This window comes from Papillibacter cinnamivorans DSM 12816, from assembly GCF_900176335.1.
Taxonomy (GTDB): Bacteria; Bacillota; Clostridia; order Oscillospirales; family Oscillospiraceae; genus Papillibacter; species Papillibacter cinnamivorans.
Map to the genome: position 1 here is coordinate 288358 of NZ_FWXW01000003.1, position 57671 is coordinate 346028.

The window sequence follows — 57671 nt, forward strand, 5'->3', positions numbered from 1 at the left end:
TACTTTCATTCTTTTCTCCTTTTCCTTCAGAGCTTGTCAAACCTTTTAGCATTTGAAACCGCATCTGAGGGGTTTCAGGTACGCTTTCAACTGCTAACCGGCCGACCTGCGCTCTTATGTTATGTCGTTTGGCTTACATTATGTAAATGGCGGTGTATCTTCACACCGCCACTGGCATCCGGAGAAGTTCTCCCCGTTTTCTTCCGGGGATGCCTCCTTCTTCGCGGGATCCGTCCGGGACGCCCCGCCGGGAAAGCGGATCCCCAGGCGTCTTTCCGCCGGGCGGAGAAAACCCGAAGGATTCTCCCGCCCGGCAGTTATCTGTTTCCTGAAAACTTCCGATCTCCGATTACTTTCTGATTCCAAGCTTGGCGATGCATTCTCTGTAGCGGTTGATGTCCTTTTTCGCCAGATAATCCAGAAGCGATCTGCGCTTGCCCACCATCTTGAGAAGCCCGCGGCGAGAATGATTGTCCTTTTTGTGCACCTTCAGATGCTCCGTGAGCTGGGTAATCCGTTCCGTCAGAATGGCAATCTGCACTTCGGGCGACCCGGTGTCGGAGGGATGGGTGCGGTTTGCGTCGATAATGGCTGTCTTTTGTTCCTTGAGAAGCATGGGGTATCCACCTTTCCTGTTTATTGCCCATACGCGGCTGAGTTCCGGGCCGGTGAAATCCCGACGAAGTCGGGTTAGTCCTCGGAGCCAAGCTGCGGGGCCTGCATTTTGGTTTTCATGCCGCTAAAGTTTACCACATTTCATTTATAATGTAAAGAAAAATTATTGTTATGCGGATCCTCCGCCAGGTTCAGGCAGGAAAACCGCATTTTGTACGCGTATGAAGGCCGTGTGTCTCCGTATTGCGCACATAGTTGCGTGCACTGTACACCATGCACAACTTTTTCATGCAATTCCGTCAATTTTTATATGAATCATTTCTTGCAAAAAATGTCGAATCCTGATACACTTTCATATGCAAAGAAGTTCTTTTCTTAGCGGTACGGGCCGTGCAATAGCGCGGCCTGTTGTACTGCGAGGAAGAGGGGCGGAACCCATTGCGGTTTCGCCCGAAGCAAAACGCCCGCCGAATGGCGGGCGTTTTGCTTATTCCGCGGGAAAACCTGTTTTTCCGCGGAAACGGGGGAAGAGCCGCGCCTTTTGAAAGGTGCGAAACGTTTGCCCCGCGGGAAGCGATTTCCCTTAAGGCATTTTATTCCGGCTGCTGCGGGTTTCGGCCGCGGAACCTGACGGTGATATCCGAGTCCGCTTTGCTTGCCGGCCTCAGATCCGCCGCTTGATGTTGGAGGAAATCTCCGAAAGGGCTTTCGCGGCTTCCATGTCGAATTTCTGGTTTTTGGCCATATCCCCCAGGGAAACCATTCCCACTACCCGGCCGCCGTGCACCACCGGCAGGCGGCGCACCTGCTCTTCGGCCATGAGGCGGGTCGCCGCGCGAACGTCGTCCTCCGGCTCCACGGAAATGACCGTCCGGCTCATGATCTCCCGCACCGGCGTCTGCTCCGGGTTGTTTTCCGCGGCCACGCAGCGGAGAACAATGTCCCGGTCGGTCACGATCCCCCTGAGTTTGCCGTCCGGCGAGCAGACGGGCAGCGCGCCGATGTTGTGCCGGCTCAAGAGGCGGGAGGCAAATGCGGCACTCTCCTCCGGCGAAACCGAGATTACGTTGCTGTTCATCAAATCTCCGACCTGCATACAAGCTTCCCGTCCGCGGCGGATCTGCCGCGGGGCGGGATATTCTCCCCTTTCCGGTCCGTTTTTTCCGGAGGGCTTTCCGCCGACTCCTGCTTGTATTATGCCTTATGTTCCCATTCCTTATGCAGTCCGAGATTGCGGATCAGAGGGGATTTTCCGTGCCAGGAAAACGCGCGGTTTCTGTACTTTTCCCGGAACGCCTTTTCCGGCAGGCCTTCCAAAGCTTCCCTCTGCAGATCCGCAAGATACGGGGCCGTCTCCGTTCTGCCGGCCAGAGCGTCAATCGCCGTTACGGCGGGGGAGGCGTTATAGGGGCAGGCGTTCTGACACAGATCGCAGCCCCAGACGGTGGGCAGTGTTTTCAGCCGCCGCTCTTCTTCCGGCGTCAGGGCTCCCTTCCGCTGGCTCACGCCGGAAAGACACAGCGCCGAATCAAATACCGCCGCGCCGTCTCTCCAGCGCAGGGCACCGGATGGACAAGCCTCCGCGCACCTGCCGCAGCGGATACAGGGCGGGCTCTTCCGGCCCGGGGTTTCCAGGGGCAGATCCGTCAGAATACATCCCAGAAAGACATAGGAACCATAGGGGGGGCAGATGATAAGCCCATGCTCCCCCACAAGGCCGATCCCCGCAAGTTCCGCCGCCCGGACTTCCGGCAGGGGGGACGCGTCCACCAAAGGCACGAACCGGCTGCGGGGATATTCCCTCCGGAGGGCGGCTCCCGCTTCCGCCAGCAGCCGTTTCACCGCGATATGATAATCCTCTCCCCGGGAATACAGAGAAAGATTCCCTTCTCTTTCTCCCGCGTAATAGGGGAAGGCTCCCACAAGAACCCCCGCCAGGCCGGGGCAGAGCTCTTCCGCTCTTTCCCTCGCCCGGGGGCTCATTTGTTCAAAAAGGCGGGACGCCGCAACGGCGCCGCTCTGCGCCGCGCCCCAGATCTTCAGATATCCCTCCAGATCGGGCATGCCTCTTCCCCCTTTTCCCGCCGTTATAAGCAGTATACCATACTCTTATCTTGCGAAAAAGCGGACATCCCTGCGGTTCAAATCAGATTTCAATAAAAATGTCGATACAACAAATGAAACAAGATCGTATTTGTTTTCCGTATATCAGCAAAAAGAATAAAAGAACAGGTCGCAACCTGTTCTTTTATTCTTTGGGTCGGAAGATAGGATGAAAAGAAGTTTTGTCTCTTGCAAGTATTATACTACCAAGGTTTTATTAACAAATATAGCGCCAAATGTTACAAATGTTTTAAATATTCAAGTATTTTAAACTTTTTTATAAATATACCCGGCCGTTTCCTCAGTTTTCGCTTTTCCGCAGTCCGCGGAAAAAGCCGGTAAGCAGATCTGCGCATTCCGCTTCCAAAATCCCTCCCACCAGTTCCGGCCGGTGATTGAACCCCTCCTCGAAGAGATTGAGGACGCTGCCGCAGGCACCCGCCTTGGGATCTCTGGCGCCGAAATAGACCTTTGGAATCCGGGCGTTGATGATCGCTCCGGCACACATGGGGCAGGGTTCCAGGGTGACATAGAGTCTGGCTCCGGAAAGGCGCCAGCCGCCCAGAGCGCGGCAGGCCTCGTCAATCGCCTCCACCTCGGCGTGGGCCAGGGCGTTTTTCGACTCCTCCCGGCGGTTGCGCCCTCTTCCCACAACGGCGTCCCCCACGACGACGACGCAGCCCACCGGCACTTCGCCCTCCATGGCCGCCTCTTTCGCCAGTTCCAGCGCTTCCATCATATACGCTTCATGCTGCATACCCATTCTCCCTTTGCTTACCCGCCGCGGAAACCGGGAGTTTTTCTTGCCCCGGACCCCGATTTATGGTATTATACCTGCAATGCAAATTTTATGCTTCCATCTTGGCGCATCCGGCCATTTATTTCAACTATCCGGCTGCGACGCCATATCCGCACACGGGGATAGGGCGAATTTCAAATGGGCTACAGGGCGGTGGAAAACTTGCTGGCTATTTTTCTCATCGCGGTGGCGCTTGCCATGGACGCCTTCGCGGTATCGGTCTCCACGGGAATGTGCGCAAGAAATTTCCTACCCAGGCACGCGCTTCTCATGGGCGTCTATTTCGGCATCTTTCAGTCCGGCATGACTTTGATCGGGTGGTTTCTGGGTCAGAGCGTAAGCCGGTATGTGGAGGCGTACGGATCATATGTCGCCTTTGCCCTTCTTGCCTACATCGGGATCCGGATGATCGGGGAGGCAGTCAAAAAAGACCCTTCCTGCAAAACCTCCGACGCCCAGCCCGCAGTAACCCATCTGCGGCTTACGGCTCTGGGCGTCGCCACCAGCATCGACGCGCTGGTGGTGGGAGTAAGCCTGGCGTTTATAAACGTAAATATAGCATATGCCTCTTCCGTCATAGGCATCGTGGCGTTTGCTCTTTCCACCGCGGGAGGGCTTCTGGGAAAGCGCCTGGGCACCCTGTTCCAAACCCGGGCGGAGATTATCGGGGGCGCTGTGCTGATCCTCATCGGGGTGAAAATCCTGCTGGAAAACCTTATAGGGTAATATCATGTCCGCCGTATTAAAAGAGGGCTTTTAGCCCTCTTTTTAATTATCTGTTTCGGCGGGTCTATTTTATGCCGCAGGAACCAGCTCCACCTGAAATCCCTGGCTGCGAAGGCCGTTCACAATCCCGGTTTCCCCGATCATATGGCCGGCTCCCGCCACGATGATAAAGGTATTCTCCCCTTCCGTTCGGAGATACCCGGCCGCTTTGTCCGTCATTTTCTGATTCCTGTCCCCATAGAGCAGCATATAGAGCTCGTCGTTCTCCGCTCCCCGGGTCGCCTCCGCGTAAGCCGCCGCAAAGTCTTCGGCGTCCCGCTGCTTCCAGTATCCGAGCCATTGATCGACGGTTTCCGCGCCCTGCGTCTCTTCCACGCCTTGGGACAGTATGTAGGAATAATAGTTTGCCGCCAGGTAAGCCTGCTGGTATTCTTCCGAAAGGGAGTCAAAGAGGTCGGCCTGATAGGCATAGCCCTCCAGCTCCCCGATCTCTTTTCCCTCCACCAAAGCCTTACTGTACACATAGGAGTCCATCACCATGGGAGAGTCCTCCTCCTGGAGAGATAGGGTGCTGAACAGATTCGCCAGGGCCCAGGCCTTGATGGACGCCGTCTGTTCTTCGGTATATCCCAGCACCGCCATGGAGGCGACGATTTTATTATAGAGATCTTCCGGAATGTGATCCTTCAGGGTCGTCCCGTCCGTATAGCGCTGTTTCTGGGCAAAATAGGCAAGCCCTTCCTGGTCCAGAAAATCCACTTCAAAAACGGCCGTCTGAGCCGAGAGAATGGCGTCCATGAGATCCTGGCTGAAGGGATAGATATTCCCCCTGTCCACATGGATCGTCCCCAGCAGATACAGGGTGTTTCCGCCGTTTTGCGCCTTCCACAGAAGGCCCAGAGAGCCTTTTCCCGATTCCTCGTATAAGTTGGTGATAAATCTCCGGGAAATCAAAAGAGCCTCCTGGAGGGTGCAAGGATTGTTTTCTCCCAGATCCCCGTTCCCATAACCCCTGATGATCCCGCTGTTCACCATATACTCCATGGGCGAAGCGGCATCGCCGTACAGCTGCTCCGGCACGTCCAGGGCAGCCAGCTCATTATACAGGAGGGCGGCAAAGCTGCCGCGGGTCTGATCCCGATTTACCGGAACCGCCCGCTCCCCGCCGCCCGCCGCATATCCCAGCAACGAAAGCGACTGGCGCGCCACATCTAAAATATACTCCTCCTGCTCCGGGTTAAGGGCGCTTTTTATTGTGGAAAGGTCCTCCGACGGCAGCAGATTCAGCGCCTCGGCATCCACCAGTTCCGATACGGCCCAGGAGTCCGGCGCCTGGGATTCCCCCTCCACAGCCAGGACGGCGGGCTGCAGCGCCGGCGCAAGCAGCATCGTCAGGGCTAAAACGCCCGTGATCAGACCTCTTTTCCATTTTATCCGCATTCGTCAGGTCCTCCTTTTCGATCTGTCTCCATGGTAAAGGTTCCGGCCGGGATTGTCAATCGATTCCGCCCGCTGTGTACCGGTGAGGATTTTATCCGTTTCCGGCTCAGCTCTCTGATTTCATAAGCAGCTGGACATTTCTGCCGCTTTGCCGTATTTGGCACATATCTTTCATTTTTCGAGATTATTCTTCCACATATTCCCTAATTCTTCCGGTTTCGCGGACAGTTTTTACCTGTTTTCAGTTTGTAACTTCTGGTCAGTGCCTCGTTTTTCCCGTTATGTCAACGGAATATGCACGATAGTTTTAAGATGCGTTTACATAATATATGTGGAAAACCCTGTGGACAATGTTAACAACTCTTGCAACCACGCGCTTTCCTCTCCGCCTATCCCGTTATGGTTATTCAGCGAAGCTGTATAATGGCGTATTTGACCGGATACGCCATTCATCCTGCAAATTTTCGCCGCCTTCCGCAGGGATATAAAAACCCGGCCGTATAGGCCGGGCTACAGCTTGTCGAAAGAGCCTTTCAGAGTTCGCGCCGCGTACGGTGCGGATAAGATCGTTTCGTTTTTTCCGGCGACCTGTGCGTCGGGAAAAACACTTCTCGGCTTGTAAGTGTACGAATTGTCCGCCCTTGCGGACGACTCGTGCGCGCGACAAGCCGCATCCCACTCGAAATAGTGCCTTTGGCACTTTTTCGGTAATTTTAAGCCCGGCCGTATAGGCCGGGCTTAAAAGTTAAAAGGCGCAGGGAGACTATTCCTTTTCCGGGGCGGTCTCAGGCATCCCTTTCCAGCCTTCCGGAAATGATTCTTGCCACGTGCACGCCGCTGGCACCCGCCTGGGCAAGGCCCCGGGTGATGCCCGCGCCGTCCCCGATGGCAAACATGTTGGGAAGCCGGGTTTCCAGTTCCTCCGTGAGCTCCAGGCGGGAGCTGTAGAACTTCACCTCGGCGCCGTACAGGAGAGTGTCGTAATTGGCGGTCCCCGGCGCTATCTTGTCCAGAGCGTAGATCATTTCCACGATATTGTCCAGGTGCCGCTTGGGAAGAGCCAGGCTGAGGTCGCCCGGGGTCGCGTTGAGGGTCGGCCGGGTAAAGCTCTTGGACAGCCGGTGCTCATTGGTGCGCACGCCCTTGAGCAGGTCCCCGAACCGCTGCACCAGGACCCCTCCCCCCAGCATATTGGACAGAGAGGCGATGTGTTTTCCGTACCGGTAGGGCTGGTCAAAGGGCTTGGTGAAGCGGTTGCTCACCAGGAGGGCAAAGTTCGTATTCTCGCTGCGGAGAGCCGCGTCGGAATAGCTGTGCCCGTTCACCGTATTGATCCCGTCCACGTTTTCCGTGACCACATGTCCGTACGGGTTCATGCAGAAGGTCCTCACCAGGTCGCCGTACTGCTTCGTCCGGTAGATGAGCTTGGACTCGTACACCACGTCGGTGATATGCTCAAAAATCTTTGCCGGCAGCTCCACCCGGACCCCGATATCCACCTGATTGTTGATAAGGTCCAGGCCCAGGGCCTCGCACCGCCCGGCAAACCATTCCGCGCCCGAGCGGCCGGGTGCCGCGATGAGATACCGACAGGAGACGGTTTTTCCGTTCTCCAGGGCCAGATCATAGCCTTCGCCGGTTTTCCGGATCTCCTCCACGGGGGTCTGGAACCGGAACTCCATCTTGTCCTTGATGTCTTCGTACAGGTTTTTCAGGATCATTAGATTTTTTTCCGTACCCAGGTGCTTCACCTTGGCCTGGAGCAGATGCAGGTCGTTTTCCAGGGCCCGCTTTTCCAGCGCCCGGGCCTCTGGGGTCTCCGTGGAGTACACCTGATCGGTCGCCCCGAAGCGCATGTTCACGCTGTCCACATAGTAAATCAGGTCCATAACGCGGTCCTGGGGCATAAAGTCGGTAAGCCAGCCCCCGAACTCCGTGGTGAAATTATATTTTCCGTCGGAAAAAGCGCCCGCTCCCCCGAAACCGGACATGGTGGCGCACACCTTGCACTGGATGCACTCTTTGACCTGGCCGGTTACGATGGGGCAGCTGCGGTGATAAATATCGCTGCCCTTTTCCAGTATCACAACCTTTATTCCGGGGTTTCTGCGAATCAGCTCATACCCGGCATAGATTCCCGCCGTTCCCGCGCCGATGATTGCCACGTCGTATGTGGGGCTCATTTTCTTCCCTCTTTTCTCCGCCTGCCGCGATGAATTTTCCGTTGGGTTTTTGCTTTGCGGGCTTCCGATGCCGTTTGTGCCCGCAACGGGATTATTGTATCATATCGTGTCAAACTTTCCTATTCTTTTCAGTCGCCCCGATGGATCCGAAGCCGAGGGACCCCGGAGCGGTTTTTCCGCTAAAATTCCAGTTGTTTCAATTACTATTTGTGATATATCCCGTATTTATTACATATGGTTTTATTCCGTCAGGCAAATCCCGCCCCAGGGAGACAGCAAAACGGAGACTTTACCGTCCCGGACAGGAAGGGCTTCACCGCTCAGGGCATCCTCCGCGGTCTCTTTCGCCCAGGGCAAAGCCAGAACGGCCGGTTCCGCTCCCACGTTGACCGCCGCTACCGTCTCTTCCCCGCCGAGCCGCCGGGAAATGGCCAGCAGCGGCCCCCGGGCAGCCCGGTATTCCAGGTCTCCCCTGCGCAAGGACGGACGAAGGGTACGCAGGCGTCCCAGCTTACCAAACCAGGACTGAAGCTCTTTCTCCTCCTTCCCCCAGGGAAAAGGCCGGCGGTTGAAGGGATCCTCAAACCCCTCCAGTCCCGCCTCGTCTCCATAGTATATCGTCGGGGAGCCGGGAAAGGCATACATGAGCAGGGCCGCGAGCTTCAGCATTCTGCCGCCCCGAAGGCGTTCCGCTTCGCTCAACCGGAATTCCGCCCGCTGAGAGCGGGGGGCGCCGGACAGATCCTCCCCGGCGCCCAAAAGGGTCAGAACCCGGGGTGTGTCGTGATTTCCCAGGAAATTCATGGCGGAATAAAAGGCTGAAGGAGGATAGTGTTCCCGCAGGGTCTCCATCCGCTCCCGGAACTCCTCCGCCCTCCCGCCGCCGAGGAATAATAAAAGCGCGTCCCGGAAGGGATAGTCGGTCACCCCGTCCAGCTCCTTTCCCAGGAGATACCGGCGGCGGAGCCCATAGCTCACCTTGTTCGAGGCGTCTTCCCAGACCTCTCCCAGGATCACGGCGTCCGGCTTTTCCTCTTTGGCCGCTTTGCGCAGAAGCTCCAGAAAGGCGTCCGGCAGCTCGTCGGCCACGTCCAGGCGCCAGCCCGCGGCGCCGGCCCGGAGCCAGCGGCGGAGAATACTGTTATTTCCGGTCAGAATATAGTCCAGATAGGACGGAGCCATTTCGTTTACCTGTGGCAGGGTTTTAATCCCCCACCAGGAGGAATACTTCTCCGGCCAGCTTTCAAACCGGTACCAGCCGTAATACGGGGAATCCATGGAATCGGACGCGCCGAGAGAGGGGTAGCCGCCCCCGGCATTGAAATACACGCTCCTGCTGCCGGTGTGGCTGAACACCCCGTCCAGTATCACGCGCATCCCTCTTTGCCCGGCCTCCCGGCAAAGGATGCGGAAGTCTTCCTCCGTGCCCAGCATCGGGTCTATTCTGGTGTAATCCGCCGTATCGTACCGGTGGTTGGAGGCGGCTTCAAAGACGGGATTCAGATAGATGGTCTCCACCGAGAGGGTTTTCAGATAATCCAGCTTCCGAAGGATTCCCCGAAGGTTGCCGCCGAAGAAATCGTCGTTGCGGATCTCCCCGTTTTCATCCGGCAGATAATCGGGCTCCTCCTCCCAGCCGCCGTGGAGCCGGCGCTTTCCCACAAAACCGGAGGTAACGACGGGCAGCGCGGCAAAAAAGCGGTCCGGAAAGATTTGATAGGTGACGCCCTGGCCGAACCAATCGGGGGAAGTCCCGGTTTCCTCATACACCGTAAGCTGAAACTCCTCGGGCGCTTTTTTCCGCCATCCGCCGGCTCCGAAATACCGGATGGAGCCGTCCGAGCGGAAAAAGCGGAAGCAATACCAGATGAGGTCCGGCGTTTTGCCCGCGGGCAGTTTACCCGAAAACACGTCGCAGGTTCCCTCCATACCGGTCCAGACAAGGGGATACTCCATCACACCGCCGGAAAACTCGCTCCTGGCGACGGCGGCACCTCCGGAAAATCCCATGGAACGGGGCGGCCGAAGGGTCAAATCGGCGCTCTTCCCCGTGGGCAGAGCGCCGAAAGGATCTTTATACCTCGGATCCCTGGAATCAAAGACTGACTGCATGTTGCTCCTTTCGGGCTCCCGGGTGCCGACCGGCGTCCGGATGCGCCCCATTACGGCAGAAGCACGCTTTCCTGCTCCGCCGCGGTCATGGTGTCCTCCGAATTGAAGTAGGCATTCATGATGGCGACGGCGGTTTCCGCCAGGGCCGAACCGGAGCCTCCCTGTTCCACCACGATGGCAATGGCGATCTGAGGATCGTCATAGGGCGCGAAGCAGACGAAAACACCGTTGCTGATGTTGTCCGCTCCGGTCTGGGCCGTACCGGTTTTCGCGCCTACCGCGATGGGATAATTCTTCAAATAGGTCGCCGCCGTTCCCTGGGTCGCCACGTTCCGCATCCCCTGCTTCACGGCCGCAAGGTTGGAATCCGAAATCTCCACCGTGCCGGCGGCCTGGGGGGTGTATTCGTAGAGCAGCTGGGAATAATCATAGGATTTTACCGATTTGAGAAGATGCGCATCGTAATGGGTGCCGCCGTTTGCCAAAGTGGCAACGTAGTTTGCCAGCTGAAGGGTGGTAAAGGCGTTGTCCTGGCCGATGGCCGCCCGAAGGGTATCGCCCGGCGAGAACACGTCTCCGTTTGCTTCCTTATACGCGGGGCTTGCCAGAATCCCGGTGGACTCCGGAATTTCGATCCCGGTGGGAAGGCCAAGTCCGAATTTCTGGGCGTACTCGTCCAGCTTGTCGATTCCCAGCCGGCGGCCGATGTCATAGAAAAAGTAGTTGCAGGACACCTCCAGGGCGGTGACCACGTTGATTTTTCCGTGGGTTCTTCCCGAAGCCCGGTACAGCCAGCATCTGGGCTGGTAGTCGGAGTAATAGGTATAAATCCCCTTGTCCTCGATGATAGTGGACGGAGTGATAATCCCCTCCTCCAGGGCGCCTACCGCGGTCACCATTTTAAAGGTGGAGCCCGGGGGATAGATCCCCTGGGCGGCCCGGTTGAGCAGAGGATTTGCCGGGTCTGCGAGCAGCTGATTGTAGTCTGCGTTATAGGTGGTCAAAGAATAGGTGGGATAGGAAGCCGAGGCCAGAACGTCCCCGCTGTTCACGTCCATCACCACGGCGGCGCCGCCCCGGATCTCCCCGTCTTCCTTCGTCATCTTTTCCGTGGTTTCCGCCAGGGCCTTTTCCGTGGCTTCCTGCAGCTTTATGTCTATGGTAAGAGCCACATTGCCTCCCGGCTGGGGCTCGGCGGTATACAGTTCGCTGGTAATCTTCCCGTCGGTATTGGTGTCTATGATCCGGGTTCCGTCGGTCCCGCGGAGAAAGTCCTCAAAGGCCTTTTCCACTCCGCTTTTTCCCACCATTTCGTCCATGGCATAGCCTTTCTGAATATACTCCTCAGCCTCTTCCTCGTAGATTTGGCCGACGGACCCTAAAAGATGAGCGGCGTAGGGGGTCATATATTCCCTGGCGGACACGGTTTTGATCTGCATGCCGGGGTAGCTTCCCTCTTTGAGAATGGAAATGAGATCGATATCCACGTCCTCGGCAAAGACATAGGCGGTGGTATTGATGAGCTTGCGCAAAGCCAGCTCGTACCTAACGCCGATGATTTCGCGGGCCTGCTCATCGGTATAGGATTCGTCCAGCTTGAAGTCCTTGCGCATGAGCGCAAGGAGATCCGAGGCGCTCACCGTGTCCGAGCTCCAGCCCCGGTTGGCCAGATACCGGGAAAAGCGGTTTTTCTGGGAATCGGTGGCCGTGTCAAGAGTATACCCGAAGGGAGCCGTCTGGCTCACGGGCAGAGTGTCGATATGGCTCACGCCCTTCTCATCGCAGGTGTCGATGAGCTTGAGGATGGCGGCGTTCTGATCCTGACCCTCGGTGAGATAAGACGCGTCAAAGGTGAGGTTGTAGCTTAAGCGGTTGGTGATCAGGACCCGGCCGTACCGGTCGGTAATCTCCCCCCGGGAGGCCTCCACCGTCTCCGTTTTGACGATCTTCCGGCGGGACTCCTCCAAATACTCCGCCCCGTGCACAATCTGGGCGGTGTAAAGGGTCATTACAAACCACACGATGCAGCCCATGAGAAGGCCTGTTATCACGCCCGTGCGGATACGAAATTTCCTTCCTTCCAAGGTAAGCCTCCTTATGAATCAGGCCAGGCGGGTTCCCCCGACCCGGCGATAAACGCTGCGAACCAGCAGATATACCGGCACAAGCCAGAACAGGGAATACAGAATTTCCGGTCCGGCAACGGCCAGGACCGCCCTCACCGGCGCGTCCTTTGCCATGATGTAATACAGGCCCCGGACCAAATCTATCCCCGCCAGAGCTCCCAGAGAACAAAGCGCGCAGCTTAAAAAGCCCGGATTGAGAACGTATTCGGCCACAACGCCGGAAAGCAGCCCTGTCAGCATGAAAACAGCGGTGTAAAACCCGTCGGTATTGTAAAAAGCTGCGTCGCATAAAAGACCCGCCGCGATGCCGAAACCCGCACCCGCCGCGCTCCCCTCAAAGCTCCCCACCGCCGCCACCGCTATGGGAAGCAGCAGGGGGTAGACGCCAAAAACGGTGAAACGGTTGAGAAGCATGGTCTGGGCTACAAATAACAGCAGCAGTGCCAGCATGTACACCGTCCATTTGCCGAACCAATCCCGCTTTGTCACGGTAACGCCACGCCTTCCTTTCTACTCGACGATATCGAAGGATTTGATGATAAAAACCTGCGTCAGGCTGTCGGCGCTGACCGAGGGGGTGATCACCGCGTAATCAGTCAGGCCGGAAATGTCGGTCTTCACTTCGTCCACCGTGCCGATAATGAGGCCCGAGGGAAGAACACCTCCCCTGCCTGAGGTGACGATAAGATCTCCGTTTAAAAGCCTCACATCCTCCGGAAGGTAGGTGAGCTTCAGCTTTCCGCTGCTCATGAGCTCAAAATCGCCCTCGGCGATGGCCGCCTCGCCGGTCCTGAAAATCAGCGCGCCCAGTTCGGTGTCCGGGTCGGTCACGGTGACGGCGGTGGACCAGTTGGTGCCCACCTCCACGATGACGCCCACCAGCACGCCGGTCTCCGTCACCACGCTGTCCCCGGCCTTCACATCTTGGGAAGATCCCTTGCTGAGGGTGATGGAGGCGGTCCAGTTTGAACTGCTCCGGGACACAATGGTGGCCGATTCGAAGTCAAAGTCCCGGTGCTGCTGACTGAGCTTCAGAAGCTCACGCAGCCGCTCGTTTTCCTCCTTGTCGTACTGGGCCTGGCGGACGGAGTCCTCCATTTCCGCAATCTGTTTTTTCAGGCTCTCGTTTTCCGCCTTCAGGGCGTCATATTCGTAGGTATAGCTGTATATGGAGCCCACCCAGCCGGCAAACCCGGTGAGAGCCTTCTGCGCGGGCAGGGTCACGACCCCCACCACGTTGGAAATCACATTGGCTCTCCCCCCCATGAGGGCAGAAGAAGCGGCCATGATTACAACGATAACCACGGCTAAAAACACCAGCGATATTCCCCTGTTCTTAAAAAAGTTCTTCACTGCATATCTCCCGCACCGTCAGCCGCAGTGCAGCACATCAATTCCCACCCGCCGGAGCATCTTGGACAGGCGGCATACCGGAAGGCCCATCACGTTAAAGAAATCGCCCTCGATACGTTCCACAAAAACCGCGCCGAGACCCTGGGCTGCATAGGCTCCCGCTTTGTCCATGGGTTCCCCCGTCCTGATATAGGCCTCTATCTCGCAGTCCTCGATCTTCCGGAAATACACGTCGGTCCTTTCCGTTTCGGTGAGCATTTCCCCGCCCGCGGCCACCGTGACGGCCGTATACACCTGATGCCGCCTCCCCGATAAAAGGCGCAGCATCCGGAAGGCTTCGGGCCCGTCCTTGGGTTTTCCCAGCCGGATGTCCTCGCAGCAGACCATGGTGTCCGCGGCGATGACCACGTCGTCCGACCCGGCTTCCGCCGCGGCGGCTTTTTCCCTGGAAAGACGCCTGACGGCCTCTTCGGGGGTTTCCCGCTCCTCCAGCTTCTCTTCGATATCCGGGGGGGCGATCCTGAAGCCGCTCAGTCCCATTTTCATAAGCAATTCGCTGCGGCGCGGCGAGGCGGAAGCCAATATAATCGTTCCGATGGATGTTCAGCTCTTTTCCTGTTTATCATATCCCGCAGAAGCGGCGGGGACAGAAGGGTTCCCGGGGAGAAAGGCACGCTCCCGGGATTTACCTCCCTGTGGAGCCGAAGCCGCCCGCGCCCCGCTCCGTATCGTCCAGATCGCTTACAAAGGAAAGCCCGGGGCGGCAGACGGGGACCACCATGAGCTGCGCCACGCGGTCTCCCGGCCTGAGGGTATACTCCCTGTCGGACAGATTCACGAGGCCCACCAGAATCTCCCCCCGGTAGTCGCTGTCGATCACGCCCACGCCGTTACTCAGACAGATTCCGTGTTTCACTGCAAGCCCGCTGCGGGCAAAAACCAGGGCCACATAATCGGGGGAAGGCAGCGCGATGGCGATCCCGGAGGGGATTGCGGCGGATTTTCCGGGCGGGATGGTCACGGCCGCCTCCATACAGGCGTGCAGGTCCATCGCGGCGGAACCGGCGGTGGCGAAAAAGGGGGCGGGGATTTCCGTTCCTATTTTATCGGATATTTTCTTGATTTTCAATGTCATTTCCGTTTCCGTCACTCCATATATTACCATATTTTGACGCTTCTTATCCCGCGGCGCCGTTTATCGCTATTCAACGCCCCGGTAATACAGGCCGCGGGTGTACTCGTTGGGCATAAAATCCCCCTCGCCCCGATACCGCCTGGCCGCGCGGAGGCACTCCTGGGAATTTTCCGTGGTGAAGTCCAAACGCTCGCCCCAAAGGCCCAGATTCTCATAGTCCCGGGCCCGGTCGGCCAGAAACAGCTTCCTGGAGTTGTACAGCACATTCCGGCAGCCGGCCTCCGGAAGGACGGGGAACCGCGCTCCGGTGGAATCGGTGAGCAGGTTGGGGTTGTCGCAGGCGCAGCGGCCGGAGCGGTTTTTAATGATGCAGTTTTCCATCACCATCAGGGGAAGGCGGCCGTATACGATGAGCTCGGTGTCGATGCATTTGGACAGATCCCGGATCTGGGCAAGACGCAGCTCAAAGGAAAGGACGGCCGACTTCAGGCCCAGGTGGCGCAGCTCTTTGAGGGTCTGGGCGTTGGTCACGTTGAGGCCCGCGCCGCCCCGGGGCTCCATACCGCAGGAGCGGATTATGGACAGCTGCCCCAGGTTTTCCGCCAGAGCCTCCTCCACGCCCATTTCACGAGCGATTTCCAGCTTTTTGCGGGTTTCCTCCTCTTCGCTGTCCCAGAGGATACGGGGCATCGCCGCCACCAGGCGGATGTTTTGGTCCTTCAACAGACCAGCAAGCTCTTCCCGGTGCAGAGCGATTTCCGAAACCGGCAGATAAATCCGCTCCGGCTTCAGGGCCAGAAGCTCCGGGGAGAGCTGCCGGGCCTTTCGCAGATAACAGGTCCAAAGCGGAGGCGCAGGCCGGTTCTGATACCGCACGCCGGGCATGAATTCTCCCGTTTCCCGCTGCGGCGGGCGGGCTCTCTCCCGTGTCAGCTCCTCCAGGCAGCCCCGCCGCATGGCATTGACGGCCGAAATGGAAAGCGCCAGATTTTCCCGCACCAAAGCTTTCACCTGGGTGCAGACATAGGGGGTACCGCCGGTTTTCATGAGCTGGCTTATGACCTCTTCCTCGGAAAGCGCCTTGGTCCGGGCGGCTTCGGGAGCGGGACCCTCGCAGGTACAGACCCGGCCGGTTTCGTCCTCCACGGCGGCTTTCGACGGTTCTCCCGGCTGTATCAGTGCAAAAAAGCGGACGGGAACCCGGCCGTTTTCCGTGTTCTCATAGGAAGCGCGCGCTTCCGCCAGAAAAGCGCCCTGGGTTTCCTCCCCTGAGGAGCGGACCCCGAACATTTCCGGGCCTTTTTTGCCGGCAAAGTATCCGTCTGTAAAACCGTCCCTGGAAAAAGCGGCCTGAAGCCGTTCCAGCTCCTGCCGGGTGGGGGGACGTTTTTCGCGGATGGCTTTGGAATAAATCCCCGTGACCACCGCCACGTACTCCGGCCGTTTCATGCGCCCTTCTATCTTGACACAGGCAACGCCCATCTCATCCAGTTCGCCCAGATGATGAATCAGAGACATGTCTTTCAGGCTCAGGGGATAGGAATCCGCCCGGCTCTGCCACCCGTAGGGCATGCGGCAGGGCTGGGCGCAAAGGCCGCGGTTCCCGCTGCGCCCCCCGATCAGGGCGCTCATGGCGCACTGGCCGGAGTAGCTCATACAGTGGGCGCCGTGGACAAAAACCTCTATTTCGATGGGAGAATTGCGGCAGATGTGGGCCAGCTGCTCTCCGGACAGCTCCCGGGACAAAACCGCGCGGGAAACACCCAGTTCGGCGGCCTGTCTCACCCCCTCCAGGCTATGGAGGGTCATCTGGGTGCTGGCATGGACCGGCAGCTGCGGCGCGACCTGCCGGACCAGACGGACAACACCCAGGTCCTGAACCAGAACTGCGTCTACCCCTATCCGGACGGCTTTCCGAATCAGCTCGGCAGCCTCCGGAAGCTCCCGGTCGGTGAGCAGCGTGTTGAGGGTCAGATAGGTTTTAACGCCGCGGACACGGCAGTACTCCACGGCATCGGAAAATTCCTTTTCCGTAAAATTTTTCGCCCGCCTTCTGGCATTCAAGTCCCCAAAACCCATATAGACAGCATCGGCACCGTTCTGAACGGCGGCTGTCACCGCTTCCGGGGAACCTGCGGGAGATAAGAGTTCCAGCATCGGATGCTCCTTACATTCATCGTACTAAACCGCCGACGGACAATCCGCCCTACTGCTTTTTATTCTGCAGCTTGGAAAGCTCCCGCTTGAGCTCGGAAAGCTCCATTTTCGTCCTGGCCGCTTCCTCCAGGTACTCTTTCAGCTGGCGGCGGAGATTTTCCGCGGTTTCCATGGATTTAAAATACTCGTCGGCGATGTTGGCGGCCGTCAGAACCGCCGCATCCGTCAGTGCCACATGGGACTCCGAGACGATCTCCTTCATCTTCCCGTCCACATAAGAGGCCACTTTCTGAACATAGCCGTCTTCTTCGGACGCAACAAAGGTATATTCCCGACCTCCGATTGTGACCAAAATGCGATTTTTCACAGAATCGACCCCCAAATTCTTAAACGTTCCTTTGCGGCTGGATCGGATCTATTTTTCCGGCAGCCACCGCCAGCGGTGAAAAATGGGTTTTTATAAATGTATGTCCGCCGCCTTGCGGCTATTATACCACAGGCGCGAAACGGCTCGTGGTATAGGCATCGCCGCCGGTTGCGCCCCGAGGCGCGAGGCGGACGCGTCGTCCGACCCGGTATCATGGACGTCTTGCGGCTATTATACCACATTCTTCGCGGGTTTTAATAGAATTTCCCTGGAATTTTACTAATTACGCCCGATACTGACGAAGTTTTCGCAGCGACGCACTTGCTATTTACTGCGGGATAAGTATCATGTAAAATAATAATGAAGCAAAAGGGGTAAGGGAGGGATACAAATGCCGGATATCAAGCTGAGCGCGCAGGCAATCAAAACCGTGTCCATACCCTCCGCCGCCATAACCCGGCTTCTATCGGAAGGGGACGGGAACGCCGCGCTTTTATATCTGGCGCTTTTGGAAAACACCGATCCCCAGTCTCCCGCGTCCATTCGGCAGCGGTTCGGGTGGAGCGAGGAACAGCTTTCTTCCGCCGCAAAAACACTCAAGCGCACGAATCTTCTGGAGGAGGATATTTCTTCTGCGAAAAGCTCACCTCCCCTTAAGACGTCTGATAAGGCCTTGCCGGAAGCACCTCCCGAACGGGAGCTTCCCGAGTACACCGCAAACGACATCGTCCGGGCAATGGAGGGAACGGAGGAATTCCGGCTTCTGGTAAACGAGGCACAGCGCCGCCTGGGAAAAGTGCTGTCGAACACGGATTTGACCGTACTGTTCGGCCTTTACGATTATGTGGGGCTCCCAGCCGAGGTCCTTTATCTTTTAATCAATTACTGCATCGACGAGTCCGTCCGGCGATACGGAAGCGGACGCAAACCCACCATGCGACAGATTGAAAAGGAAGGGTACGCCTGGGCTCGGCGGGGCATCGACACGGAAGAGCGGGCGGCTGCGCATATCAAGCGGCTGGAGCTTATGAAAAGCGACGTGCAGCAGGTTATGGGCGTGCTGCAGATCTCCGGTCGCTCCCCTTCCCGGACGGAGGATCGGTATATCAGTTCCTGGCTGGAAATGGGCTTCGGGCCTGAAGCCGTGGAGCTGGCTTACGACAAAACCGTGCTCAAATGCAAAGAGCTCAACTGGAATTACCTGAATTCCATATTAAAAAACTGGCATGAAAAAAATTTCCATCAGCCGCAGGAGATTGAAAAAGGAAACACTGCCCCTCCCGGCAGAAGTACTTCCTGCAGCCCGGGAAAAGAAACAAGCAAGCGCCGGGAAATCGAACAGATGAAACAGTATTTAAAACAAATCAAGGAGCAGGGCTGAATCCGGAAAAGCCCGGCAAGGTTTCTTTCATTTTTCGCAGTCTGCCGGCGTCCCGCCCTATTCTGCGAAACGGCGGGAACAGCATTCTTACAGCCGGCAGCAGCGGCGGAGGGAGTATGGCATGTCGTACGACGGTAAAATTCTTAGGAAGGCCCTAAACCGACTGGAAGCAAAGCGCGCAGAGCGTGCCTTGCTTCTGGCGGAACGGTATGAGGAGGTCTGCCGCCAGATTCCGCGCATCCGGGAGATCGACGCCGAACTGAAAACGGCGATCATCGACATCATCAGCGCTTCCCTGCGCTCCGGAAGCAATCCCGTGCCCGCCATCAACGTGCTGCGGGACAAAAATCTGGATCTGCAGGCGGAACGGGCGGAACTGCTCGTTTCCCGGGGATATCCCATGGACTACCTGGATGACAGTCCCATGTGCCCTCTGTGCGGCGACACGGGTTATGTGGGAGCGGAGGTCTGTCTTTGCCTTAAATCGTTATACACGGAGGAACAGATGAAGGAGCTGTCAAAGCTTTTAAACGTCGGTTCCCAATCCTTCGACAGCTTCCGGTCCGATTATTACAGCGACGAGGCCGCCCCTGGCGACGACGCCTCCCCCCGGGAAAATATCGATATCGTCTATGAAACCTGCGTCAATTACGCCCATCATTTCGGAAAAAAGTCCGGGAATCTTTTTCTGAGCGGACCTCCCGGTTTGGGAAAGACTTTTTTATCCGCCTGCATTGCAAGAGACGTTTCCCAGCGGGGATTCTCCGTGGTTTACGATACGGCGCCCGGCATCCTTGCTCAATTTGAAACACAAAAGTTCGCGCGGGATCCGGAGGAGGCCGGAGCGGCAAGAGACGAAGTTTACCGGTACCTCAACTGCGATCTTCTCATCGTCGACGATCTGGGCACCGAGCTTACCACTCCCCTGGCCCTTTCTTCCTTATATACCCTTGTCAACACCCGGCTTGTCACGGGAAAAAAGACGGTGATCAATTCCAATCTCACTTCGGAAGAGCTGGGAAAACGATATTCCACTCAGATTCTTTCCAGAATCGAAGGAGAGTATATTAAATTGCCGTTTTTTGGAAAAGATATCCGTCTTTTGAGGAAGACCGGCCTTCTTCCGTAAGAAAGTATACGTTCATTCAGGCTTATTATCTCAATATGCGAACATTATATCGAAACATCGGCGCTCCATCTCATAAAGGGATATATTTTATCAACTGCCAATGACATTGGATCGTTTCAGCATTCAATGTCATCGGCAGCTGTTTTTTTTGTAAGCAATCCAAAAAGCGACATGTTTCACGCAACGGTTTACCATATTATGGTACTGTCCACATATAAAGTTCCGCCGAAGGGAGGGGGAACGCCGTGCAACTGGGCAAGAAAAGAGATTTGTTCGATAATAACCGGATTTTGTATATCAAAACTTCCGAGATATTTCCCAATCCTTCGCAGCCCCGACGCGTGTTTGACGAAGCAGCGCTTCGCGAGCTGGCCGACAGCATCACGCAGCATGGGATTCTTCAGCCCCTGAGCATCCGGAGATGCAGCGGCGGATATGAGCTGATTGCGGGAGAACGACGTCTCCGGGCAGCCAAGCTGGCACGCCTGGATACGGTACCCTGTCTGCTGATGGGGGTCGATAACCAACAGTCCACCCTTTTGGCGCTGGTGGAAAATCTTCAGCGGAGAGATCTGGATTTTATGGAGGAAGCTAGCGCTCTTTTTCAGCTGATCCAGCAGTATGGCCTCTCCCAGGAAGAAGCAGCGCAAAAAATCGGAAAATCCCAATCCGCGGTGGCAAACAAGCTCCGTCTGCTTCGACTTTCTACGCAATGTCTGTCGCTGATTCAGGAAAACAATCTTTCCGAGCGGCACGCGAGAGCTCTTCTTCGTCTGGACAAGGAACAGGACAGGCTTTCCGTGCTGGAACATATCACGGCCAACGAACTCAATGTTTCCGAGAGCGAAGAATACATCGAACGCTATCTTCAAAAAAGAGCCGCGGCGCCTGTGCAGAAAAAACTTACTTACGTCATCCGGGACGTCCGCTTTTTTCTGAATACGGTGTCCCACGGCGTTACCATCATGAAAATGGCCGGGATCGACGCTACGTATGGCCGAACCGAAACCGCCGATGACATCACCATTACCATCAAAATCCCAAAGGAGAGCCGAGGTTAATTGTCAAAGTGGATTTCCCTCCAATCGGCTTTGTTTTTCCTCCCTCTCCGGGATTTTGTTATACTTCGGAGCGGCCTTAATCAGCCGCTCCGTCTTTTTATCCGGTGGGTCTGGAGATGTGGATAACTTTTTGTTTCACGTGAAACATCTGCTTTCCTCTGTTTCACGTGGAACAGGTTAATGTAAAAAGTTACTTTTTTATTGAAATGAGTCTGTATTGTGGTATAATAACCGCAAGCGGTTATTATACCATTCCCGACGGCGCGTTTTGCTCCCGCCCTTCGGGCGAAACCGCAAACGTTGCCATATACCACGAAACACTTCGTGTTTTTGGTTTAAGGCCGCAAGCGTCATTACACCATTCCCGACGGCGCGTTTTGCTCCCGCCCTTCGGGCGAAACCGCAAACGTTGCCATATACCACGAAACACTTCGTGTTTATTTATAGCAGTTGTGTCCATTATCTTCTATTCAACCCGTTTCATTCATTTTTCTTCATTTTTCCGGAAGGCTGGTGTCGTTCTTGTCGAAGACGATTGCAATCGTAAATCAAAAGGGGGGCGTCGGCAAGACCACTACCTGCGTCAACCTCAGCGCCGCTCTTACCGAACTGGGCCGCCGCGTGCTTGTCTGCGATTTCGATCCTCAGGCAAACACGACCTCTGGAATGGGTGTTGACAAATCCTCCGCTTCCCCCAATGTGTATGATGTGCTGATCAACGGCGCACCCTGCGAGAAGGCAATCGTTTCCACCCGTTTTGGGGACGTGCTCCCCTCCAATAAAGCTCTTGCCGGAGCCGGAATCGAAATGATAGGGCTGGAACGTCGTGAATTTTCTCTGAAGCGGGCTTTATCCTCTGTTTCGTATCGTTATGATTTTATTTTGATTGACTGTCCTCCTTCCCTGGAGCTTCTGACCGTCAACGCTCTCTGCGCCGCCGACACCATTTTGGTTCCCGTTCAGTGCGAATATTACGCTCTTGAGGGATTGTCCGACCTGATGTCCACTGTCCGGATCGTAAAACGGGCGCTGAATCCTTCTTTGGAACTGGAAGGCGTTTTGCTCACTATGTACGACGGCCGGACCAATCTTTCCCTTCAGGTGGCGGAGGAAGTGAAACGTCACTTTCCCGGAAAGGTATACTCCACGGTCGTTCCCAGAAATGTCCGCTTATCCGAGGCTCCCAGCCACGGAAAGCCGGTCCTCGCATACGACCGCTATTCCAGAGGTTCCGAAGCATATCTGGCCCTTGCCTCAGAACTTTTGGGAAAGAATCCGAAATCACTTTAATCTATTTTGAAAGGGATGATGCAGTGTGGCTGAAAGAGGCTTGGGCAAAGGTCTCGGCGCCCTTCTGGGCGACGCGGCGCTCCAATCTCAGGAGGGCGGCAGCGTCGTTTTGCCCATCTCTCAGATCGAAGCCGGTCTTCGTCAACCCAGAAAGTACTTCGACGAAGAAGCACTCGCGGAGCTTTCCGACTCCATCCGGCAGCACGGAATTCTTCAGCCTCTCACGGTTCGGCGTCTCAGCTCCGGATATTATCAGATTATAGCCGGCGAACGGCGCTGGAGAGCCGCCCGTATGGCGGGACTTTCCGAAGTCCCCGTCATGATTATCGAAGCGGACGACCGGAAGGCCATGGAGCTTGCCATGATCGAGAACCTTCAGCGGGAGGATCTCAATCCCATCGAAGAGGCGGAAGGATTCCGTTCGCTGATTGAAACCTACGGCATGACGCAGGAAGAAGCTTCGTCCCGCGTAGGCCGATCCCGTCCTGCCGTTGCCAATTCCCTCCGGCTTTTGTCCTTGCCGGAAGATATCCAGTCTTTGCTTTCTATGGGTTCTATTACCAGCGGTCATGCCCGCGCACTTCTCCAGCTCAAATTTCCGGACGAGCAGCGCAGGACCGTAAATGCAATCGTTCAAAATCAGCTTTCTGTCCGCCAGACGGAACTTTTAGTCAAGCGTTTATCCGAACAGGAGCGCCGCGCTGCTTCTCAGCGGAAACCCGGCGTTTCCGTGAATTATCTTCAGGAAGTGGAGCGGAATCTTACGGAGCTTCTGGGCCGCCGCGTCACCATCGTAAACGGCAAGAAAAAGGGGAAATTTGAGCTGGAATACTATGGAGAGCGGGATTTTGAAGAGCTTTTACTTCTGCTTCAGAAAATCCAGCCTTCGGAGAAAAGAGGGTCTGCCATTGAGTAATCCGACCAATGCTTCCTCCGACCAGAAGCCGGAGGGCAAGAACAATATCTATTATCTCCAGCAGGAAGCGGAACGCGTTCGTCCCGTCAAGCGGCATTCCGTTGGGGTATATGTCGCGGTTCTGTTTGCCGTTGCCTTTTTCTTTCTCTTTTTATCCTATTTCATGCAGCAGCGGAACAATGAAGCGGTGATCAGCGGGCTTAGGGATTCCGTCAGCGCCGTACAGAGCCTCCAGCAGCTGCAGGACAGCAATACCGCTCTGCAGCAGCAGGTATATGAGCTTAGCGCGCTGAACCAAAGTCTGCAGGACAATCTGACCGAAACCGACAGTTCTTTGGATTTAGCCAATAAAAAGCTTGACGCCATGGATCTTCTCTGGCAGATCTCCAAGCTATATTCCACCCGGAAATACACCTCCTGCCGCAACGCCATTGCCAAAATGGAGGAGCTTGATCTTAGCCAATATCTGCCCGCCACCGCAACCAATTCTTTTCAGTCCGAATCCCCCCTGAGTGAATACCAGCGAATCGTCAAGGCTTTGGATTGATTTCCTCTGCTTTGCGCATTTCCGACGTTTTCTCCCGGGAATCTATATTGAGGTGAATATTTCATGCTGGACATCAAGGCAATCAAAAGCGACCCCGACAAAATCAAAGCTCGTCTTTCCCTCAGAAGCGAAAAATACGCCGCCGACATCGACAGGGCTCTGGAGCTGGATCTTCTTCGCAGAGAACTGATTTTCAAAACGGAATCCATGAAGGCAGAGCAAAACGCCGTGAGTAAAAATATCCCCGCCATGAAGCGCGCGGGAGAGGATACCTCTTCCCTCTTCGCCGAGATGAAAAAGCTGGCCGACGAGGTTAAGCTCAACGACGTAAAAACCCGCCAGGCGGAGGAAGAGCTCAATTCCATTCTGCTTTCCGTTCCCAATCTTCCCGACGAGAGCGTCCCCATGGGACGTGACAGCGACGAAAACGTGGAAATGCGCCGCTGGGGCGAGCCCACTTCTTTTTCTTTTCTTCCCAAAGCACATTGGGATCTTGGAGATTCTCTGGGGATCCTCGACCCTGTGACCGCCGCGAAGGTATCCGGAGCTAGGTTCCATTTTTACCGGGGGATGGGCGCCGCGCTGGAGCGCTCTGTTATCAGCTACTATCTGGACGTTCACACCAGCGTCGGCGGATATGAGGAGATCCTTCCTCCCTATATGGTAAACCGTGCTTCCATGACGGGAACCGGCCAGCTTCCCAAATTTGAGGAAGACGCCTACAAGGTGATCGGTAAAACCGAGGCGGACGAATATTTTCTTATTCCCACCGCCGAAGTCCCCGTCACCAACATGTACCGTGACGACATTCTGGACGGAGCCAGGCTTCCCCTTAAATACTGCGCCTATTCCGCCTGCTTTCGCGCCGAGGCCGGAAGCGCCGGCCGGGATACCCGGGGCCTGATCCGCCAGCATCAGTTCAACAAAGTGGAGCTTGTGAAGTTTTCTCACCCCGAGCATTCCTTTGAGGAACTAGAGCGGCTTACGGCGGACGCGGAGCGCGTTCTTCAGGGACTGGGACTTCCCTACCGCGTGGTACTGCTTTGTTCCGGCGACTTGGGCTTTTCCAGCGCCAAAACTTACGACATTGAGGTCTGGATGCCCTCCTACGGCCGTTATGTGGAAATTTCGTCCTGTTCCAATTTCCTTGATTTCCAAGCGCGCCGGGCAAACATCCGTTTCCGTGACGACAAGACCGGCAAACCCTCCTTCGTTCATACGCTCAACGGTTCCGGCGTGGCCGTTGGCCGCACCGTTGCCGCCATTCTGGAAAATTATCAGAACGAGGACGGCACCGTCACCATACCCGAAGCGCTGCGTCCCTATCTTCACGGCAAAACGAAAATCGGTGGCTGATCCTCCGCTATTTTTTAAATCATATTATACTAGTGCCGCTTTGCGGCTGAGAGGAGACTTTTTATGGCCAATTCATCCAAGGGATTTCTCTCCGAGTTCAAGACCTTCGCCCTTCGCGGAAACGTCATCGACCTCGCCGTCGGCGTCATTATCGGCGGCGCATTCGGCACCATTACCTCTTCTCTCGTGGCCGATATCATCATGCCGTTTATCGGTCTTTTCATCGGGGGAATCGATTTCACTTCCCTTACCGTATCCGTTGGGCCCATCTTCCCAGGGAGAGATCCCTCTGTGTTGAATTTGGGGGTTTTTATACAGACCGTTATCAACTTTATCATTCTCGCTTTCGTCGTCTTCCTCATCGTCCGCGGTATCAACCGCCTCCGGGAGGGGGAAAAGCGGAAAGAAGCGTCTGCCGTTCCTCCCGCTCCGCCCGCACCCTCGAAAGAAGAGCTTCTTTTGACGGAAATCCGGGACATTCTGAAAGAGCAGAACAAATAATCCTGCCTTATTGCGGATTTTCGTTTCCCGCTTTTCATTTTCCGGAACATTGCGGCAATCAGGCGTACTGGTGTTTTCCTTTACATAGTCTGCACCGCTTGGTTTCCGCCATTTCTCCGGCTCTTTCGGCAAGCACGCGCTTATTTGTTTCAAACGCTTATCCTTCCGCGGGGCACAGAAAGGATCTTACATGGAACAAACTCTCAGGACCGGGCTTTCCACGCTGGGTCTTTCGGCCGGGCCTCCCGTTCTTCATCTATTTTCGGATTACAGCCGTCTTCTCCTGGAAACGAATCAGGTTATGAACTTAACCGCCATCACCGATCCGGACCAGGTAGCGAAGCTGCACTTTCTGGACTCTCTTTCTTTGTTTTCCGCCTGGCCGCTTCACGACAGCCGTATGCTCGACGTAGGCAGCGGCGCAGGTTTTCCCGGTCTGCCGCTCCGTCTTATGGAGCCTTCCATCTCCCTGACTCTTCTGGATTCCACCGGAAAACGAGTCTCTTTTCTGTCGGAACTTTGCTCTCAGCTGGGGGTTACGGACGTAACCTGCATTCACGGGCGCGCTGAGGAGCTGTCATCATCGCCTGAGTACCGGGAAACCTTCGATATCTGCGTCTCCCGTGCGGTAGCCGAACTGAACGTGCTCTGCGAGCTCTGTCTTCCCTTCGTACGGGTGGGCGGTGTATTTCTTGCCATGAAGGCTGCGGGGAGCGACGATGAAATTTCCGGCGCCGCCAACGCGGTGCGTATACTGGGAGGAGAACTTCTTCCGCATTTCGATTATACGGTTCCCGGCACCGAGATTCTTCACCGGGTCGTGCGCATCCGTAAGTCTTTTCCCGCTCCCAAAGGGTATCCGCGCAGATTTTCCGCGATTAAAAAAGCACCGCTCTGATTTTGCTAATTTTCATTTGATATTTTTCTATATTGCACAAATCCTTGTTGCTTAAGCATACCTGTTATGGTATAATCGATGTAAATCTCATCTGGAGGTTTCTTACAGTCGCTCGGGGGAGGCAGTCTATGGGTACGGTAATCGTTGTGGCATCGGGCAAGGGCGGTACCGGAAAGACTTCGCTTACCGGCGGAATCGCCTCGTGCCTGGCCGCTTCCGGATTTAAGACACTCTGTCTGGACACTGACGTGGGCCTTCGGAATCTGGATCTTTCTCTGGGGCTTTCCGATCGTGTGGTGATGGATTTTACGGACGTGATCTCTGCCAGGAGCACCCTTTCCGAGGCGGCGGTTTCCCATCCTCTCATTTCCGGCCTTTACCTTCTTACCGCACCCATCGTCTACCGTCCCGAGGACTTTACTCCGGATAGAATGTCCGCCTTGATTGCACAGATCAAAGATTCTTTCGACTACTGCCTCATCGACTCGCCCGCCGGAATCGGTTCCGGTTTTAAGGCAGCTTCCCGTTTTGCCGACAGGGCCATCGTCGTCACCACCACCGATTCCTCCAGTTTGCGGGACGCACAGCGAACCGTTATCGAACTGGGTGATTTCGGCCTTTCCTCTATCCACCTGGTGGTAAACCGGATCCGGCCCAAGCTTTTAAAACGAATGCACACCACCATCGACGACGCGATGGATGCTGCCGGCCTGCCGCTTCTGGGCGTTGTTCCCGAGGACGAGGGCGTCATTCTCTCCGCCTGCCGGGGGGAGCCGCTGATTCTGCACAGCAGAAAGGGCGCCGCAATCGCTTACCACAATATCTCCCGGCGTCTCCGAGGAGAACGGGTCCCCCTGATGAAACTCCGGTAACTATTTCATTTCGAATATATATGTAAGGTGGTTCTTTCCATGAACATCGCTTTGATGGCACACGACCGCAAAAAGGAGTTAATGGTGCAGTTTTGTATCGCTTACTGCGGCATTTTGTCCAAACATACCGTCTGCGCCACCAACATTACCGGGCGCCTGGTGGCCGAGGCTACGGGGCTTCCCGTCAAGCTGTTTTTGTCCCATGCCCATGGGGGAAGCCAGCAGATCGGGGCGCGCATCGCTTACAACGAGATCGACATGGTGCTTTTCTTCACCGATCCGCAAAGCGAAGACCTGGACGACGCCCTTCGTTATATCCTCAAGCTGTGCGACCAGAACAACGTGCCCTGCGCCACGAACGTGGCCACCGCAGAGCTGCTGATCCACGGCCTGGAGCGGGGAGATCTGGACTGGCGCGACATTGTAAACCCGAAAACCACACCTTTTACCGCTTAGGCGGCTGATTTCCGTTGACTTTTTTCCACAGATGTTATACTCTATTAGATACCTGTAACGGCGTCCGTCCCGAAGGCTTCCGTTCTTTCGGCCGGCGGCGCCCGTTTATTCACCGTGAAGACGGAGCAGGAGTACCCCCGATTCCACCGGACAGGGAATGCGCGGCCAGACTGAAACCGCGCTGCGGCACGGGCGGGGAGAAGACAGCTCCAGCAGCGGACGAAGAGGGCCTCGGCCCGAAGGCGTACGGCCCGCTCCCCGTACCAGGAGCAAAAAGGGACGATTATCGTCCGAAAATGGGTGGCACCACGAAGCAACTGCTTTCGTCCCATTGGGCGAGCGCGGTTGCCGTTTTTTTACGTCTGCCTCCTCTTCCGTTTTTTCGGCTTTATTACATCTTTTTATTTTCTGTGCATACGGGACATGCTCCCGAATCCCAGCCGGCGCACAGCGGCAGACAGGAGATGGTCATGTCTCTCATTACGGCACCCAGAGGAACCAAGGACGTACTGCCCTCCGAATCTTATAAGTGGCACTACGTAGAGGGAATCCTCCGGAAAACGGCTGCGGACTTCGGATATTCGGAAATCCGTTTTCCCACTTTTGAAAACACCGATCTCTTCATCCGGGGCGTCGGAGACACCACGGACGTCGTGCAGAAGGAAATGTACACCTTTTTAGACAAGGGCGGCCGTTCCATCTCTTTACGTCCTGAGGGGACTGCCTCGGTGGTCCGCAGTTTCCTGGAACACTCTCTGTATTCTGCCGGCCTTCCCGTCAAGGCCTACTACATCGCACCCAATTTTCGCTATGAAAAACCCCAGGCCGGGCGGCTCCGGGAACACCATCAGTTCGGCGTGGAGTGCTTCGGCGCAGCCTGCGCCTCGGCGGATGCCGAGGTGATCGGACTGGCGGACACGTATCTTTCCAGGCTGGGCATCCGGGGCATTTCCCTGGAAATCAACTCCATCGGCTGCCCGTATTGCCGCCCGAAATACCACGAGGCACTGAAGGAATATTTTAAAAGCCGTGAGGACTCCCTCTGCCCCACCTGCCTGGACAGGCTGGAGCGCAATCCTTTACGGATTCTGGACTGCAAAAACGAAAGCTGCAAGATTGTCTCCGCGGGGGCGCCCGTGATGCTGGACTACCTCTGCGACGACTGCCGGGAGCATTTTAATCAGCTTCAGGGATACCTGAAGGCCATGGGGATTTCCTATGCCGTCAACCCCAGGATCGTCCGCGGTCTGGATTACTATACCCGCACGGTTTTCGAATTTGTCTCCACCGAAATCGGCGCCCAGGGAACGGTCTGCGGCGGCGGCCGGTACGACGGATTCGTCTCGGCGCTGGGAGGCCCCCCCACTCCGGGGCTTGGCTTCGGCAGCGGAATCGAACGGCTTCTGCTGGTGATGGAGGCCCAGGGGATCGACATTCCCCGGCCGGCGGGAATCCGCGTCTTTATCGCGGCCATCGGAGACGCCGCGGATCTTCGGGCACAGCAGCTGGTGCACAGCCTGCGGCGTATCGGCATTCCGGCCGAGCGGGACACTGCGGGACGGGGACTCAAGGCGCAGATGAAATTTTCCGACCGGATCGGCGCTTTATACACCATCGTTCTCGGGGACGACGAGCTTTCCTCCGGTTCCGTCCGCGTGAAGAACATGGCCACCGGGGAGGAATCCCCCTGCCGCCTGGATACGGAGGCCATCGCCGATTTTTTCCGGTATTCCTCCGACTGTTCCTCCACAATTTTTTAATGTACAGGAGATGTCCCACATGGATACACTTGCAGGTTTTCACCGCACTCATTACTGTGGGGAGCTTCGTTCCTCCGACATCGGAAAACCGGCCTCCGTCTGCGGCTGGGTTCAGCGCGTCCGGAATCTGGGCGGACTGATTTTCATCGATCTCCGGGACCGTACCGGGATCGTACAGTGTACCTTTGATTCCGCCGAAAACCGGTCGCTGTCGGACAAGGCGTTCACCGTCCGGAGCGAATTCGTCCTTGCGGTCTCCGGCACCGTCCGCTCCCGGGGCGCAGGCGCCGTCAATTCAAAGCTCCCCACGGGAGAGATCGAACTCCTCTCCGGAGAGCTCCGGATCCTCAGCCGTTCGGAGACGCCTCCCTTTGAAATCACCGAGGACAGCGACGTGAACGATACCCTGCGGCTGCAGTACCGCTACCTGGATCTGCGCCGGGCAGATATGCAGCGCACCATCGCCGCGCGCCACCGGATCACCCGCTGCGCCCGCCGCTATTACGATGAAAACGGGTTTCTGGAAATCGAAACGCCTATGCTCACCAAATCCACGCCCGAGGGCGCCAGGGACTATCTGGTCCCTTCCCGGATCCACCCGGGAAAGTTCTACGCCCTTCCCCAGTCCCCCCAGCAGTATAAGCAGCTTCTCATGCTGGCCGGCTTCGACCGGTACATGCAGATCACGCGGTGCTTCCGGGACGAGGATCTCCGGGCCGACCGGCAGCCCGAATTCACCCAGATCGACCTGGAGATGTCCTTTGTGGACATCGACGACGTCCTCGCGGTAAACGAAGGCTTTCTGCAGACCCTTTTCAAAGAGGAGCTTGACATTGACATTCCCCTGCCGTTTCTCCGGATGCCCTGGAAGGAAGCCATGGAGCGGTTCGGCTCCGACAAGCCGGATCTGCGGTTTGGCTTTGAACTGAAAGACATGACGGACATCGCCGCAGCCTGTGATTTCAAGGTTTTCCGCTCCCCCGCGGAAGAGGGCGGAAGCGTCCGCCTCATCAATGTAAAGGGCGGCGGGGACCGCTTCAGCCGAAAGGAAATCGACGGCCTTGCGGAGTTTGTGAAAACCTACCGCGCAAAAGGTCTCGCCTGGATAAGGCTTACCGGGGGCGCCGCCACCTCGTCTTTTTCCAAATTCATGAAAGAAGCGGAAACGCAGGCCATTCTTGCCCGGGCGGAGGCCTCCGACGGGGATCTGGTGCTCATTGTGGCGGACGCGAAAAACGAGATCGTTTTCGCCGCGCTGGGAGCGCTCCGGTGCGAGTGCGCCAGGCGGATGGGGCTTCTCCGGCCGGAGGATTACCGCTTCCTTTGGGTCACGGAGTTCCCGCTGCTGGAGTTCTCGGAAGAGGAAGGGCGGTTTGTCGCGGTTCACCATCCCTTCACGGCTCCCATGGAGGAGGATCTTCCGCTGCTGGACACGGATCCCGGTCTCTGCCGGGCGAAGGCCTACGACATCGTGCTCAACGGCATCGAGCTGGGCGGAGGCTCCATCCGGATCCACTCCACCGAGCTGCAGGACAAGATGTTCCAGCTGCTCGGGTTCTCGGAAGAGGACGCCATGGTCCGTTTCGGCCATCTGCTCCGGGCTTTCCGTTACGGCGCGCCGCCTCACGGAGGTATGGCTTACGGCCTGGACCGGCTGGTCATGCTGATGACGGGCAAGGATTCCATCCGGGACGTCATCGCTTTCCCGAAAGTCCAGAACGCGTCCGAGCCCATGACCGGTTGCCCGGACGTCGTGGACGGAAAGCAGCTGGACGAGCTCCACATTCAGATTTCGTCTTCCGATTCCCGCGAAGAATAAGAATAAAGCGAAAAAACCGCGCCCGATGTGCACTGGGCGCGGTTTTTTGCATATTTCCCTTCGTTTTACACAATCTTTACAATAGGCGGCTTGTGACTTTACAAACGCATTTTACAATAAAATCACAATGGATGAACAGAAAGGATGAAAAGCACTTGAAAAAGTTTGCTACCATTGCCGTCGCGTTCGGACTGCTCTCCGCCATTCTGGCAGGGTGCTCCGGCGGATCCGGCAGCGCAACGGCTACGCCTACCGCCACCGAGTCTTCCCAGTCTCTGGGAGAGATTACCGTTATATCTCGTGAAGAGGGTTCCGGAACCCGCGGCGCATTTATCGAACTGTTCGGCGTGGAAGAAAAAGACGCCAACGGGAACAAGGTCGACCATACCACGGAAGAGGCCCTGATCGCCAACAAAACAGACGTGGTCATCACCCAGGTGGCCGCAAGTAAATCCGCCATCGGCTACATCTCTTTGGGTTCCCTGAACGACACCGTCAAGGCCCTCAAAGTCGACGGAGTGGACGCCACCGCTGAAAACGTCTCCAACGGGACTTATAGCATCGCAAGGCCCTTCAATATCGCCACCAAAGGCACTCCCAGTGAAGTCGCCCAGGATTTCATCGATTTCATCCTCAGCGCGGACGGCCAGCGGATTGTCTCCGACAACAACTATATCCCGGTTGACGCCAACGCCGCCACCTATGCCGGCACGAAACCCAACGGAAAGATCGTAGTCGCCGGCTCTTCCTCCGTAAGTCCCCTGATGGAAAAGCTCCAGGAAGCATATCTGGCGCTCAACCCCAACGCGACCATTGAAATCCAGACCAGCGACTCCACCACCGGCATGCAGTCCACCATGAGCGGCATCTGCGACATCGGCATGGCCTCCCGCGAACTGAAGGACAGCGAACTGGCCGAACTTACTCCCATCGTAATTGCGAAAGACGGCATTGCAATGATCGTCAACAAGGAAAATTCTCTTGACAACATCTCCAGCGAAACCGTAAAAGAAATTTATACGGGCGTTATTACCGACTGGGCGGACGTAGCCTGACAACCCAGCAAAGAAATGCAAGCCGCGGAACGGACCGGGGCTTGCATTTCTTGACGAAACCGGGGTGTATGTATGAAAACCAAAACTGTGGAACGGTTTATGGAGGCGGTCTTTTTCATCACCGCCTGCGCCTCCATTTTAGCGGTTTTGCTGATTTGCTTCTTTATCTTTGTCAACGGCCTGCCGGCCATTGCCAAGATCGGCGTATTCAATTTTCTCGGCGGAACCAAGTGGGCTCCCCTGAACACCGTTCCCTCCTTCGGTATCCTCCCCATGATCGTGGGAAGCCTTTTCGTTACCGCCGGAGCCATCGTCATCGGGGTCCCCATCGGCCTTCTGACCGCGATCTTCATGGCTCAGTTCTGCCCAAAAAAGATGTATCATCCCCTGAAAACCATCATCGATCTTCTCGCAGGGATTCCCTCCATCGTCTACGGATTTTTCGGCATCGCGGTTCTGGTCCCCTTTGTCCGGGACACCTTCGGGGGTAACGGAAACAGCATCCTAACCGCCTCTCTGCTTCTGGGAATCATGATTTTGCCCACCATCATCGGCATCAGCGAGGCCGCGCTCCGGGCGGTTCCCTCCTCTTATTACGAAGGGGCGCTGGCCCTGGGCGCCACTCACGAGCGCGCGGTCTTTTTTACGGTTTTCCCCGCGGCCGGCTCCGGCGTTCTTGCGTCGGTCGTTCTGGGAATCGGACGGGCCGTGGGCGAAACCATGGCCGTCATCATGGTGGCGGGAAACCAGGCCAGAATGCCCGTAGGAATTTTAAAGGGAGTCCGGACGCTGACGGCCAACATCATATTGGAGATGGGGTACGCGGCGGATCTTCACCGGGAGGCGCTGATCGCCTGCGGCGCCGTCCTGTTTGTCTTTGTTTTGTTACTTAATTTCTGCTTTTCCGCCATCACAGAATACAGGAGGAGAAGAGAATGAAACATGAAACCATCAACCGCATCTCCTTCCGGCAGCGGCTGTCCTCCTATCGGAACAATCCCCTCTCCTTTCTTCTTCTGCTGCTGGTATGGTGCGCCATGGCGGCCACCGTCTTTATTCTGCTGTTTATTGTTTTTTATATCCTGGTCAACGGGGTTCCCCATCTGACCCCCGGGCTTTTCTCTCCCGTATATACCACGGACAATGTCTCCGCCCTGCCCGCCATCATCACAACCTTGCTTATGGTGGGCCTGTCGCTGGCCATCGCCGTTCCCTTCGGCATCGGGTGCGCAATTTTCCTGGTGGAATACGCTAAAAAAACCAACCGCTTTATCCGCTATGTCCGTCTTACCACAGAAACTCTTGCCGGCATCCCCTCCATCATTTACGGGCTGTTCGGCATGCTCTTTTTCGTCATCGCCCTAAAATGGAATCTTTCCCTCCTGGCCGGCGGCTTCACCCTTGCCATCATGGTCCTTCCCACCATCATGCGCTCCACGGAGGAAGCTCTGAAGGCTACGCCCGACGCGTATCGGGAAGGCAGCTTCGGCCTGGGCGCCGGAAGGCTCCGCACCGTTTTCCGCATCGTCCTTCCCTCCGCCATGCCGGGAATTTCCGCCGGCATCATCCTCTCCGTGGGCCGGATCGTGGGCGAAACCGCCGCACTCATCTACACCGCGGGCACCGTCGCCAAGGTCCCGGAGAATATTTTCGCCTCCGGCCGGACCCTTTCCATCCACATGTATCTTCTTGCCGGCGAAGGTATTTATACCGACCAAGCGTATGCCACTGCCGTAATTCTGCTGGGCTTTGTCCTCGTTATCAACTTCATCTCCAGCTTTATCACCCGAAAAATCACAAAGGGACAGGATTAGCTTATGTATAAATTTCAAATTGAAAACCTGAACCTGTTTTACGGCAGCTTTCAGGCTCTGTTCGACGTCGATCTCAACATAGAAGACCGCTGCATCACCGCGTTCATCGGTCCGTCCGGATGCGGAAAATCCACGCTGCTGAAAACCCTCAACCGCATGAACGATCTGGTGGAAGGCTGCAGAATCACCGGCAAGGTCTTGCTGGACGGCGAGGACATATATTATAATACAGATGTAAACCTGCTGCGGAAAAAGGTGGGAATGGTGTTCCAGAAGCCCAATCCATTTCCCATGAGCGTTTACGACAATGTGGCATACGGGCCCAGAACCCACGGGATCCGTTCCAAGGCGCAGCTGGACGAGATCGTGGAGGACAGCCTCCGTCGCGCGGCCATCTGGGATGAGCTGAAGGACCGCCTCCGCCGCAACGCACTGGGGCTGTCCGGCGGGCAGCAGCAGCGGCTGTGCATCGCCCGGGCCCTGGCGGTAAATCCCGACGTACTTCTGATGGACGAACCTACCTCTGCCCTGGACCCCATATCCACCACGAAAATAGAGGATCTGGTGCAGGAGCTCAAGCAGGACTACACCATCATCATCGTAACCCACAACATGCAGCAGGCAACGCGCATTTCCGACAACACCGCCTTTTTTCTTCTTGGAAAAGTGATCGAATACGGGCCAACGGAAAATCTTTTTTCCATGCCCCGCGACAAGCGAACCGAGGACTACATCACCGGCCGTTTCGGCTGATCCGGTTCCAGATCCATATCCGGACGCGGTACGGCGCGGTACGGCGTACCATTCGGGATACTATGGCAGCCGGACTATACGTATACTTGAAACAATTCCAATTTGGAAAAGGGTGATTTTGTGAGAAACAAATTTGATGTGGAACTGGAAGCCCTCAACACGGATCTCATTGAAATGGGCAGCATGATCGAAACCGCCATCGCAAGCTCCATCACGGCTCTGATCCAGAGAGATCTGCACAGTGCGGAGCGTGCCATCGAATATGACAACGAAATCGACGAAATGGAGCGCAGGATCGAGCGAAGATGCCTCAAGCTCCTCTTGCAGCAGCAGCCCGTCGCTACCGACCTGCGCACCATATCCACCGCGCTGAAAATCATCACCGATATGGAGCGCATAGGGGACCAGGCCGCCGACATCTCCGAAATCGTCACCCGACTCGCAGGGGAGAAAGATCTTCTGGAAATCAAAAACCTCAAGAAAATGGCGGAAGCTACCATTAAAATGGTGAACCAGAGCATCGACGCGTTTGTGGCAAAAGACCCGGTTCTGTCAAACGAGGTCATCGCCTACGACGACGTGGTGGACGATCTGTTCAATCAGTCCAAGACGGAACTGATTCACGCCATTCAGACCGATTCCCGCTACGGGGAACAGTTCGTGGACCTTCTGATGATCGCAAAGTACTTTGAGCGTATCGGAGATCACGCCGTCAACATCGCAGAATGGGTGGTCTTTTCCATTACGGGGCAGCACAAAAATCAGAAAATTCTCTGATGCCGGTTTCCGCCGGAGGCATCACGGTCCGAAACCGGAATCCGCCAAACATTCCGCTGCCCCGCAGTCCAAGAGAGGGAGGGTCGTCCGTGGCTTTGATTTATTGTGTGGAAGACGACGACAGTATCCGACAGCTGATCCTATATTCACTGAAAAGCGGCGGCTTTCAGGCCAAAGGCTTCGACAGCGCAGACGCCTTGTTCGAGTCCCTGCGGGAACAGATCCCCGCGCTTATTTTGCTGGACATCATGCTTCCCGGGGAAAGCGGTCTTCAGATCCTAAAAAAGCTGAAGGTGTATCCCGCATACGAGTATATTCCTGTGATCATGCTCACGGCAAAGACCTCGGAATTCGACAAGGTGCAGGGCCTGGACCTGGGAAGCGACGACTACATTACGAAGCCCTTCGGCGTCATGGAGCTGCTCTCCCGGATCCACGCCGTGCTGCGGCGCACCGGCGGCGGCGGAGAGGAGAGCAGGATCCTCTCCTGCTGCGGAATCCTCATCGATCCCGAGCGGCGTCTTGTCACCGTGAACGGCTCGCCCTGCGAGCTGACCTATAAGGAATTCGAGCTGCTGAGCTATCTCGTCAAAAACAAAGGGCTTGTCCTCAGCCGGGATAAAATCATGAACGCGGTGTGGGGGTTTGACTTCGCGGGGGAAAGCCGTACGGTGGACATGCACATCAAGTCTCTGCGGCAGAAGATTTCCGAGGCGGGCGGACCGGACGTTATCAAAACGGTCCGCAGCGTGGGCTATAAAATTGAGGAACCGCCGGTATGAGAAAACGACTGTTTGCCATACTCATGCTCTGCTGCACCATCGTCGCTCTGGTGACCGCCTTTTCCGCTGCTCTTTTGTATTATTCTTTTTACAGCAGCGCGGCCAAGGCGGAAATCCGGACCAACACGGCGCTGATGGCCGCGGCCATAAACGGGCAGTCTGACATCCTGACGCAGACCGGCAACTATGCGCGGCTGCTTCCGGCCAATTTCCGGGTCAGTCTTGTGGAATCCGACGGAAAGGTGCTATACGACACGGACGCCAGTATTGAAACCCTGGAAAACCACGCGCACCGGGCGGAAATCGTCTCTGCAATGGATGTCGGATCCGGGGAGGCCGTCCGGTTCTCCGATTCCATCCGAAAGGAAGCGTATTATTACGCCGTCCGGCTTTCCGACGGATCCGTCCTTCGTCTGTCTGTCCCGCTCAACAGCCTGGCTTCCGTCTTTCTTCATACAATTCCCTATCTGCTGCTGCTTGTCCTGATTTTACTGTTCGTATCTTTGGGCGTCTCCAGATGGCTCACGCGCCGCGTCGTGGAACCCATCAACAGCACCGCGATGCGTCTGGAGGAACTTCTGAAGGGCGACGCCATCCCGGCGGAAGCGGAATACGAAGAGCTCAGCCCCTTTGTCCGTAAAATCAAGGCGCTTCACCAGGAGATCAAGGAATACGTCCAGACATTGCAGGCGAACCAGGAAACCATCAATACCCTGATCCAGAACATGCAGGAGGGCCTCATTCTCCTGGACGGCAGCAATCGAATTCTCAATATCAGCAAAAGCGCCGTCTCACTGCTGGCCGCCAATCCCCGGGTCCAATACACGGGGAAAAACCTTCTGGAACTGCTCCGAAGCCAGCCTCTTCTGGATTCCATCCGGGAAACGGACGAAACCCATCGGGGCACTTCCTTCATGGAAAAGAGGGACGGGCGCTATTACCGGTACTTTATCAGTCCCGCGAAGTCTTCCGGCGTTTTTATTTTCATCACAGACGCCACCAGCGAGGTCAAGGCGGAAACCATCCGGCGGGAATTTGCCTCCAACGTGTCCCACGAGCTGAAGACACCTCTCACCGCCATTACAGGCTTTACCGAGCTGATGGAAAACGGGATGGTTTCGGGGAACGATCTTAAAAGCGCGGCTACCATTATCCACCGGGAGGCTTCCCGGCTCATTACCCTCATCGACGACATCCTCCGCCTTTCCCAGATTGAAAACGCCACGGGAACCAAAGAGTTTACGCCCGTTCCCCTGAAGGCCGTCACGGAAGAGGCGGCGGAGTCCCTCCGTCCGGCCGCGGAGTCCCGGCAGATCACCTTGTCGACCTTTTTTGAAGAGGATTCCATCACCGTCCCGGGAAACCGGACCATGCTCTACGAGCTGATTTACAATCTCCTGGACAATGCCATCAAATACAACGTGGATAAGGGCAGCGTTTCCATATCCGTCCGGCGCGAGGAGGACTCTATCGCCATCCGGGTGGCCGACACCGGCATTGGTATCCCTCACGATCATCTGGACCGTATTTTCGAGCGGTTTTACCGGGTGGACAAGAGCCGTTCCAAGGCAACGGGGGGAACCGGTCTGGGGCTGTCCATCGTGAAGCACGCGGTGGAATACCACGGAGGGCGCCTGTCCGTCAACAGCACCGAGGGCATAGGGACCGAGATCACCGTTCTGCTTCCCTCGGATTTGCCGGGCGCTTCCGAACCCATATGATTTACGAAACCCGTTAAACACATAAAAGAGGAAGGATTCCTTCGAATCCTTCCTCTTAACTTGTCGAAAAAGGCGGAACGCCTTTTTTGACAAAACGGTTTGCAGTCTGCCGCGCGCCTCGTCGTTCGCCGCTTGCAGCCTGAGAAGTATTTTCGGGCACGTACACGCCGCGCCCGAAAATGATCCGATTTTATTTCGCCGCTCCGGCGGCGAAACTCTGCGAGGCTTTTTTGACAGAGTGAAAGGAAGGATCCCTTCGAATCCTTCCTTTTTTGCATTTCTCAGAGGCCTCCGTGTACGTTTTTTTCCTGTACCTTGTTCCTTGTGTAGGTCACAATGATCCGGCGGTTGGGTTCCGTCCCGCTGGAATGGGTTGAAACATCCCGCCAGTCCTGGAGCGCGGTGTGTATTACGTGGCGCTCGTAAGCGTTCATGGGCTCAAGCATGATGTTCTTGCGGTGCTTCACCACTTCTCCGGCAATTTTGGCGGCCAGTCTCTGAAGGGATTCTTCCCTCTTGCGCCTGTAATTTTCCGCATCGATATGAATCCGGACTCTTTTGTCCGAGCCGCGGTTCACCGCGTAGTTGGTCAGCTGCTGAATCGCATCCAGCGTTTCTCCCCTGCGGCCGATGAGCGAACCCATGTTTTTCCCCAGCAGTTCCACCTTGAAATCCCCCTCGGGGGTTTCCGTCACCTTTGCCAGGGCGACGGTTTCCATCCTCTCCAGCAGTCCATCCACAAAGGACTGGATCTTTTCCTTTTTTGACTCCTCAAAATAATAGGACACCCGAACTTTTGCCTGAACGCTACCGATTCCCAGGAAACCCGATTTTGCCCGTTCCAGAACCTCAACCGAGACGTCATCCCGTTCCAAACCGATCTGCTGCAATGCGGAGGCTATGGCCTCCTCTTCCGTTTTTGCGGACACTTCTATCGACTTCATCATAATAAGGTGCTCTCCTTATTTCATCGCCCGTATCCGGGCGTTCATTCTTTCTCATCCTCGGAGGCAGAGTCGTTTTCCGCGGTATCCGCTCCGCTCTCCAGCTCTTCCGGCTCCGTATCTTCCTCCTCCGGGACCTCTTCCGGCCTCACAGTCAGAGCCTGCTCTTCCGGTTCCGGGATCTGGCCTTCATATCGTTCCGACCGATAGGCGCGTCCTCTGGCAAAGGGTCTGTCGTCCACCTTCCCGCTTTCCGCGTCGTCGCTCCGGGCAGGCAGCTTGCCCTGCTTCTTCTTCCCCTTGCTGGGGCTGGGGCCGCCCTTGTTTTCCGTTTTCCGCTGTGCGCCCAGCAGAGCCTGGCGCTGAGCCTCCAGAGCTTTAACCCGTTCCTCTTCGGCCCTTCTCACCGCATCCGCTTCTTCGAATTTCTTTTTAAAGTGCTTATTGAGGAAATATTCCTGGATGATGGTGAAAATGCTGTTGGAAATCCAGTAGATACCCAAGGACGCCGGCAGCACAAAGCCGATCCAGACGGAGACCAGAGGCATGGTATACATCATGCTCTTGCTGGTGCTGTTCATTTCCGTGTTGGTGGAGCTGGCCGCCATGGACAGCTTTGTGGAGACAAACGCCAGAAGGCCGGACACGATGGGGATCAGGAACAGTCCTATGGAATTCCACGTGAGGTTTCCGCTCAACACGAGGTTCCAGTTGGGAACCTGGGCCAGGTTCAGGCCAAGGAAAGAAAAGTCCAGCTTAAATATCTGCGGAACCACGGCCTTCACCGCGTCGTAGTGTTCGAACATTTTCTGGGCGAGAAGGATCTCCTTATAGGAGCCGGTCACGCTGGTGAGATCCACGCCCAGATTCGTCAGCGTATTGGTTATCGTGGTGATCTGGTCCTGAGTCAGATTCATGAAATTGGACAGAGGCATGCGGATAACGGTATAAAGGGCCAGCATGATGGGAAGGGGAAGCAGACCCCAGAGGCACCCGCCAAAGGGATGCACGTTTTCTTCCTTGTAGAGCTTCTGCACTTCCTCGGCATACCGCTGCTGGTCGTTTTTATATTTCTTTTCCAGTTCCTTGATCCTTGGGGCCAGGCGGGAGGAACCCATGGTGCTGCGCTTCATCTTGACGCTGGTGGGCAGCAGAATCAGCTTCACCACCAGGGAAAACAGGATTATCGAAAGACCGTAAGACATGGAAATGCTGTATAATCCCCTCAGCAGCAAGGAAAATGGAGCTATAATCGCTCCGGAAATGGCACCAAAAAAATCCATCGATAGTCCTCCTTATAAGGCATTCACGGGACGGGATCGTACCCGCCCTCGTGAAAGGGATGACATTTTAAAATCCTCCGCAGGGCAAGCCAGGATCCCTTCAACGCCCCGTATTTCGTGACGGCTTCCAGGGCGTAGGCGGAGCAGGTGGGAATAAAGCGGCAGGAAGGCGGGGTCGCAGGAGAAATCCGCTTCCGGTAAAATACGATCAAGGCAATGAGTATCTTTTTCATAGGTTTCCTCATGAAGCGCAAAGCTGCCGGGTTACCGAAGAAGCTTCAGCTTCCCGCACAGAGAAAGAAAACTCTCTTCCAGCTCGCGGTAAGGGGCATATTCCGCTCTGACGCGGGCCACAACCACGATATCGAAGCCTGTCCGAAGCAAGTGCTCGTTCAAACGGTAAATTTCCTTCAGGCGGCGCCGGACCCTGTTGCGCTTGACCGCATTGCCTATTTTCCCGCCCACCGTGATTCCAATCCGGTCGACCTCGGTACGGTTCGGCCTGCAGTAAACCGCCATGCAGGGTGAGACCGCCTGCTTCCCTCTGGAATACAGCCGTTTAAACTCATAGTTTTTTTTCAGCGGCTTTGAATAACGCAAGGAAAGAACTCCTTTTCACATAAGATGGAACCGCTCCCGCCCTTTTCTCCCGGCAAACGGTCCCGCCGCGGCGGCCGGGCCGGAAAGCGCGGCTCCCGCCTATGCAAAACAACGCCTATCGCTTCGCAGGGGCGGTAGGATTAACCATCCATCCGCCCCTTCTCTCCATGCTTCTCCCGGCAGCAGGCCGCCATATCCCCGGGTCAATATGTCAGTTTGGCGCGGCCCTTCGCGCGGCGGCGGGCAAGCACCTTGCGGCCGTTGCGCGTTTTCATTCTCTTCCGGAATCCGTGTTCCTTGAGACGCTGGCGTTTTTTGGGCTGATATGTGCGAAGCATACGTAACACCTCCTGAAGCGTATTTCAAACAGGCAGGCGTGTTGGCCCGCTCTTTGTTTCTGCTCCGGTTTGTATGGCAATATGCCATAATGCAACAAATATTATACCTTACCGTTATAAATTGTGTCAACAGAAAATTCCGAACCGTTTTTCCCGCCCCTGCGGCCGCCCGCAGACCGTATTCTGATTCAAAAAAGAGAATATTTCAAACAACTTTTCTCTTCCCTTCCCCGGTATCCTGTGTGCGCGAAGTATCCCGAAAGCGGGGAAAACGGCAAAAATATTTGCTTTGAAAGGGCCGAACTGGTATAATGAATGGGGGAAAACCGGGCGTCGGCGCAGTCTTCCCTTCCCGGCACCGTGTCTTCGCTTTTTTCGGGGATACACTCCCCTTTTCCTTTTTCCGCCTTCATCCTTGAAACAAAGGAGCTTTTTTATATGATCAAGTCCCCTGCCGATATTTGGGCAAAGGTGCTGGACAATCTAAAAAAGGAAATGACACCCACAACCATCGCCACCTGGTTTGACGATTCCACCGCCGTCGAGATGACGGACTCCCTTTTTGTGATTCACACGCCCTCAAATTTTAAAAAGGACATCATCTCCCGCCGGTACATACCCGCCGTCCAGGCGGCGCTCCGCGATATCTTTTCGGGAGATTTCGACGTCGTCGTGCTGGGGGAGGGCGAGCTGGAGTCTTATATCAAGAAGGACGCGCGGTCCGTATCCACGCTGGAAAACGAGGAGTTCACCTTCGAGCGGTTCGTGGTGGGTAATTCCAACAAATTTGCCCACGCGGCGGCCAAAGCCGTGGCGGAGGCGCCGGCGCAGTCCTACAATCCCCTTTTCATTTACGGCGACTCCGGTCTTGGAAAAACCCATCTTATCTACGCCATATCCCACGAGATCCGGAAAAACTATCCGGAGATGCGCATCGTGTATATCAAGGGAGACGAATTCACCAACGAGCTGGTTGCGGCCATCCGGGAAGGCAAAAACCTGGAATTCCGGGACAAGTACCGGCTGGCGGACCTCTTTCTGGTGGACGACATCCAGTTTATCGCGGGGAAGGTGCAGACGCAGGAAGAATTTTTTCACACCTTCAATACCCTGTACGAGGCAAAAAAACAGATCGTACTGACTTCCGATCGGCCGCCCAAGGAGATGACCCGGCTGGAGGACCGGCTGAAGACCCGTTTCGAATGGGGCCTTTTGGCGGATATCCAGCCGCCGGACTACGAAACCCGCCTGGCCATCATCAAAAACAAGGCCAGCCAGCTTCACCTGGAGCTGTCCGAAGCCGTGGTGGAATACATCGCCGAGAATATTTCCTCAAACGTCCGGCAGATCGAGGGAACGGTCAAAAAAATCCTGGCTTTCCGGGACCTTCTGGACGACAACATCACGGTGAACACCGTTTCCAGGGCGGTAAGGGACATGCTCAAGGAGCAGGCGGATTTTGTCCCCTCCCCCTCCGTCATCATCGACGAGATCTGCAAGTATTACCTTATCGAAGAATACGAGCTCCGGGGCCAGCAGCGCACCAAAGACACCGCCAGCGCCCGCCAGATTGCTATGTACCTCATCCGCCGGATGACGAACCTGTCCCTTTCCGACATTGGAAAAGAGTTTGAAAACCGCGATCATACCACGGTGATGCATTCCATCTCAAGAATCGAGAACCTTCTCAAAACCAATCCGAAATTTGCCGAAACCGTAAAGGACATCACGGCGAACATCAACGCTAGAAGCCAAAAATAGACCCTTTTTCCACAAAGTCTGTGGAAATACCCGGAACAATCGGTGGATTTCTTTTTTATTCTTTCTTTTCTGTGGAAAAGCGCAGAAATTTCCACAAAGCATGTGAAAACGGGAGCCTTTGCGCGGCAATATAAAGCAGGCTTTTCCACAATTTTCTTTTCTAACGCTTCTTTAACTGAACTATTATTATATTCTCTTTCTTTTTATTTTATGATTCTTTTTTCAGAATTTTTATCCGGAGGGTTGAGCCATGAAATTTTCCTGTGAAAAAGTCCTCTTGCAGAACGCCGTTTCCGTTGCCTCCCGCACCGTTTCCCCAAAAAGCTCCATACCCGCGCTGGAGGGAATCCTCCTGGAAGCGGAGAGTTCTCTTCTTCTTACAGGATACAACATGCAGACGGGAATCCGCACCACCGTGGAGGCAAACATCGAAAAAGCGGGAAGAATCGTTCTGAACTCCAGGCTTTTCGGGGAAATCGTGAGAAAGCTGCCGGATGATATCGTATTCTTCTCCTCCAACGACAAATGCATGGTCACCATCCGCTGCGGCATCAGCGAGTTCAATATTTTGGGGACCGACGCGGAGGAGTATCCCGAACTTCCCTCGGTGGAACAGCAGAACGGGTTTTCCCTGACCCAGCAGGCGCTCCGGTCTATGATCGGGGAGACTCTCTTTGCCGTGAGCGACAACGAGAGCCGGCCGATCCATACGGGTTCTCTCTTTGAACTGGACGATACGGGTCTCACCGTGGTCTCCGTGGACGGGTTCCGCCTGGCACTCCGGCAAGAGCCCATCGAACACAGCGAGGGGTCTGGTTTTTCCTTTGTCGTTCCGGGGAACGCGCTGTCGGAAGTGGAGAAGATTGCTTCAGACGAGGAAAAAATGGCTACAATAACGGTGGGAGGCAGACACGTCCTGTTTCAGATGGGAGACACTCTTCTGATCTCCCGCAGGCTGGAAGGGGACTTCCTGGATTATAAAAAGGCGGTTCCCAGGACCAACAAAATTAAAATAACGGCAAACACACAGCAGCTGGCGGATTCAATCGAACGGGTTTCCCTGATTATCAGCGACAAGCAGAAGAGCCCCGTGCGCTGCGTTCTGGAAAAAAACGTCCTGAAGGTATCCTCCAGCACCGCCCTGGGCACGGCCTACGACGAGTGTCCCGTGGAGGGAGACGGGGGCGGACTTGAAATCGGCTTCAATAACAAATATCTGCTGGACGCTCTGAAAAAAGCACCCGCCGATTCGGTCCATATGGAATTCAACACCAGCGTGTCCCCCTGCATCCTGCTTCCCGCGGAAGGAGAGAAGAAATTTCTCTACATGGTGCTGCCAGTGAGGTTAAAAGCCAATGAAGGTCAGTGAAACGCAGGTTTCCATCACAACCGAATACATCAAGCTGGAGGCGCTTTTAAAACACGCCGGCATTTCGGAAACCGGCGGGCAGGCAAAAACCATGATCCAGGGCGGAGAAGTCCAGGTAAACGGAGAGGTGTGCCTGCAGCGGGGCAAAAAAATACGCCCAGGTGACAGCATCATGGTCGCCGGCAGAAAATATGTCGTCCGATGATGTATTTAAAAAGCCTGAAACTGGAGCATTTCCGAAATTACCGGGAATGCGGGGTTTCGTTCTGCCCCGGAATCAATGTCGTCTACGGAGACAACGCCCAGGGAAAGACGAATCTGCTGGAAGCCATTTTCTATCTATCCAACGCCAAATCCTTTCGGACCCACAGCGATCGGGAGCTGATCCAATTTGGTCAGGAGGATGCGGGAATCGCTACGGAGCTTTTTCTGGGCGACAGGGAATACAACATTTCCGTTCGTCTTTCCTCCGCGGCACGGCGCAGGCTCTGCGTCAACGGGATACCCCGGCGTACCGCGGCGGAGTTTGCCGGAACCTTCCGGACGGTACTGTTTTCCCCGGAGGACCTGTACCTGGTCAAGGAAGGGGCGGCGGTGCGCCGAAAATTCATGGACTTTTTTCTTTGCCAGATCCGGCCCCGGTATGCCAGGGCCCTTGCCGAGTATACGAGGCTGTACGAGCACAAGATCCGCATTCTGAAGGACTGCGGGGAAAAGCCCTCTCTCCTGAGCACGCTGGAGGATTTCAATCTGCGCCTGGCCCAGGCCGGGGCGGTGCTGATTCATTACAGAGCTTTGTTTTCCTCGCTGCTTTCCCAAACGGCGGCGGGGATCCACAGCGATTTTTCCGGCGGGACAGAGGTTCTCTCCATCCGGTATAAGACTGTTAAAACGGTACCGGATCCCGCGGCGCAGCCGAAAGAGATCCTTCCCTTTCTGCTGGAGCATCAGAAGGGACTGTACCGAGCGGAAATCGAAACACGCTCCTGTCTTTCCGGCCCCCACAAGGACGATCTGGAAATTGACATCAACGGAAAGCCCGCAAAGAGCTTCGCTTCCCAGGGGCAGACGCGGACAGCCGCCCTGTCCATGAAGCTGGCGGAGCGCGAGCTTCATTGCGGCGATGGGGGGGAATACCCCGTGCTGCTGCTGGACGACGTTCTGAGCGAATTAGATCCCCGGCGGCAGGAGTTCGTGCTCAACCGGATCACCGGAGGGCAGGTGTTCGTCACCTGCTGCGAGGACGAACGGCTGGGAAGACTTCTTGACGGAGCCGTTTATCACGTTGAAACGGGGACCGTGAAATAATTTACAGAAACGGAGAGAAAACCGTGTATCTGCATTTAGGACAAAACCGGGTTGTTCCCATGAAAAGCGTAATCGGGCTTTTCGATCTGGACAACACCTCCTGTTCACACATCACAAGAAAGTTTTTAGAACGGGCGGAAAAGGAAAAGAAGACGGTGAACGTCAGCGAGGAGCTGCCGAAATCCTTTGCGGTCTGCGAGGAAAAAGGGACGGTCCGGGTGTATATCTCGCAGCTTTCTACCGCCACCCTTCTGAAGCGGACAGAGGCAATCAACCGGGTCCGGGACGACTGAATATATAACCAAATGCGTTTACCGCGCCCGTATTCCGCCGGAGGGGGACAGATCACCCGGCCGCGGCGGAAAAGGCGGGTATCCAGCAAGGCACGCGCTTAATAAGGAGGCAGACTGAAGCATGTCAGAGAACATAGAACACAGGGGCGCGCAGGAGTACGACGCGTCACAGATACAGGTGCTGGAAGGCTTGGAGGCGGTGAGAAAGCGCCCGGGCATGTATATCGGCACCACCTCTTCCCGGGGGCTTCACCATCTGGTTTACGAGATCGTGGACAACGCCATCGACGAGGCCCTGGCCGGATACTGCAATGAGATCACCGTGACCATTCACGAGGGAGACAGCATCACCGTGACCGACAATGGCCGCGGCGTTCCGGTGGGAATGCACGTTACGGGAAAGCCGGCCGTGGAGGTGGTGTACACCATCCTGCACGCGGGCGGCAAATTCGGCGGCAGCGGGTATAAGGTGTCCGGCGGACTCCACGGAGTGGGGGCATCGGTGGTGAACGCGCTGTCGGAATGGCTGGAAGTGGAGGTCTGCAACGGGGAACACATCTATCACATCGGCTTTTCCCGGGGCGAGGTGGTGACGCCGCTGCACATCATCGGAGATACGGACAAAACGGGGACGAAGGTGACGTTCCAGCCGGATCCCAAGATCTTCGAGGAGCTGGTGTTCGACTACGACATCCTGAAAAACCGGATGCGGGAGCAGGCGTTTCTCAACGCGGGCCTGAAGATCCGGACCTGTGACGAGAGGGCCGGCCGGGAGCGGCAGGACGAGATGCACTACGAGGGGGGGATCCGTTCCTTTGTGGAGCATATCAACCGGAACAAGACCCCGGTCCACGAGAACGTCATCTACCTCTGCGGCGAGCGGGGGGACTCCATGGCGGAAATCGCCCTGCAGTACAACGACACCTACAACGAAATCATCCTTTCCTTCGCCAACAACATCAACACCACGGAAGGCGGCATGCACGAGACCGGCTTTAAGGCGGCTCTCACCCGGGTGATGAACGATTACGGGAAAAAGGCCAATCTCCTCAAGGGGGAGGAAAAGCTCTCCGGGGAGGATGTGCGGGAGGGCCTCACCGCGGTGATCAGCGTCCGGCTCACGGAGGCGCAGTTCGAGGGGCAGACCAAGACCAAGCTGGGAAATTCCGAGATGCGCACTCTGGTGGACAACATCGTTTCCACGAAGCTCGCCGACTATCTGGAGGAAAACCCCGCGGTGGGCCGCGCGATCCTGGAAAAGGCATTGACCGCTTCCCGTGCCAGGGAAGCGGCGCGGAACGCCCGGGAGAAGGTCCGCCGGAAAAACGTCCTGGAGGGCTCCACCCTGCCCGGAAAGCTGGCCGACTGCAACGAGCGGGACCCGTCCCTCACGGAGCTTTACATCGTGGAGGGAGACTCCGCCGGCGGCTCCGCCAAGGGCGGACGGGACAGCCGTTTCCAGGCGATCCTGCCCCTTTGGGGCAAGATGCTCAACGTGGAAAAGGCGCGGGCGGACAAGGTATACGGAAACGACAAGCTGACCCCCATCATCACCGCGCTGGGAGCGGGGTTGGGGGAGGAGTTCGATGTAAAGAAGCTGCGCTACCATAAAATCATCATCATGGCGGACGCCGACGTGGACGGCTCCCATATCCGGACGCTGCTGCTCACCTTTTTCTTCCGGTTCATGCGGCCCGTCATCGAAGAGGGCTATGTCTATATCGCCCAGCCGCCCCTTTACAAGCTGACCCGGGGAAAGGTGACCCGGTACGCATACAGCGACCCGGAAAGGGACAAAGTTTCCGCAGAAATGCGGGGCAGCGACCTCAACGCGAAGGTTGAAATCGGGCGGAACAAGGGCCTTGGCGAGATGGATCCCCACGAGCTCTGGGCGACCACCATGAATCCGGAAAACCGGATTCTTCTGCGGGTGGAGCTATCGGACGCCGTGGCCGCGGACGAGATATTCACTATACTGATGGGCGAAAAGGTGGAGCCGCGGAAGGAATTCATCGAGACCAACGCCAAGTATGTGGTAAACCTGGATATATAATTCGCCTTTGGCGGATATCGAGGGCGGGCCGGAAGGCATTCCGCTTCGCCCTAACGAATCAGAAGGTGGTTAACCCATGAGTCAGAATCCTAAGAATCCGGATATTTCTTATAAAGACCAGACCGTCGTCCAGGTGGATCTGGAGAAAGAAATGAAAAAATCCTATATCGACTACGCCATGTCGGTCATCGTGGGCCGGGCCCTGCCGGACGTGCGGGACGGGCTGAAGCCCGTACACCGCCGGATCCTCTACACCATGTACGAGGACGGGCTCACTTCCGACAAGGGCTTCCGCAAATCCGCCACCACGGTGGGCGCCGTGCTGGGCAGCTACCACCCCCACGGGGACGCGTCGGTCTACGACGCCCTGGTACGCCTTGCCCAGGACTTTTCCCTGCGGTATCCCCTGGTGGAGGGCCACGGCAACTTCGGTTCCATCGACGGGGATCCTCCCGCGGCCTACCGGTATACCGAGGCCCGGATGGCAAAGATCGCAAATGAGATGCTCCGGGACATCGAAAAGGAGACCATCGACTACATTCCCAACTTTGACGAGCGGAAGCGAGAGCCCGTGGTACTGCCTTCCCGGTTCCCCAATCTGCTGGTGAACGGCTCGGCGGGCATCGCCGTGGGCATGACCACCAACATCCCGCCCCACAACCTGGGAGAGGTGATCGACGCCACCGTCTGCGTCCTGGAAAACCCCGAGGCGGACCTGGAAGATTTGATGGAGCACATCAAGGGGCCGGATTTTCCCACGAAGGGCATCATCATGGGCCGCTCCGGCATTCGGGCGGCTTACGCCACGGGCAGGGGCAGGCTTTGTGTCCGGGCCCGGACGGAAATGGAAGAGTTCGGACAGAACCGGACCCGGATCATCGTAACCGAGCTTCCTTATCAGGTGAACAAGGCGCGGCTCATCGAGACCATCGCCGAGCACGTGAAGGAAAAGCGGCTGGACGGCATTTCGGGACTCCGGGATGAATCCGACCGGGACGGCATGCGGATCGTTATCGAGCTCAAGCGGGAGGCAAATCCCCAGGTGGTGCTCAACCGGCTGTTCGCATCCACCCAGATGCAGTCCACCTTCGCGGTGGTGCTGCTGGCTCTGGTAAACAACCAGACGCAGCCGAAGGTTCTGACCCTGCGGCAGATTCTGGACGAATATATCGCTTTCCAGGAGGAGGTCATCGTCCGGCGCACCCGGTTCGATCTCCGGAAAGCCCAGGAGCGGGCGCACCTGCTGGAAGGCCTCATGATCGCCGAGGAGAACATAGACGAGGTCATCCAGATTATCCGAACCAGCTACGACAACGCCAAGGAACGCCTCATGGAGCGGTTTTCCCTCTCGGAAATCCAGGCCCAGGCCATACTGGACCTGAAGCTGGGCCGCCTGCAGGGGCTGGAGCGGGAAAAGATCGAAGAGGAATACCGGGAATTGCAGAAGAAGATCGCCTATTACCAGGAGCTTCTCTCCTCGGAGCAGATGCTCAAGGGCGTCCTCAAAACCGAGCTTCTGGAGATCAAGGATAAATACGGCGACGAGCGCCGGACGGAAATCAGCGTGGTGGACGACGAGATCGACATCGAGGATCTTATCGAGGAAGAGGAGTGCGTGTACACCCTCACCAACGCCGGGTACATCAAGCGCATGCCCGCCAGCACCTACCGGGCGCAGCGCCGGGGCGGCCGGGGCATTACGGCCATGACCACCCGGGAGGAGGACTATGTGGAGACGCTGTTCATCGCCTCCACCCACGACCACATCCTGTTCTTCACCAACACGGGAAAGGTGCACCGGAAGAAGGGGTACCAGATTCCGGAAGCGGGCCGGACGGCCAAGGGGACCAACATCATCAATATCCTGCCCATAGAGCAGAACGAAAAGGTCACGGCCATGATCCACGTGCGGGAGTTCTCCGAGGACATCTTCCTCGTGATGGTCACCCGGTTCGGCACCGTCAAGCGGCTCGAGCTCAACCAGCTGAACACCGCACGGCGCGCCGGGATAAGGGCTATCACCCTGGAGGAGGGGGATGAGCTCATTTCGGTGCGGCAGACGGACGGATGCCAGAACATCATCATCGGGACCCACGAGGGCATGGCCATCTGTTTCAAGGAGACCGACGTGCGCACCATGGGGAGAGATGCCTACGGCGTGCGGGGCATCCGGCTGCGCGAGGAGGACTTTGTCGTGGGCGCGGCCCGCACCTGCGAAGGCGGAACCCTCCTCACCGTCACGGAAAACGGCTACGGCAAGCGCACACCTCTGGAGGAATACCTGCGCAGCGGCGGCGAGGAGGAAGAAAACAGCGAAACGGAGCCGGACCGCCAGCCCCAGAAGCGCGGCGGCATGGGCCTGAAAAATTACAACATCACGGATAAAACCGGCAAAGTGGCGGCCATCAAGGTCGTGCGGGACGAGGACGACGTCATGATCATCTCGGACGACGGCACCATCATCCGGATGGCGGCTTCCGACATCAACGTGTACGGCCGGGCTACCCAGGGGGTCATCCTCATGCGGCTGCAGGAAGGCGTGCGCGTCATCTCTCTGGCCAGGACGGAGCGGGAGGAAGAGTGCGACTCCTGCTGTCAGGAGGATACCGGAGAACCGGAAGATCCTTCCGCGGAGGGCGGAGAGGACAGACCGCAGGCGTAAGCCGGAGCGCCGCGAGGCGCGGGAAGAAAGGCAAGATGAGGAAAGAGGTAAAAATCTACACCGACGGAGCCTGCTCGGGGAACCCGGGACCGGGAGGCTGGGGGGCAATCCTCCGCTATAACAGCGTGGAAAAGGAGCTGTCCGGCGGCGAAGCCCGCACCACCAACAACCGCATGGAGCTTAGGGGGATCCTCGCCGCCCTGGAGGCTTTGAAAGAGCCCTGCGATGTGGAGCTGTTTTCCGATTCTCAATATGTGGTGAAGGCGATGTGCGAGGGCTGGGCCAGACGCTGGAAGGCAAATGGCTGGATGCGGAACAAAAAGGATCCCGCCCTCAACGCGGATCTCTGGGAAAGCCTGCTTGATTTATGCCAGATCCACCGCGTGACCTTCCGCTGGGTCAAGGGGCACGCGGAAAATCCCTACAACAACCGCTGTGATGCCCTGGCGGTGGCAGAAAGCAAAAAGTTTACGGGGACACTATAATTAAAAAAGGCAGCGCCGCTTCCCAAAAGGGAAGCGGCGCTGCAAACTTTTATATTGAGTAAAGAAATGTCCGAAAGCGCGGTTCGCTTTGGCACAAGGAGCGTCAGCGGACCATGCAGTACTGCCTGAGCCGCTTTTCCTGCTGAAGGACGTTCACGAGCCGGAAGCCGTAATGCTGGTACATGCCCACGTTTTTCGTATTGTGGGTTTCCAGGGAAAGAGACAGACCCTGAGAATCGGCATACTGAAGAACGCTTTTCATCAGCCGGCTGGACACACCCTGCCCGCGGGCGGAGGGACGGACGGCAAAATAGACGATGTGCATCCGTCGCTGGTTTCCCAGCTCGTCAGTCCAGGCGGAATCCCAGAAGGGTTTCCCCCGGAAAAAACGGAGGAGGGTTTTCAGGGAAAAATCCTCCCGGATCAGCACCAGGGCGATTTTCAGAATGTAAAACGCCTCGCAGACATAGTAGCGCACCGGGTCGTATTCCTCGGTTTCGTCGGAAACGATGATGATTCCATTCAGCGCGGGACCGTCCGCATATACCTCACAGGTTTCAAAAAGCTCATCCAGATCGCAGCTGAAAATTTCCGGCAGCAGTTTATTTCGTATCTTGCTCTGCGGGATCAGTTGACAATACAGAGGATCTTTGCTGAAGCACTCCGTCAGAAGAGTCACCAGCTTATCCTCATCCGCCTTTTGCACACGATATAAGTCCGGGTCTTTCAAAATTTCACTCACCTTTATATTTGTTGGGGCCGGTAAGGCGAGTATTGCTAGGTCATACTCCCACTCCTACTTTCGTCTCTGCCGGAGGGAAGCCGTTTTCTGGATGATTTCATTATACATGCTAAAATTTAACAAAGCAAAGCGGCCCAAACCTCCGGTTTGCACATAAACCGCGCCAAAACTGCACGCGGCGGATCCGGCCTGAAAAAGTATGAGGATATCTCTTTATTTCTCTTTCATTCTCTCGTATTCTCGCCGGTTTACATTTTCGGGCTCTCCGAAGCAGGCGGAGGGAGGGGGGGACAAGTTTACAAAATATTCATATTGACTTCATGATTTGGCCGTAAATGTTGGATATGATACAGACAGAGTTAAAGAAAGCGGTGATGCGTATCGAGGAAGTTCCGTTTTATTTTCTGAAAGCTCAGACAATACCCCTCCAAAAACTCAATACCTCATCAACACTTTACAGAACAACACAAACCTAGCAACGCGAAGATTCCGGCCAGCCGACAGGCGGGGATCTTCGCGTTTCATATAACGGATATCCCGGGAAAGAGCAGGCGGGATTCAAATTTTTTCGGGATATGCGGAACTTTCCGCGCGGCCGTTTCGTCTTTTCATTATTAGGGCAGGACAATACGGCGGGACGGTTTCTCTTCCGTGCGGTCCGAGCTGTATCAAATGTATTTAAAAACAGCGGATTCATCGGTTCCGCCGCGGCGCTGCGACCCTTGCATTTATTCATCAAGGGGGAAGGACATCTTGAGGAAAAACCTGATTTGGCCGGCGGCGGCAATTCTCGGCCTTCTGGTATCCTGCGCCGGTATTTCTCCAACACCGGGCGCGTCGGGGAGCGCGAACGTCCCGGACGAAACCGGCGTTCTGGTTATTATCGAGAGTCTGGATTCTTCAAAAAGCGAAATATCCTTCGACAGGCTGGAATGGATCTCCGCAACGGACACGGAACGGATCCGCGAGCTGGGCCTGGACCCGGAAGCCGATTTCCCCAACGACTATTACATATATAACGAGACGGAGGAAGTCGAAACACTCCCCCTTTCCAAGGACGCGAAGCTGTCCGTCCTGGATCCGGAAAATCCCGCGAGCACAAAGGAGATCAGCGCCGAGGCGCTGTCCAAAAACCTGGGGAGCTATCCGGGACTCTACCGAATTACCGTTGAAAGCGGCGCGGTGACAAAGGTGGAGGCGCAGTACGTACCCTGACACGGGAGAGCCGTCCAACTTTTTTAAATTCGAGATTTATAAACTATCCGGCGCCTTTCGGCGCCGGATAGTTTTGTTTTTCTTACGCAGGATAGTATCGCAGACTAAAAACGGGAAACGGGCATACGATCTTATGGCGAGCATCAGACGACACGGAGCGGTTTTTTATAGATCTCCGTGTAGACCAACCGGCCTCCGATCCGCTCCGATTTCATCAGGCTGAATCCCGATACCGGCATGGAAAGCTGCGGAACCTTTTGGGAAAAGGCTTTTTCGTCAAAGCTTTCCCCGGGTACTGCCTCCCGGGCAAGGGTCAGGTGCGGGCTGAACCGCCGGTCCTCCAGAGTAAAACCCTCCCGCCTCAGAGCGGCTGACAGATCGGCGTGGAGAACGGACAGAGCCGGGTTTTCCCCTATGCCCATCCAATAAATGTCCCCGCCGCCTCTGTGAAATTTCCCCAGCCTGTCCAGCTTCAGCGGAAAGGCGTCTGCCTCCGTCCGGTCCATGACCCGCTCTATGGAGTCCGCCCGGTCTGTTTCCCCCAGAAACACCAGCGTCAGGTGCAGGTTTTCCCTGCGAGTGAAGTTTGCCCGGCGCATCCGGGGGCGCATGTCTTCCATGATCCTGCACAACTCGTTCTTAATCCGCTCCTCCAGCAGGATCGCGATAAAAAGACGCATTTCCGGTCCCCCCTGCAGGTTGATATTGTCCATTTTCTTAACATTTTACTCTCCCGCAAACCGGAGAGCAAGAAGAAACGGCCGCCGCCCGGACGCGGTTCCGGGAATTTCCGCGGGCGGAAGGCTCATATGGAAAACTGCCGTCGGGTTACGTCTTACACGGGAATTTGGGACCCAGAAAAGAAAAACATGGAACAACTGCGATAAAACGATTGACAATAAAAGGGCGGGGGTGATATTTTGATAGCAAGGCGACCCTAAACGGGCGCCGAACATCCCCGCACATCCGGCGAGGCGCCGGCTACATTACGTGAACAGGGAATCCTGTCACAAAGATTGGAGCGGTTACCATGGCAAGAAACGACGAGAGCAGAAAGAGGCTCTTGTTCCTGGTTCAGTTTTCCATTCTCCTGGCCATTGAAGCCATCGTCTGCTTTACCCCGCTGGGCTCCATCCCGATCCCTCCCCTGGTGGCCACCCTGGGAATGGTTCCCGTCATCATCACGGCGATCCTGCTGGGGATAGGCCCCGGCGCGGCAATGGGCTTCTTCGCGGGACTTTTCAGTTTTATCGTATGGACATTCATGCCGCCCTCTCCCCTGGCGTTTGTTTTCACGCCCTTCTATTCCGTGGGGGCGGTTTCCGGAAACTTCTGGAGCCTCGTCATCTGCTTTGTGCCCCGCATTCTGGTGGGCGTGGTGGCCGGCGTAAGCTTCAAGCTGCTGAACCGGGCATCCAAGAACGGTCCTCTTGTCTATGGGCTCAGCGGCGTGCTGGGGAGCCTTACAAATACGTTTCTGGTTCTCGGCGGGATCGTTTTGTTCTTCGGGCAGGATTACGCGTCGGTTTTAGGAGTATCCATGGATATCCTGCTGGGCCTTATCAGCGGGACCATCCTCACCAACGGAATTCCAGAGGCGGTGGTGTCCGCCGTCGTGGCATACGCGGTCTGCCGGCCGCTGCGGAGGTATTCCAGAAACCCCGCCGTCCGATAACGGCCGGAAGCGTTTCTCAGAAAATGTACAAAACGCCCGTCCGGTATCCCCGGACGGGCGTTTTTGAGATAAACCTCCCAAAAACGGATAAACGGATTTATCAATCCCGGGATTTCTGATAAACTAATATCAGCAAGCCGAAAGGAATCCATCCGCGCGGGTAATACTATACTGAAACCGTCCGGCATATACCGGCAAATACCCGCGGCCATGCCGTTTTCGCTTCAAAACGCGCTAGTCCGGCAAAAACGGCGGGGCAGACGGGAAATTCATCAGGAAGGGAGCACACCATGAAGAAAAAGAACCAGTCGGAAGAAGCGGCTCTCCTGGAGGTCGAAAAGGTCACGGTACGGCATAAGGAAAGGCCGAGGGCGGCGGATGATTCCCTTTCCCCCGAGCTTCTCCGTAAAATGAACGCCTATTGGCGGGCCGCCAATTATCTTTCGGTGGGGCAGCTGTACCTGTACGACAATCCGCTTTTAAAACGGCCGCTGGAACAGGCCCACGTCAAACCGCTTACCGTAGGGCACTGGGGAACCACGCCGGGACAAAATTTCATCTATGTCCATTTGAACCGGGTCATCGGCAAGTTCGATCTGGACATGATCTATATCTCCGGGCCCGGGCACGGCGGGCCGGCGCTGGTAGCCAACACATATCTGGAAGGAACCTACAGCGAAGTTTATCCCAACGTCAGTCAGGACGAGGCGGGACTGAAGCGTCTGTTCAAGCAGTTCTCCTTCCCGGGGGGCATCTCCAGCCATGTGGCGCCCGAGGTCCCGGGTTCCATCCATGAGGGCGGGGAACTGGGCTATTCCCTGAGCCACGCCTTCGGCGCGGTCCTGGACAACCCGGACCTTATCGCCGCCTGCGTGGTGGGGGACGGAGAGGCGGAAACCGGGCCGCTGGCCACCGCGTGGCAGGGAAACAAGTTTTTAAATCCCGTGAGCGACGGGGCGGTCCTTCCCATCCTGCACCTCAACGGTTATAAAATCGCCAACCCCACGATCCTGGCCCGAATCAGCCACGAGGAGCTGGAGCAGTATTTTCTGGGCTGCGGCTGGAAGCCGTACTTTGTGGAGGGGGACGACCCGGAGAAGATGCACCGGAAGATGGCGGAAACGCTGGACAAAGCCATGGAGGACATTCTCCGGATTCACAAAAACGCCAGAGACAACGGTGATCCATCCCGCCCCCGCTGGCCCATGATCGTTTTCCGGTCCCCCAAGGGCTGGACCGGGCCTAAGGAACTGGACGGGGCGCCCATCGAGGGTTCCTTCCGCTCCCATCAGATCCCCATTCCCGTGGACTCTGCCCATCCCCAGAACGTGAAGCTGCTGGAGTCCTGGATGAAGAGCTACCATCCGGAGGAGCTTTTCGATGAGGACGGCCGGTTTCTCCCCGAGCTGGCGGCTCTCGCCCCCAGGGGAGAGCGGCGGATGGGCGCCAACCCCCACGCCAACGGCGGGGCTCTTCTCCGGGAGCTGCGCATGCCCGATTTCCGGGAGCACGCGGTGAAGGTCCCGGCCCCGGGCTCCGTAAAGGCCCGGGACACGCTGACTCTGGCGGGTTTTCTGCGGGAAGTGGTAAGGCTCAACATGCCCCAGAAGAATTTCCGTATTTTCAGCCCGGACGAGACCCTCTCCAACCAGCTGCGTCCCGTTTTCGAGGTGACCGACCGGCAGTGGAACGCGCTGACGGAGAAAAACGACGAGTATCTGAACCCCTACGGCCGCGTTATCGACTCCATGCTCAGCGAGCACATGTGCGAGGGATGGCTGGAGGGATATCTTCTCACCGGACGGCACGGCCTGTTCAACTGCTACGAGGCCTTTATCCGGATCATCGACTCCATGTTCAGCCAACACGCCAAATGGCTCAAGGTCACCTCCCAGCTCCCCTGGCGCCGGAGCATCGCCTCCCTCAACTATCTTCTCACCTCCCATGTCTGGCAACAGGATCACAACGGATTTACCCATCAGGATCCGGGATTCCTGGACCATGTGGCCAACAAAAAGGCCGGAGTGGTGCGGCTGTACCTGCCGCCGGACTCCAACTGCCTGCTGTCGGTCTTTGACCACTGCCTGAAAAGCCGGAACCTGGTAAACGTGGTGGTGGCCAGCAAGCACGAGAGGCCCCAGTGGCTGACCATGGAAGCTGCAATCAAGCACTGCACAGAGGGAATCGGCATCTGGGAATGGGCCAGCAACGACAAGGGCGCGGAGCCCGACGTGGTGATGGCCTGCTGCGGCGAGACCCCCACCCTGGAAACCCTGGCCACCGTCATGATTCTCCGGGAGTATCTGCCGGACGTAAAGGTCCGGGTGGTGAACGTGGTGGACCTTATGAAGCTACAGCCCAAGTCGGAACACCCCCACGGGCTGAGCGATTCGGACTACGACTCTCTGTTTACCAGGGATAAGCCCATCATCTTCGCTTTCCACGGCTACGCCTCGCTGGTCCACGAGTTGACGTACCGGCGGGCCAACAAGAACATCCATGTGCGGGGCTACAAGGAGGAGGGCACCATCACCACCGCCTTCGACATGCGGGTGCAGAACGACCTGGACCGGTACCATCTGGCCCAGGATGTGGTGGACCGGCTGCCCTGGCTGGGAACCCGGGGAGACTATCTCAAGCAGATGGTCCGGGACAAGCTGGTGGAGCACAGGCAGTATATCACCACCCACGGGGAGGATATGCCGGAGGTCCGCAACTGGAGATGGGAGCCGGCGTAACCGGTTTTATCTTCCGGACTTGCCATAAAAACTTCGAAAAGCCCGCGGCGCCATATGACGCCGCGGGCTTTAAACGCGTAAGCATGGAATGAATAAAACGGGAACTCTGGCCGGCGCCCCCCTCAGGTTAAAATCCGGCGATGATCTCCGGGGTAAGGGCCTTGGCAAGATCCACGGCGAGACGGACGGCGGCTTCAAAAT

General features: G+C 56.3%; 55 protein-coding genes (2 of these 55 only partly in view). 32 read left to right on the forward strand and 23 right to left on the reverse strand.

What is annotated here, in order from left to right; genetic code table 11:
* The 5 genes from B9A13_RS06225 to B9A13_RS06250 form a co-directional block, all read right to left on the reverse strand.
* Window positions 1-9 carry the 5' end (the start) of a polyribonucleotide nucleotidyltransferase gene (locus B9A13_RS06225; RefSeq protein WP_084234232.1) on the reverse strand. 2118 nt of this gene lie to the left of the window's left edge, so only the first 9 of its 2127 coding nucleotides appear in the window; its start codon is at window positions 7-9; its stop codon lies beyond the left edge, outside the window.
* A gap of 340 nt (window positions 10-349) precedes the next feature.
* The gene (gene rpsO / locus B9A13_RS06230) at window positions 350-616 is read right to left on the reverse strand and encodes a 30S ribosomal protein S15 (protein ID WP_084234234.1); all 267 of its coding nucleotides are present in this window, start codon (window positions 614-616) and stop codon (window positions 350-352) included.
* Window positions 617-1279: 663 nt separating this feature from the next.
* Window positions 1280-1693 carry a CBS domain-containing protein gene (locus B9A13_RS06240; RefSeq protein ID WP_242942801.1) on the reverse strand — a complete coding sequence of 138 codons (414 nt, stop codon included), beginning with the start codon at window positions 1691-1693 and terminating at the stop codon, window positions 1280-1282.
* Between the two features lie 116 nt (window positions 1694-1809).
* Window positions 1810-2679: an epoxyqueuosine reductase gene (locus B9A13_RS06245; protein ID WP_084234238.1), complete on the reverse strand. Its 870-nt coding sequence runs from the start codon at window positions 2677-2679 to the stop codon at window positions 1810-1812.
* Between the two features lie 340 nt (window positions 2680-3019).
* Entirely contained in the window at window positions 3020-3475 is a 456-nt protein-coding gene (locus B9A13_RS06250; protein WP_084234240.1) for a nucleoside deaminase, read from the reverse strand.
* Window positions 3476-3655: 180 nt separating this feature from the next.
* Between B9A13_RS06250 and B9A13_RS06255 the strand changes: the two genes are divergently transcribed.
* A complete protein-coding gene (locus B9A13_RS06255) occupies window positions 3656-4243 on the forward strand; it encodes a manganese efflux pump MntP (protein ID WP_084234242.1) in 588 nt (195 codons plus the stop codon).
* A 69-nt stretch (window positions 4244-4312) separates the two neighbouring features.
* Here the strand turns inward: B9A13_RS06255 and B9A13_RS06260 are convergent, their stop codons facing one another.
* From B9A13_RS06260 to B9A13_RS06305, 10 genes are all read right to left on the reverse strand, one after another.
* Window positions 4313-5683 (reverse strand): TraB/GumN family protein, encoded by a 1371-nt coding sequence (locus B9A13_RS06260; RefSeq protein WP_084234243.1) that lies wholly within the window; start codon window positions 5681-5683, stop codon window positions 4313-4315.
* Window positions 5684-6468: 785 nt separating this feature from the next.
* Entirely contained in the window at window positions 6469-7866 is a 1398-nt protein-coding gene (locus B9A13_RS06265; RefSeq protein ID WP_084234245.1) for an NAD(P)/FAD-dependent oxidoreductase, read from the reverse strand.
* 240 nt (window positions 7867-8106) lie between these two features.
* The gene (locus B9A13_RS06270) at window positions 8107-9978 is read right to left on the reverse strand and encodes a glycoside hydrolase family 13 protein (RefSeq protein WP_084234394.1); all 1872 of its coding nucleotides are present in this window, start codon (window positions 9976-9978) and stop codon (window positions 8107-8109) included.
* A gap of 50 nt (window positions 9979-10028) precedes the next feature.
* On the reverse strand, window positions 10029-12062 hold the full coding sequence (locus B9A13_RS06275) for a penicillin-binding transpeptidase domain-containing protein (RefSeq protein WP_084234247.1): 2034 nt from the start codon (window positions 12060-12062) through the stop codon (window positions 10029-10031).
* 18 nt (window positions 12063-12080) lie between these two features.
* Window positions 12081-12593, reverse strand: a complete 513-nt coding sequence (locus B9A13_RS06280) for a hypothetical protein (protein ID WP_084234249.1) — start codon at window positions 12591-12593, stop codon at window positions 12081-12083.
* 21 nt (window positions 12594-12614) lie between these two features.
* Complete coding sequence (gene mreC, locus B9A13_RS06285) at window positions 12615-13457, reverse strand: rod shape-determining protein MreC (protein WP_084234250.1); 843 nt, start codon at window positions 13455-13457, stop codon at window positions 12615-12617.
* An 18-nt stretch (window positions 13458-13475) separates the two neighbouring features.
* Window positions 13476-14039, reverse strand: coding sequence for a Maf family protein (locus B9A13_RS06290; RefSeq protein WP_341456018.1), 564 nt, complete (start codon window positions 14037-14039; stop codon window positions 13476-13478).
* Window positions 14040-14142: 103 nt separating this feature from the next.
* Complete coding sequence (gene dut / locus B9A13_RS06295) at window positions 14143-14592, reverse strand: dUTP diphosphatase (protein WP_084234395.1); 450 nt, start codon at window positions 14590-14592, stop codon at window positions 14143-14145.
* A gap of 66 nt (window positions 14593-14658) precedes the next feature.
* Window positions 14659-16749: a U32 family peptidase gene (locus B9A13_RS06300; protein WP_084234254.1), complete on the reverse strand. Its 2091-nt coding sequence runs from the start codon at window positions 16747-16749 to the stop codon at window positions 14659-14661.
* Window positions 16750-16798: 49 nt separating this feature from the next.
* Window positions 16799-17116 (reverse strand): cell division protein ZapA, encoded by a 318-nt coding sequence (locus tag B9A13_RS06305; protein WP_084234256.1) that lies wholly within the window; start codon window positions 17114-17116, stop codon window positions 16799-16801.
* Window positions 17117-17507: 391 nt separating this feature from the next.
* Here B9A13_RS06305 and B9A13_RS06310 point away from each other — a divergent pair, with 391 nt between their 5' ends.
* The 20 genes from B9A13_RS06310 to B9A13_RS06410 all read left to right on the forward strand — a co-directional run bounded on the left by B9A13_RS06310 (window position 17508) and on the right by B9A13_RS06410 (window position 38004).
* The gene (locus B9A13_RS06310; protein ID WP_084234258.1) at window positions 17508-18497 is read left to right on the forward strand and encodes a DnaD domain protein; all 990 of its coding nucleotides are present in this window, start codon (window positions 17508-17510) and stop codon (window positions 18495-18497) included.
* Window positions 18498-18618: 121 nt separating this feature from the next.
* Window positions 18619-19626 (forward strand): ATP-binding protein, encoded by a 1008-nt coding sequence (locus tag B9A13_RS06315; protein WP_084234259.1) that lies wholly within the window; start codon window positions 18619-18621, stop codon window positions 19624-19626.
* Between the two features lie 245 nt (window positions 19627-19871).
* A complete protein-coding gene (locus B9A13_RS06320; RefSeq protein ID WP_084234260.1) occupies window positions 19872-20687 on the forward strand; it encodes a ParB/RepB/Spo0J family partition protein in 816 nt (271 codons plus the stop codon).
* A gap of 522 nt (window positions 20688-21209) precedes the next feature.
* Window positions 21210-21977 carry a ParA family protein gene (locus tag B9A13_RS06325; protein WP_084234261.1) on the forward strand — a complete coding sequence of 256 codons (768 nt, stop codon included), beginning with the start codon at window positions 21210-21212 and terminating at the stop codon, window positions 21975-21977.
* Between the two features lie 25 nt (window positions 21978-22002).
* Window positions 22003-22893: a ParB/RepB/Spo0J family partition protein gene (locus B9A13_RS06330; RefSeq protein ID WP_084234263.1), complete on the forward strand. Its 891-nt coding sequence runs from the start codon at window positions 22003-22005 to the stop codon at window positions 22891-22893.
* Complete coding sequence (locus B9A13_RS06335; protein WP_084234264.1) at window positions 22886-23440, forward strand: hypothetical protein; 555 nt, start codon at window positions 22886-22888, stop codon at window positions 23438-23440. The genes B9A13_RS06330 and B9A13_RS06335 overlap by 8 nt, the downstream gene beginning before the upstream one ends.
* A 63-nt stretch (window positions 23441-23503) precedes the next feature.
* Entirely contained in the window at window positions 23504-24796 is a 1293-nt protein-coding gene (gene serS, locus B9A13_RS06340; protein ID WP_084234266.1) for a serine--tRNA ligase, read from the forward strand.
* A 63-nt stretch (window positions 24797-24859) separates the two neighbouring features.
* Window positions 24860-25297 (forward strand): large-conductance mechanosensitive channel protein MscL, encoded by a 438-nt coding sequence (mscL, locus tag B9A13_RS06345; protein ID WP_084234267.1) that lies wholly within the window; start codon window positions 24860-24862, stop codon window positions 25295-25297.
* Between the two features lie 190 nt (window positions 25298-25487).
* The gene (gene rsmG, locus B9A13_RS06350; protein WP_084234268.1) at window positions 25488-26195 is read left to right on the forward strand and encodes a 16S rRNA (guanine(527)-N(7))-methyltransferase RsmG; all 708 of its coding nucleotides are present in this window, start codon (window positions 25488-25490) and stop codon (window positions 26193-26195) included.
* Between the two features lie 128 nt (window positions 26196-26323).
* Entirely contained in the window at window positions 26324-27067 is a 744-nt protein-coding gene (gene minD / locus B9A13_RS06355) for a septum site-determining protein MinD (RefSeq protein WP_084234270.1), read from the forward strand.
* A 39-nt stretch (window positions 27068-27106) separates the two neighbouring features.
* Window positions 27107-27523 (forward strand): methylglyoxal synthase, encoded by a 417-nt coding sequence (locus tag B9A13_RS06360; protein ID WP_084234272.1) that lies wholly within the window; start codon window positions 27107-27109, stop codon window positions 27521-27523.
* Between the two features lie 470 nt (window positions 27524-27993).
* Window positions 27994-29283: a histidine--tRNA ligase gene (gene hisS / locus B9A13_RS06370; protein ID WP_084234275.1), complete on the forward strand. Its 1290-nt coding sequence runs from the start codon at window positions 27994-27996 to the stop codon at window positions 29281-29283.
* 19 nt (window positions 29284-29302) lie between these two features.
* Window positions 29303-31102 carry an aspartate--tRNA ligase gene (gene aspS, locus B9A13_RS06375; RefSeq protein ID WP_084234276.1) on the forward strand — a complete coding sequence of 600 codons (1800 nt, stop codon included), beginning with the start codon at window positions 29303-29305 and terminating at the stop codon, window positions 31100-31102.
* Between the two features lie 155 nt (window positions 31103-31257).
* Complete coding sequence (locus B9A13_RS06380; RefSeq protein ID WP_341456019.1) at window positions 31258-32157, forward strand: substrate-binding domain-containing protein; 900 nt, start codon at window positions 31258-31260, stop codon at window positions 32155-32157.
* 72 nt (window positions 32158-32229) lie between these two features.
* On the forward strand, window positions 32230-33096 hold the full coding sequence (gene pstC, locus B9A13_RS06385; RefSeq protein WP_084234280.1) for a phosphate ABC transporter permease subunit PstC: 867 nt from the start codon (window positions 32230-32232) through the stop codon (window positions 33094-33096).
* Window positions 33093-33971: a phosphate ABC transporter permease PstA gene (gene pstA, locus B9A13_RS06390; RefSeq protein ID WP_084234282.1), complete on the forward strand. Its 879-nt coding sequence runs from the start codon at window positions 33093-33095 to the stop codon at window positions 33969-33971. Before pstC ends, pstA begins: the two co-directional genes overlap by 4 nt.
* A 3-nt stretch (window positions 33972-33974) precedes the next feature.
* Complete coding sequence (pstB, locus tag B9A13_RS06395) at window positions 33975-34724, forward strand: phosphate ABC transporter ATP-binding protein PstB (RefSeq protein ID WP_084234283.1); 750 nt, start codon at window positions 33975-33977, stop codon at window positions 34722-34724.
* Window positions 34725-34844: 120 nt separating this feature from the next.
* Entirely contained in the window at window positions 34845-35501 is a 657-nt protein-coding gene (gene phoU / locus B9A13_RS06400) for a phosphate signaling complex protein PhoU (RefSeq protein WP_084234396.1), read from the forward strand.
* A gap of 89 nt (window positions 35502-35590) precedes the next feature.
* The gene (locus tag B9A13_RS06405; RefSeq protein ID WP_084234397.1) at window positions 35591-36283 is read left to right on the forward strand and encodes a response regulator transcription factor; all 693 of its coding nucleotides are present in this window, start codon (window positions 35591-35593) and stop codon (window positions 36281-36283) included.
* Window positions 36280-38004: a sensor histidine kinase gene (locus B9A13_RS06410; RefSeq protein ID WP_084234284.1), complete on the forward strand. Its 1725-nt coding sequence runs from the start codon at window positions 36280-36282 to the stop codon at window positions 38002-38004. Before B9A13_RS06405 ends, B9A13_RS06410 begins: the two co-directional genes overlap by 4 nt.
* 281 nt (window positions 38005-38285) lie before the next feature.
* Here B9A13_RS06410 and jag read toward each other — a convergent pair whose 3' ends face one another.
* From jag to rpmH, 5 genes are all read right to left on the reverse strand, one after another.
* Window positions 38286-38951, reverse strand: a complete 666-nt coding sequence (gene jag / locus B9A13_RS06415; RefSeq protein ID WP_084234285.1) for an RNA-binding cell elongation regulator Jag/EloR — start codon at window positions 38949-38951, stop codon at window positions 38286-38288.
* 41 nt (window positions 38952-38992) lie between these two features.
* The gene (locus tag B9A13_RS06420) at window positions 38993-40231 is read right to left on the reverse strand and encodes a YidC/Oxa1 family membrane protein insertase (protein WP_084234287.1); all 1239 of its coding nucleotides are present in this window, start codon (window positions 40229-40231) and stop codon (window positions 38993-38995) included.
* A 23-nt stretch (window positions 40232-40254) separates the two neighbouring features.
* Window positions 40255-40464 carry a membrane protein insertion efficiency factor YidD gene (gene yidD, locus B9A13_RS06425; protein WP_207651220.1) on the reverse strand — a complete coding sequence of 70 codons (210 nt, stop codon included), beginning with the start codon at window positions 40462-40464 and terminating at the stop codon, window positions 40255-40257.
* 31 nt (window positions 40465-40495) lie between these two features.
* Window positions 40496-40831 (reverse strand): ribonuclease P protein component, encoded by a 336-nt coding sequence (gene rnpA, locus B9A13_RS06430; protein ID WP_084234291.1) that lies wholly within the window; start codon window positions 40829-40831, stop codon window positions 40496-40498.
* Window positions 40832-41034: 203 nt separating this feature from the next.
* Entirely contained in the window at window positions 41035-41169 is a 135-nt protein-coding gene (rpmH, locus tag B9A13_RS06435) for a 50S ribosomal protein L34 (protein WP_084234292.1), read from the reverse strand.
* A 438-nt stretch (window positions 41170-41607) separates the two neighbouring features.
* Between rpmH and dnaA the strand changes: the two genes are divergently transcribed.
* The 8 genes from dnaA to rnhA all read left to right on the forward strand — a co-directional run bounded on the left by dnaA (window position 41608) and on the right by rnhA (window position 51100).
* Complete coding sequence (gene dnaA, locus B9A13_RS06445; RefSeq protein WP_084234296.1) at window positions 41608-42930, forward strand: chromosomal replication initiator protein DnaA; 1323 nt, start codon at window positions 41608-41610, stop codon at window positions 42928-42930.
* Window positions 42931-43180: 250 nt separating this feature from the next.
* Window positions 43181-44299: a DNA polymerase III subunit beta gene (dnaN, locus tag B9A13_RS06455; RefSeq protein WP_084234299.1), complete on the forward strand. Its 1119-nt coding sequence runs from the start codon at window positions 43181-43183 to the stop codon at window positions 44297-44299.
* Entirely contained in the window at window positions 44286-44504 is a 219-nt protein-coding gene (locus B9A13_RS06460) for an RNA-binding S4 domain-containing protein (protein ID WP_084234301.1), read from the forward strand. Before dnaN ends, B9A13_RS06460 begins: the two co-directional genes overlap by 14 nt.
* On the forward strand, window positions 44501-45607 hold the full coding sequence (gene recF / locus B9A13_RS06465) for a DNA replication/repair protein RecF (protein WP_341456020.1): 1107 nt from the start codon (window positions 44501-44503) through the stop codon (window positions 45605-45607). The genes B9A13_RS06460 and recF overlap by 4 nt, the downstream gene beginning before the upstream one ends.
* A 23-nt stretch (window positions 45608-45630) precedes the next feature.
* A complete protein-coding gene (gene remB, locus B9A13_RS06470) occupies window positions 45631-45900 on the forward strand; it encodes an extracellular matrix regulator RemB (RefSeq protein WP_084234302.1) in 270 nt (89 codons plus the stop codon).
* 121 nt (window positions 45901-46021) lie between these two features.
* Window positions 46022-47953: a DNA topoisomerase (ATP-hydrolyzing) subunit B gene (gene gyrB, locus B9A13_RS06475; RefSeq protein WP_084234304.1), complete on the forward strand. Its 1932-nt coding sequence runs from the start codon at window positions 46022-46024 to the stop codon at window positions 47951-47953.
* Between the two features lie 76 nt (window positions 47954-48029).
* The gene (gene gyrA, locus B9A13_RS06480; RefSeq protein WP_084234306.1) at window positions 48030-50615 is read left to right on the forward strand and encodes a DNA gyrase subunit A; all 2586 of its coding nucleotides are present in this window, start codon (window positions 48030-48032) and stop codon (window positions 50613-50615) included.
* Between the two features lie 35 nt (window positions 50616-50650).
* Window positions 50651-51100 carry a ribonuclease HI gene (gene rnhA / locus B9A13_RS06485; RefSeq protein WP_084234308.1) on the forward strand — a complete coding sequence of 150 codons (450 nt, stop codon included), beginning with the start codon at window positions 50651-50653 and terminating at the stop codon, window positions 51098-51100.
* Between the two features lie 103 nt (window positions 51101-51203).
* Here rnhA and B9A13_RS06490 read toward each other — a convergent pair whose 3' ends face one another.
* On the reverse strand, window positions 51204-51806 hold the full coding sequence (locus tag B9A13_RS06490) for a GNAT family N-acetyltransferase (protein WP_242942803.1): 603 nt from the start codon (window positions 51804-51806) through the stop codon (window positions 51204-51206).
* Window positions 51807-52595: 789 nt separating this feature from the next.
* Between B9A13_RS06490 and B9A13_RS06495 the strand changes: the two genes are divergently transcribed.
* On the forward strand, window positions 52596-53057 hold the full coding sequence (locus tag B9A13_RS06495) for a hypothetical protein (RefSeq protein ID WP_084234311.1): 462 nt from the start codon (window positions 52596-52598) through the stop codon (window positions 53055-53057).
* 143 nt (window positions 53058-53200) lie between these two features.
* Here B9A13_RS06495 and thpR read toward each other — a convergent pair whose 3' ends face one another.
* On the reverse strand, window positions 53201-53737 hold the full coding sequence (gene thpR / locus B9A13_RS06500; RefSeq protein WP_159448042.1) for an RNA 2',3'-cyclic phosphodiesterase: 537 nt from the start codon (window positions 53735-53737) through the stop codon (window positions 53201-53203).
* Between the two features lie 350 nt (window positions 53738-54087).
* On the opposite strand from thpR, the gene B9A13_RS06505 reads away from it, so the two are divergent.
* Window positions 54088-54732 (forward strand): ECF transporter S component, encoded by a 645-nt coding sequence (locus B9A13_RS06505; RefSeq protein ID WP_084234314.1) that lies wholly within the window; start codon window positions 54088-54090, stop codon window positions 54730-54732.
* 290 nt (window positions 54733-55022) lie between these two features.
* Entirely contained in the window at window positions 55023-57470 is a 2448-nt protein-coding gene (locus B9A13_RS06510) for a phosphoketolase family protein (protein ID WP_084234315.1), read from the forward strand.
* 127 nt (window positions 57471-57597) lie between these two features.
* Here B9A13_RS06510 and B9A13_RS06515 read toward each other — a convergent pair whose 3' ends face one another.
* Window positions 57598-57671: the 3' end of a M42 family metallopeptidase gene (locus B9A13_RS06515; RefSeq protein ID WP_084234317.1), read on the reverse strand. It continues 1012 nt past the right edge of the window; 74 of the gene's 1086 nt are visible here — the last part of the coding sequence; its start codon lies beyond the right edge, outside the window; it ends in the stop codon at window positions 57598-57600.

Coding starts and splice junctions, on each gene's coding strand:
- serS (WP_084234266.1), top strand. CDS start 23,504: ATGCTGGACATCAAGGCAATCAAAAGCGACCCCGACAAAATCAAAGCT.
- hisS (WP_084234275.1), top strand. CDS start 27,994: ATGTCTCTCATTACGGCACCCAGAGGAACCAAGGACGTACTGCCCTCC.
- pstC (WP_084234280.1), top strand. CDS start 32,230: ATGAAAACCAAAACTGTGGAACGGTTTATGGAGGCGGTCTTTTTCATC.
- pstA (WP_084234282.1), top strand. CDS start 33,093: ATGAAACATGAAACCATCAACCGCATCTCCTTCCGGCAGCGGCTGTCC.
- B9A13_RS06315 (WP_084234259.1), top strand. CDS start 18,619: ATGTCGTACGACGGTAAAATTCTTAGGAAGGCCCTAAACCGACTGGAA.
- gyrB (WP_084234304.1), top strand. CDS start 46,022: ATGTCAGAGAACATAGAACACAGGGGCGCGCAGGAGTACGACGCGTCA.
- B9A13_RS06510 (WP_084234315.1), top strand. CDS start 55,023: ATGAAGAAAAAGAACCAGTCGGAAGAAGCGGCTCTCCTGGAGGTCGAA.
- minD (WP_084234270.1), top strand. CDS start 26,324: ATGGGTACGGTAATCGTTGTGGCATCGGGCAAGGGCGGTACCGGAAAG.
- gyrA (WP_084234306.1), top strand. CDS start 48,030: ATGAGTCAGAATCCTAAGAATCCGGATATTTCTTATAAAGACCAGACC.
- thpR (WP_159448042.1), bottom strand. CDS start 53,737: ATGCGTCTTTTTATCGCGATCCTGCTGGAGGAGCGGATTAAGAACGAG.
- B9A13_RS06420 (WP_084234287.1), bottom strand. CDS start 40,231: ATGGATTTTTTTGGTGCCATTTCCGGAGCGATTATAGCTCCATTTTCC.
- aspS (WP_084234276.1), top strand. CDS start 29,303: ATGGATACACTTGCAGGTTTTCACCGCACTCATTACTGTGGGGAGCTT.
- B9A13_RS06255 (WP_084234242.1), top strand. CDS start 3,656: ATGGGCTACAGGGCGGTGGAAAACTTGCTGGCTATTTTTCTCATCGCG.
- recF (WP_341456020.1), top strand. CDS start 44,501: ATGATGTATTTAAAAAGCCTGAAACTGGAGCATTTCCGAAATTACCGG.
- rpmH (WP_084234292.1), bottom strand. CDS start 41,169: ATGCTTCGCACATATCAGCCCAAAAAACGCCAGCGTCTCAAGGAACAC.
- jag (WP_084234285.1), bottom strand. CDS start 38,951: ATGATGAAGTCGATAGAAGTGTCCGCAAAAACGGAAGAGGAGGCCATA.
- B9A13_RS06270 (WP_084234394.1), bottom strand. CDS start 9,978: ATGCAGTCAGTCTTTGATTCCAGGGATCCGAGGTATAAAGATCCTTTC.
- B9A13_RS06360 (WP_084234272.1), top strand. CDS start 27,107: ATGAACATCGCTTTGATGGCACACGACCGCAAAAAGGAGTTAATGGTG.
- B9A13_RS06505 (WP_084234314.1), top strand. CDS start 54,088: ATGGCAAGAAACGACGAGAGCAGAAAGAGGCTCTTGTTCCTGGTTCAG.
- dnaA (WP_084234296.1), top strand. CDS start 41,608: ATGATCAAGTCCCCTGCCGATATTTGGGCAAAGGTGCTGGACAATCTA.
- mscL (WP_084234267.1), top strand. CDS start 24,860: ATGGCCAATTCATCCAAGGGATTTCTCTCCGAGTTCAAGACCTTCGCC.
- pstB (WP_084234283.1), top strand. CDS start 33,975: ATGTATAAATTTCAAATTGAAAACCTGAACCTGTTTTACGGCAGCTTT.
- B9A13_RS06260 (WP_084234243.1), bottom strand. CDS start 5,683: ATGCGGATAAAATGGAAAAGAGGTCTGATCACGGGCGTTTTAGCCCTG.
- B9A13_RS06265 (WP_084234245.1), bottom strand. CDS start 7,866: ATGAGCCCCACATACGACGTGGCAATCATCGGCGCGGGAACGGCGGGA.
- B9A13_RS06310 (WP_084234258.1), top strand. CDS start 17,508: ATGCCGGATATCAAGCTGAGCGCGCAGGCAATCAAAACCGTGTCCATA.
- B9A13_RS06300 (WP_084234254.1), bottom strand. CDS start 16,749: ATGCTGGAACTCTTATCTCCCGCAGGTTCCCCGGAAGCGGTGACAGCC.
- dnaN (WP_084234299.1), top strand. CDS start 43,181: ATGAAATTTTCCTGTGAAAAAGTCCTCTTGCAGAACGCCGTTTCCGTT.
- dut (WP_084234395.1), bottom strand. CDS start 14,592: ATGACATTGAAAATCAAGAAAATATCCGATAAAATAGGAACGGAAATC.
- rsmG (WP_084234268.1), top strand. CDS start 25,488: ATGGAACAAACTCTCAGGACCGGGCTTTCCACGCTGGGTCTTTCGGCC.
- yidD (WP_207651220.1), bottom strand. CDS start 40,464: ATGAAAAAGATACTCATTGCCTTGATCGTATTTTACCGGAAGCGGATT.
- rnhA (WP_084234308.1), top strand. CDS start 50,651: ATGAGGAAAGAGGTAAAAATCTACACCGACGGAGCCTGCTCGGGGAAC.
- B9A13_RS06460 (WP_084234301.1), top strand. CDS start 44,286: ATGAAGGTCAGTGAAACGCAGGTTTCCATCACAACCGAATACATCAAG.
- B9A13_RS06240 (WP_242942801.1), bottom strand. CDS start 1,693: ATGAACAGCAACGTAATCTCGGTTTCGCCGGAGGAGAGTGCCGCATTT.
- B9A13_RS06250 (WP_084234240.1), bottom strand. CDS start 3,475: ATGCAGCATGAAGCGTATATGATGGAAGCGCTGGAACTGGCGAAAGAG.
- B9A13_RS06410 (WP_084234284.1), top strand. CDS start 36,280: ATGAGAAAACGACTGTTTGCCATACTCATGCTCTGCTGCACCATCGTC.
- rpsO (WP_084234234.1), bottom strand. CDS start 616: ATGCTTCTCAAGGAACAAAAGACAGCCATTATCGACGCAAACCGCACC.
- B9A13_RS06245 (WP_084234238.1), bottom strand. CDS start 2,679: ATGCCCGATCTGGAGGGATATCTGAAGATCTGGGGCGCGGCGCAGAGC.